Origin of the sequence: Pseudolabrys sp., from assembly GCF_035943735.1 — a bacterium.
GTDB lineage: Bacteria > Pseudomonadota > Alphaproteobacteria > Rhizobiales > Xanthobacteraceae > Pseudolabrys.
In genome coordinates this window covers 1-56,695 of record NZ_DASZBV010000003.1, presented here as the reverse complement: position 1 = coordinate 56,695, position 56,695 = coordinate 1, and the positions used below count along the sequence as shown (strand labels likewise).

Here is a 56,695-nt window from a genome sequence, read left to right as displayed (position 1 = left end):
ATTGCACGTCGCCGAGCGACTTGGCGAGCTTGGGATTTTGCGCAATGAAGTCGGTATTGTCGCGCGCGAACTTGTCCACCCGCGCCGGATCGATTGACCCATCCGGGCGCAGCGCGAAGTCCTGCAATTTGGCGAGGAAGTTGCTGGTCGATGCGTGCTCGCGCGCCACATCGGCCATGGTCTGCGAGGCGGTCGCCGCATCGGCGAACTGGCGATCGAGGTCAGGGAAGGCCCGCAGCGCGTCGCTGTACTGCTTGCGGAACGTGGCCACCTTGGCCGGATCGAGCGTGCCGTCGGAGCGGAGCGCCTGATTGCGAAGCCGATCGACGGCATAGTCGCGCAAGGCTTGTAGCGCCTCGGGATCGCCGACGGCGTTGCGGTAGGTCTGGACGGATTGGAAGCCGCCCTTGCCGGGCGCGAACACCTTACCGGCCACCGCGGCGTCAGACATATTGTAAGGCGCATTCGTGCTCGGTCGCGCACGCATCGGCCCAAGCGCCTTGTTATCGAAGGTCGCGGCGCGCTGTGCCGTCGACTGGCGCGCGGCGCTCAGCCGGTCGGCTGCGGCTTGGTCGAGGTTGGGGACAACATTAGTTGGCGATAGTCGCGGATTGCCCGCAACATTTCCAAGTCCGACCGCTGCTTTGCCAGTTGCTCCGCGTGTGCCAGAAACGGTAGCCGATCCGCCTCCGGCATTTGATCCAGCACCCGCTGCACCGACAGCCCCGGTCTGGGCCTGCTTTGCGTACCAATCATTCGCGTCCCGCGCCAACTTAGCGGCAAGCGCATCGTCCGGGTTCATCGTCCCGGCGGCGACCGCCTGCTGATCTTCAGCAACGCGCCCGGCGACCGCATGATCCAGATCGTCGGAGATTGCGTTGTTAAGGATCGAAAGCCTACGATACGCCGGACTATCGCCGTTCGCAAGCCGCTCATTGCGCAATTCAGTGCCAATGCGCGACCGCAGCGCCGTCATCTCCGACAGCGGAACCGCGCCGCCATACTGGCCTATCACCTGATGGATGGCCGCCTCCTCCCCGGCGATCGGTGCCGCGGAGGCCGGATGCTCGGCCTGCAACTGCCGGGCCGCGGACACCGTGTTTTCGGGCGAAAGCGCCAGAGTGCCGTCCGGATCGACGGCCTGCCAGAGCGCCCGCTCGCGCGCCTTGGCATCGGCCCTAGCGGCCTCCAATCCGGCCCTAATAGCCCCGCCAGCCGCCTCGGGTGTCTGCCCTAGACCGATCTGCGCCGTCGCGCCCTGAGCCGCCTGTGTGGCGGCATCCAGCCGCCCTTGCGAGGCCGCACCGATGCCCGTCGCCTGATCCTTAAGGGCCGCTCCGGCCTGCCCGGCCGCGTCTGCCTGTTGCTTGCTGGCGGTGTCTACAGCAGCCTGCGTCTGCTGATCGAGCGCATCCCGATAGGCCCGCACGGACGCCGCGACCTGTTCCGGCGCGCCAGCCTGCTGGACGCCCTGCGCCGCCGTAACCCGCGCCTGGTTCTGCTCGGCGGCGCGCTGCGCGAACTGGTCCGGCGCCTGAGCCGCTGCGCTGCGCTCGGCTGCGCCTAGGCCCATGTCGCCGGTCAACTGGAACGTCGTTGGCTTGGAGCCTGGCACGAGCTCCGGCGTGGGATTTTGCAGCGCGGCCTGGACGGCCGCCGGGTCGCTTGCCGCCGCTTTGAACCGATCGGCCGCGATCTGCTCCTGACCGGAGGCTGTGAGTGGCTTGACGAAATCGCGCGCGGCACCCGCGCCGGCACGCACCACGGCCGGAACGGCAGCCGCACCGAGCCCGATGGCACCACCGCCCAATCCGCCGACAATGGCCGCCGTGGGGCTGTTCGGGGCGACTTCCTGCGCCACGCCCTGCCCGACGCCGGAGGCCGCGCCAACGGTTGCGTTGGCGGCGAGATCGCCGGCACCAGCCGACTGCCCGACATAGGGGGCAACCTTGCCGACCAACTCCGGAGCCAACACGCCAGCCCGGCCGAGGCCGGTGACGGCCGCTTCCGGGGCGATCATCATGGACGCGCCCTGCCCGGCGGCGCGCGCGATGCGCTCCTCCGGTGAGGCGGCAACGGTGTTCGCCGGGTTGAGCGCCGGATCGACGTGGCCGAGGCCGGTCGCGATTGACTGCGAGCCGCCGAAGCTGTCGCTCGGAATCGTCGGAATGCTTGTGCCGGCGGCATAGTTGATACCGCGGACGCCAAGATTTATCGCACCGCGGGCGAGATCGACCGGCGCGCCTAGGACGCTGTAGATGCCTTCGTTCAGCCCGGCGGTGATGTTGCGAGCAATGCCGCTCGCCTTCTTCGGCTGATCGTCTTTCGGCTGATCCTTGGCTTCGGCCGGCACCGCGGCGACGGCGCGGGTGAGCGGGCCGGGAATTCCCATATCCTCATCAGACAAAAGCGTGGCGTCCTGCTGTGAGGGCGCGGCGGCGGCAGACGTGGTCCCGCTGGACTGTGATGCAGGGGCTGTCACAATCCCCATATCCTCGTCGGAAAGCAAATCCATCACTGCACCCTCTGCCAGCCGTTGCCCATCCATCGGGCGCGGCCATTAGGCGTCTGATAGACCTGTCCGACTTGCCGCTGCGCAGGTGCGGGGACGTTGACCCCAAGCGAACGCTGTGTGAATTCGTTCTTGAGCGTCTGACTTGCTTGACCCGGCGACTTCTGGATTTGATCGAGTTCCCTTTGAAGCTGATCGACGCCGGCCTGAATTTGGCCATGCGACATCGCCGCATAAAGAATGTCACGAGCATGTTCCTTATCAGAAACAGTCTGATTGCCGCCACCAACTGCTCTGGAATATGCGTTGACGTATGAGTTGAGTGTGCCTGCAAGTCTAACGATGTTAGGATCGCCGATGTTTTCATTGAACTTGTTGAGTTGCGCATTCCACGCCGGGAATCTTGTGCGCGGAACATTAGCCGACGAGGCCACGACAAGCTTGCCGAGATTAGAGGCCTCGATTGCGGCCATTTCTACATTGCCGGCGCGCGTACCAGTTGCCTTCTGTGATGCAATGTAAGAGTCGAATGTGCCAAGACGAGCAGCCTGTTCGGCTGGCGAAATGCCCATCTGCTGCTGCACTTTAACAATCGCATTGCGGAGATCGGCGAGATAAATATTCCCCATAGCTCCGCGCGGGGTATTTTTCAGACCACTTTGGTCGCCGGTCGTAACGTATTGCACTGCGTTTTGATAAACGGCTTCCGGCGATACGCGGCCAAGATTGTTGGTGTAGACCGGCTTGCCAAATGCCAGAATCGAATTGCCAGGCGCGACCGACTGCGGCTTCGAGTATTCACTGATAATCGAGTACACTTGGTCACGCGCTTTTTGCACGAGAGCCGGGTTGGAACTATTAAGATCAGATACAAGCTGAGCGCGAACGTCTGGCGGGATCATGGAGAAAACGCCATTCGGCTGCGGCTGCCCCTGAGCCGCCGGAGCCTGTGCGCCAGCGAACGCAGCCGACTGCGACGGATCGACGGGCTTGACCGGCAACGTAGTGACGTTCGGCTGCGGGTGGCCTGCGTCCGGAGCGACCTGCGGTCCAGCAGGAAGCGAAGCCTGCTGCGGCGGAACGGGCGGCATCGGCTGAGCGGCAACGGGGCCGGCGCCGACCGGGACATTCTGCGGAACTGGCGGCGCGGCATTCGGCGCGGCTTGCGTCGGATCGACCGCGGCAAACCGCTGTTCAAACGTGGCGGGAGCCGCCGAAGCATCGGCCGGAACAGGCGCAGCACCGTCCGCCGACGCAACCTGTACAGGCGCGGCCTGCTGCGCGGCCTGCGCCGCCGCAGCGGGATCAACGGCCTGCACCGGCATCGGTATGGGAGAAAACTGAGCCGCAGGCACAACCGGCGCAGCGCCGCTCATCTGCGGCGCTTGCACCGGAGGCGCGGCGATCGGCTGCTTGATCTGCGGCAGCGGCGGGGCTTGTGGTGCACTGGCCTGCGGCGTAGCCGCGCCCTCATCCCCAACCGGAGACGCATCCGGAGTGGCATCGCCCCCGGTCGGATTGGCGCTCGCAGTCTGGGCCGCCGGAGGCGCACCACTGGCCGCCGCACCGGGATCGACTGCAGCCGCACCCTTGGCGGCCTTGGCCGTATCGGCCCCGCCGAGGTTCGGCGACGCATCGGCCGTCGGCTGCGGCGAGAGCAAATCCGCCCCTGCCGGCTGAGCGGCAGCGGCCGGAGCGGCTTGGCCACCCTTGCCGTCCAGCGCATCGAGCAGGCCATGGTTTTGCAAATGCGAATAGTACACTTGCGGATTAAGATACGGCTCGACTGCCGTTTGCAGCGTGTCGAGATCGCGATAGTTCTGCTGGAACTGCTTGCCGCTTTTCGGGTCCGCGAACGTCACATTGATCGAGCCGTCGTCGTTGACCTTCGATCCCTGATACTGCACGCCCCCCGTCAATTGTGCCGGCAGCGAGTTGTAGAGATTGCCCATGGCCTTATCGACCGGAGCATAATTGCCGCTAGCCTTCGAATAATGGATCGCGCCGGCCAGAGTGGCCTGCTTGTTCATGATGTCTTGGTGCTGCTGATCATTCGCAAAATCCAGCAGCTTCTTTGCGCCATCGAAATCGCCATTTGCAATGTGACCCATTGCAATTTGCGGAGCGAATTTTGTTGCCCAATATGTCCCGGCGTCCTTCAGGTTCACCTCTCCGCTAGCGATAGCCTGCCGCGTCTGATCCGAGGCGATCTGCTCTTCTCGCAGCAGTTTTTGATTGCGCGCGAACGCGGCCTGATCACCCTGCAACTTGAGCTGGTTGATCTGATAATTCTGATTTGCGTTACGGATGCCGATACCGGTTTTCCAACCGTTCGCAAAGCCGGTGAGCCCGGCGCCAATGCCATATCCGATTCCGGCCATGACTATGCCGCCTCGCCAATTTTATCGAGCTTGTGATTTACAATGGAATTCGATCCGCCGGCCGCTTCCAGCTGGCGCGCGACAAGTTGATCGATGGATCTGATGGGCACGACGTGCCGGCGCCCGATCCGGATGGAAGCGAGTTCGCCGGTTTTGATGAGCTGCCGAACCGTGTCGCGGCCGACCTCACCGAGGGCGACGCAGGTGCTCTCCAGCGACAGACAGACGCGCGGAATGGGTTCGGACGATTTCTTGCGAGCGTACATTTGGCCTCCATTGCGGAGGGCCGTCGCATAAAAAAAGCGCAAGGCGGCCCACTTTCGGCACATCTTGCGCGGAATTCGAAACACACACTATCCGATGTTGCCGTGACTGTCTAGCGCCGTCTGAACCGAGAAGGTGCATCGATCAGAGCGACACACGCGGCGGCGACGATCATCGTTTGGGTGATGGGCGACCCAGCCCCCGTGCACTCGACGACGGCCGTTAGGCGTACTTACTCGTCTCAATTTAATCCAGAGCTTCCATGCTTCAGCGTAAGAACACGGCCAGTTTGCCGCCGGGCTCAATGGCGCTGATCTACGCAAGACACACCGGGAACAGGCAAACTCACGCTCGCAAGGTGCTCAAGCACGACCCCGACGGCATCCGGTTCGTCAGCACCGCTCATCGCAAGCAGTCCCATTTAGAGCAAACTGTCTCGGTTAGCCTTACAGACATCTTTCGTGAATCCGCTGAGGCCGATCCCGTTATATTGATCAACGGCGATCGATCTTGCGGTAAGAGGGACGTGGTGATTGGTATTGTGGTGCTGTTCGCGGTAAGTGCCGCGGCGGGTTTTTTGCTTGGCTATTTCTGCTTCCATTGGCTCTCTTTCGCGGCCTCAGGACTAATACTCGCGCTAACGGCTGCATGGATTCTGCAGGCTCACGGGTTTTGGATAGTCAGTGGGATAGCAGCCATAGTCGCGTGTGTAACCGTCAACCAATTCGCATTTCTCATGGGATGCCTGGTTAGGATGAGCCGAGAACCGACGGACAACGAGTAATCTATCCCCGAATTGCCGCGACGACGAACCACGCAACTACCGCCACAAGCGTATTGGTTGCGATGAGGGCCATCAGAAAGGCCCCCCACTTCGGCGATTTGCGAAGCCACAGGCAAAGCTTGCGGCTCCGGCCATCGCGGGAGCTTAGGGCGCGAATAAGCTCGAAGGCCTGAGCACGTGCTTCATTTAGGAACGCGCTTCCGGAGTCGGTGCAATGCTGCGTCATTTTGGGACGGCTTTCTGACTGAGCGGGGCCACGCCGCTGGCATCAGCAAGACGCGGGCCAAGAATTTCGCATCGAAACGCGTCCGGCTTTGCCTGCAAACGCCGCCCGGGCCAGACGCTTCGCATTCGCTTGGCTCACCAAAGGTCACGGCTTTATTTGGCCACGCCGCGGCGGAACATGCCGGGGCCTCGGAGCCGCTCCGGCTCCAGCCGAGCAGCCGCCTCGCCTGTCGTTCGACACTTGGAGGTGCCAGTCCGAACATCTTCAGCCCATAGCGAGTGCGACGGCGAGCTAAGCCGCACCGCGGCGCCGCAGTGGCGACACCCTTGTCAGCGAGCGACATGACGCTTTCGCGCCACTCGATGATCTTTGGTCGTTGTCGACTTGTGGTTCAGACAGGCGCTCGCAGCTCGCACCTCCTCGGGGGTCATCATGGCGTTAGCATGGGCCTTTGCCGCCTCGTACCCGTACTGCGCAACGGCGGCGCGGACTTGCCTACATTGGTCCTCGGTCTGGGCTGAGGACGCATGGGTCAAAAAAAGGGGCAACCCCACGAGGGCCGCCAAAATGTTTTTGTTCATTCCGCGAGCACTTGTTTTGGGGTTAAAGGCATCAACGCGCGCGCAGGGTCTTGCAGCATAGGCGGAGGACATTTGAGCGGCCTTCTGGACGTCACCAGGACGGAAGGGAAATCGCATGATGGAGGCGACCCGCGCGAGCTGGGGTTAATGCGGGGGGATTCGAGGTGCTCGCGGGATCGCCGTTGTATAAATTCGGCTAAAGCTCGTCGGTTCCTAGACACAACTGCCATTTTCTCAGTCGCGGTCCACTACCCCTCCCCGCAGTCGCGGCTCCTACAAGCTCGCTCAGTTCCCGCCGCGATTGGCTTCCGGGCGCGCGCTAGGTTCCAAAAATTCCACTCGCGAATGAGGCGACCTTTCGAAACCAATTTCCGCGGCCTGAATTATCACGACGCACGCCTTCTATCTAAACCTCTACCTCCGCGGCTCCGGCGTTCCAATGCGTCGGGGCCGTTTTCTTGTCGCCGAAGTAGACGACTTCGCCATTGGAACTGGCTGAGAGGGAAAAGGTTGATCGCAGGGCTTGGGCATATCGGAGGGACTTATGTTGCACCAATTCGCAGGCGATCCTCAGATTATAGGCGGCGTGTTCGGGTTCGCCTTTGGCGGCCTGTTCGGCTACGCGGTGAGGTCCATGATCTCGCTACACCGCCGGCAAATGTACAGGCGCCGGCGCGGCTATTAAGCCGACCGCGGCGAGCGGTTAGGCGCGGGACCCCTAAGGCCGACGACATAGATAGTGTCCCCTTGCAAGCCGCTCAGAGTGGGAAGCAGCTTTACCGCGGGGACCGCCAACATCAGATCGGTTACTCCGTCGAATTCGACGACGGTAAGGCCAGATCGAGTAGCGACACCGACGTCATGTTCAGCATAGGCGAGGCAGCACGCAGATGATGTGAAGGCTGCAGTTGAGTGCGAGCGCCCGGCGCGCAAGCCCCAGAATATCGACAAACCGTAGGATCGCACATAAAGAAAGCCCCGCATTCGCGCGGGGCCAGTCTTCCGTCCGTGCGGGGGGAATGCGATCGGACGGTTGGGCGCTTGTCGCCGTTACCTTGTTTGCGATCTGGCGCAACTGAATGTTTAGACGCGTCTCCCCTTAGGGCGGCGCTTGCGCGCGGCCTCTACGTCTTCGCGCTGGCGAATGTCTGCTCGGGTGTCCCGAACCAGAGCGTCGGGATTCTGAGTCCAAAAGGTTATGAGCCCCTTAAGAAGCTTTCGCATGGCTCACCACCTCCTCGCATTCGAGCGTATGGAGCTCAAGACAGCAGCGGTCGTGATAGACCAGCCCGGTCGCTATCTCCCGGATGTAGCCGTGGCAGAGCTCGACGTGGTCGTACGCGCAGAACGCCTTCATGGGCGCAACGCGCTCGTTCACCCAGACGTATCGCATGGGCATGGGTCGCCTCCCGTGGTTATGAAGGAGCACTGACCCTATTGTGTCATCCAAAAATGCGCGGAACCCGCGATGTCCACACACGGTAGCGCGCGCGATGTTGCATCAGCGCTACAACACAGGTTCCGTGAAGCCACGAGCCCCACTTTTCCCTTTTGATTTCAGGGAAATGAAGCCTCGGTGAAGCAATGTATCTGTGTCCCTCGATCTCAGTGCGATGCTGTTCAGATGGCAGGGGCAGAGTGGTCAACTGCTTTTCCCTGCTTTCGCAACAGCACCTCAATGAGCTTTTGACTTTGCGGCGGCGCGCTGTTCCGAAGTCGCGCTTTGGGTTTTCCAGTCGAGCGGAGGTGCGGGAGCACAGAATTGAAGCATAACGCAAAAGCGCCCGCTTATAAGGCGAGCGCTCCTGCGGCAGTGGAATGCACTGCGGTAACCTCCGGAGAGACGACGACAATGCATTCAGCATCCCACTGCATAGCTGTATTATGCAGCTCTTTTCGAAGGGGTTGTACCAAGGGGGATAACCGACAACGCGCAACCTAGCTCGGGATCTTTACCATCCCGACAGATGCACGAGCCTCGTCAAGCACCTGTATGGTGCAACTCGCGAAATCGGGATCCTCTGAAAGGTCCCGCGCCATCCTATTAGCGGCCTCGCATGCTTGTGTAGGACTCGCGTACACGGCGCCCGCGTCGTCCTCGACAATGCGATTGGGCATGGTGATGGTGAGGAAATAGCGCGGCATTTTTCTTCCGATCTTCGGCAAACCCACGGGAGTCGGTGGACGCCGCTACTCTTGTTTGAACTCCCGGTCCCTTTCGTCATCGAGAGCTCTTCCTCGACCTCGTGCTGAGCGCGCCTCCAATGCTCGATCCACTTACCCTCTGGGCGTCCTTCCTCCAGCCAGATGCGATAGGCGCGCTCCCGTATCAGTCGCTCCAGCTCGTCAGGGTCTGGCATGTAACAATCGCGACCTCACGCCTGCCCAGGCCCAAGGGGCGCACCGGACTCGGGAACATCGGCATGCTCGTCCTCACTGGCGAGCCTGTCGATGCGGCCTATATTGCGTTCTGCCTCTTCCCAATGCTCTTTGTCGCGACCGGTTGGCCTGCCCTCGGCCAACCAAATTCGGTACGCCTCATGACGGATGCGTTCTTCCTTCGATGCGTTCTCGTTCATAGGCCGGTTCCTTCGTTTTCCCGATAACCGTGGTTTCGGGGGCCGGTTCCAATCCCGACGTTGGTTCCGGAGGACGCACAAGGCGTCGCGCAGGTGGCTGATCATGATCATGCTGGCTAACGCTCAGCCGCCATTATTTCTCCCGGCGCGAGCGCAGACAGCGCACTCCTTCAGTGCTGGGAGCCGGTCATCCGGTCCAGAACGTCGCGCACGCGCTCCAACACCTTCGCCGTCCGCCCGGCGTAGTAGCCGCTGATTATCCGCTTCATGTAGGCGGGCCTCGCACCCGGCGCAAAACCTGCATAGCAACTGTCGCCGCAAGTAAGCCTTACTTTTGAGCCCAGATGCGAAGTTGAGTACAGTTTGCGGAGGTCACCATGTCTCCACCCATTCACTCTTGCTGATCCTTAGCGTCCGCCATCATCAGCACGCTTATCTCTCTACAGAGGGAGTAAGACTATGTGTGACTACAGCCTTCACAGCGTTCAGACCCGCCCGGCCAAGGTGGGCGATCAGCTCACGACCCGGGACTTCGGCGCTGGAACGCGCGGCTTCGCTGCCGCGGAAGACTCAAGCGTGGCCGTCTGCCTGCGACCCGGCACGGAGCTCTCATTCCAGCGAAACGTCAGCCACGGAAAGATCGGGACGTTCTTTCCAAAAAAACATGAGATCGCATCGCAAACGGCGCTATTCCGTCAAATCAACGTGGATTGCCCACACATCCACCATGATGCGCTGGAATTCCCCAACGGGGAAGTGGTGCCGCTGACATGTCTCACCGAGGGACAAATTGCGACTGTTCTTCAGTTGCCCGCTGATCCTGTCGTGGCACCGGCTGCAGATCCGACCCTGCTCACCGCATGAGAGGATCGTGAGGATCGGAAGTACGGACTTAACCTCCGCCGCCCCTTGGCTTCGCGTGCTCAGGCGAGCGGACTGCTTCCCCACCCACAATCGGAGCCGCCCCTTCGCGGGGGCGGCTTTTTTGGCAGCATCGGAAGCATGCACGCAGAGATCGCCTTAAGCTGCGGCTGACTGAAAGCTGGCGCTGCCCGGCTCCACTCGACACGGACGCTAAGATCGACCTGCTCTTTACCGAAGTACCCGCCTTGGCGACGACCCACTCGGGCTTTTCCTTTGCGCAGGCTTTGGCCGATATGCGCTGGCAAACCCGAGGATGGTCACTTGTCCCGGTTTTCCGACACAAATCGCTTCGCGGCCTCATTCCATTTTTCCCACAGCTTCCGCGTCTCGGACTGCAGGTCTGCTGCCAACTAACACGGAGCGGGCACCGCTCCTTCGTCTCATCCAATTCCCCCCATGATGATCTTGTGAACCGACACGACCTTGTTGGCCGGGAAAGAGAACGTCTTTTTCGGGTTGAACTGCTTGAGGCGCAGCTTCTTGCCGTCCATGGAGACGAGTTGCTTGACGTAGGCCTCCGGCGGATCGCCGTCGACGCCAGTCGCGATCTGCGCCACCACGAAATCGCCAGCCCGCACGGGCAGCCTCGGGTGAACATAGACGATCTCTTCGGGGAAATAGCGCGGCTCCATGGACGCGCCGGCAACATAGACCGCGTAGGCATTCGGGATAGGCGCGCTCAGATCGTCTTTGGGTTTCATGGTCAGAGATTTTGTCATTGATAGCTCCTGTTGAAATTCGGCCATGCCGATGTCGCTCGCGCTGCCCAACGCTACACCGCACCCCGCTCATCCATCGCCAAGAGATCGGCGTGGATGCTTTCAATGACTTCGTAATCGCCGTCGGCCATGCGGGCTTTTGCGATCAGCCCTTCAAGCGTGGTAGCCGGCGTCGCCGCGACCTGATTAAGAATTTCGGTGAGATCGCTTGTGGCTTGGGTGTGTCGCTCCTCGGCCTCGGGCAGGCCGAGCGCCTGCATCACCGCATCGGCGCGCTCTTGCCATTCCTGATGATCGCCGGACGGTTCGTTGTCGCGCTTCCAGTCGAAATACGCTTCCTCACGACTGTTGTAGGCGTTGAAGGCAGTCTCAAAGCGCGACTTCGCGTCCCTGAACGCGGGTTCGAGATCGAAGATCGGCTGGTCGGGACTGGAAGCTAGCGCCGCGGCCGGTATGACCGCTAAGACAGCGGCTGAGCCTGTGGAGAGCAGAAATGAACGGCGCGATGTGGTATTGGCAGAATCAGCCTGTGGCATGGTGCGCTCTCCGTGTTGCCGGTTAGGCCCCGTTTTGGTGTTGACGCACCGGGCGGGGCCGCTTGCTGATGTGTGCAAGTGGGTGCATAATGCACCATCGCAATTGAATGTCAATCGCACACATTCGCACTCATGGCCAAGACCTCCGCAATTTCCGTCCGTGTTCCGGACAACGTGAAGGCCGCGGCCGAGAAGGCCGCAGCGGCTGACAGCCGCTCTGTAGCCTCCCTTGTCGAGAAGCTTCTGACCGATTTTCTTAGAAAAAACGGATACTTAGAGAAGTGACAGCCGTCCGGAACCATCCGGTGGGGCAACAGTTGTCTCCTCGAAGACTGTTGACATATGTACACGATGGGTTACATTCGGTTTGTAACGATGGCTAGGCCGGATCACCCGAACAAGGAGATCGAAGCCGCCATTGAATATGCCGAAGAACTTGGCTGGCGCATCCGCTATCCCATGGGTCACTGGGGCCGAATGTTCTGCAAGCACGCGGACCGAGACGGTTGCCAATTCGGAATAAACGGCACACCCATAAACCCGGAGACGCACGCTAAACAAATTCGACGTGCTATTGATCGATGCCCGCACAAAGAGGAGGCCAACGATGAAAACGTTTGAGTTTGCCATCATCGCGTCCGGTCTTGATCCGAATGCGGATGATTTTGAGAGCATCTTCTACAACAACGGCTGCGACGATGCGCTTGTTGCCTTCCAGAAGGGCCACACCATCATCGACTTCGCGCGCCAAGCAGATTCGATTGATGAGGCGATTGCCTCAGCAATTGAGAACGTTTGCGCCACTGGTGCCACTATTGAGCGGGTCGAGCCTGACCCGCTCGTAAACCTTTCTGACATCGCATCGCGAACAGGTCTTACCCGCGCGGCCGTATCAAACTATGCGAAGGGTCTGCGATCTAAGAATTTCCCGGCCCCCGTCGTGCGCGTTACTTCCGATTCTCCTCTGTGGGATTGGACCGAGGTTTCTCACTGGATGTTCAAAAACAAATCTATTGGCCGCGATGAAGCAGTCATCGCTAGCGTGGTCAAAGAGGCAAACGTCGCGATCGAAGCTGGCGATAAGAACATTCGCAATCGGCTTAAGCAGCGCGCGGATTTAGAGGAAGCGACCTTGGAGGCTGCCTGAGAGCAGACTTGCGCATCGTTCGCGAGCCACCCACGCCCCGGCTGGCCGCTTTTGGGGCTAAAGGAGCCAGCAACCGGAGGCGTGACAGAAAGACGGCAGGCTTCAGTACCGAGGCGATCTCGTGCCAATCCGTCCGGTGTACGGATTCACGTTGCCTCTGGTGTTCCAATTATCCATCTGCGTCGTATTGGGCGCGCTCTGATAGTGCGGCTGCACGTAGGTCCCTCTCTGCGTCGTGTAACCTTGGTGATAGACGCTGGACGGGTTTGAGCCGATGCCGTAGCCGGCATAGCCGTGGTAGCCGGTGTATTGGGCCGACGCCGAGCCGGCCGCAGCAAGTAGCGCGACAACTGCCAAAACTACGATTTTCATGCCACCCTCCCAGGTTGAGCCGACCATAGCACCTGGTTGATAGCCGACAATATAAAAACTGACCCCGGCGATGGACCGCCGGGGCCGCTAAGGAGGTTCAAGGACCGAAGTAGTAGTGCGCCCTGATAACGCGGAACCGGCGGATGGTTCACGCGCCGTGTGGCGACTGCCGCCGCCTCGCTGAATGGCGAGAACTCCGCGATGCGGGCGAGCAATCGGTCGAGGGCCCTATTCAGGCCGTACTCCCCTGACCTTTACTCAGAGTACTGGCGCAACACCTGTGCGGCGTCGAATGCTCCCTTGGCCCCGGGCTCATTCGCGTGAAACATGATCACAGTCGCGGCGGCGCCCGCTGTGGGCGCGTGAATGACGTTCGTCTTCCGTAGCCAAAGCCCTGCCCGTTGTAGAATCCCTGACCGTAGGACCCGCTGTAACTGACGTTCCCCGTCGACACCGTGCCGGCCACGACGGAGCCCTGCTGAAGCGAGGCGTCCGCGAATCTGAAGTGGGAATAGCCGCGATCCAAGGTCGCCTTTGCAGCGGCCCGCATTGTCATAGGGACTGCCTGGCCGGTGAACAGCAGCCCCTTGGCCTGTGTGTCGATCCGCACGACGTTTTCGGCCAGCGGCATCTCCTGAGTGGTGACACAAGCAGCGAGCCCCAACGCGACCAGACTGATCGCGCCAATCCGAACTATAATGGTCATCGATTTCCCCTCAGCTTCCGCCGCTATCGTACGGCGGCTAGCGAGGGACACAATACCGAGTGCTTGCGGCGTCACCACGCACCGGCTTGGCTTCCTGCGCTGGCCAATTTCCCTCTACGGGGGTCGCCCGTGAGTTTTTCCGAGGCTGACCGGTGTCTCGCCGCTGGGCAGCCGAAAAGCGAACCAGCGCCATCCTCTGCGGCTCAGTCGATTCCATATTCCTCGGGTGGAGCGTGCTCGCGGCTGAAAACAAAAAAAAAGGCCGCCCCTTGCGGGACGGCCTTGAGGCTCGGGGGGAAGCAAGCCTCGGAGAAGGCTCAGGCCTGGGCGCCAGCCGCCGAAGCTCCGGGATGATCTCCGCGATGCGCGCGTCGTCGTTCGACGCCAGGAGCTCGCGCTCGAGCTCGTACACGCGCTTGCACACCGCGACCTTGGCTTCAAAATCTGGGTCCGGGCTCGTCATCGTTGTTCGCCTCTTGATCCTGCTGCCCGGTGGGTTCGGGATTCTCGACTGGCTGCAATGTCTTTCCCCGCCCCGCCAGGCTGTCCAAGAATGTCGCGAGCGGGTTTTCGGACTGCACCCCGTGATCCACGTCATGGCGGTCGCGCCATTTGTCGCGGCGCCTGTTCTTGAGCCAAAAAATCGCAGCCGCAGTATCGGGCGGCACATGCTCGCGATACGGCACGATGACCGGCTCGCCCTGGTGTTGAAACACTTTCACGGTGTCGTAGCTGTAGCCAACCGCTCGATTGTAGAAACGGCGCTCAACGAGATCGTCAACAGCTGACTTCCCGACCTTCACCGCTGAACAAAACTCTTCGTGGGTGACCATCCACTTTTGGATGGTCCGGTCCGAGACGCCGAAGGCTTCCGCCAAATCCTCATCGGTGGCGCCGAGTTCGCACATCTTCCGCGCGATCGCGCAGAACTCCGGCTTGAAAACCGGCGGGCGTCCTCCACCCGGATTCCCGACCGCGAATTTGTTTCCGACAGGTGCTGCCATGCCGCTTCCATATCAAATAGCACGCTAACTTACAAATCTGCGGGTTACGCGACCGCCGGGCGGGTTACGCGGCCTAATGCCAAGACTGAGTTACGTTCGGAGGTGGCTGGACCGGATTGACCGCGGATAGCAATTCTTGGATCACGACCATGGCGCAATTCGTCGCCAGATCTCTGTTGACCGACGCCATTATCCGGAGGTCGTGCGCCAGCGCTTCGGCCAGCACCGGCCCGACCTCGGTCCCTGTTGCCTCGCCCATGCGGATGAGGAGGCACAGTTCCTTCCGCCAAGTGGCCTGGCGCTCGGCCATGGCGTCGAGCTTGGATGACTGATCAGCGTCGATCACGACTGGGCCTCCGCCTCAGCCTCACGCCGCCCGGCACCAGGTGAGCGCACCACCGGCCACGGGACGGATGGTTGCCGAGCGGCGTGAGAGGGAATGCGGGCGACGGGAAGATCCTCGAAAAGGGCGTAGCACTTTGCCTCGCCGCTCCGGACACCGACTTGCTACGCATAGCCGTAGCAATTTGCGTAGCAGTTTGCGCCTCGTGCCCGCGCCTGCAATCCAGCCAAATTACAGAGAACGCAAATATAACAAGAACATAGCCCGTAGCATTTTTACCGTAGCACTTGCTACGCGTAGCATCTGCTACGCCCCATTTTTGGGGGTGTAGCGCGTAGCACTTTGTTTTCCCCCGTATGTAATACGGGGAAAACGCTACACCCCGAAAGGTTACAGCTGGCATGACCAGACAACCCCAGCCCGCTCGCCCACGAGAGAGCGCGCGATCAGGCCATCCTTCAGTCGCTTGAAGTCCATGCGCGGGTTTTGGCTTTCGGGATCAATGATGCCTCGAACCATCATCTCTTGGCGCCAGGCCTCGACTGGCACGACACGAACGTCGCCCGACAAGCCGAGGGTCGTATCCGGTCGTGCGCCGTCGGTCGCGAGCGCTTCTTCGAGGGCCGCGAGTGCATTCTTCTGCCGATCCGAAAGCTTCCGCCTCGTCGTGGGCTCAGTATGTTGCGGCGCGCTCTCGCGTTCACAGGGAATGACCTCCCCAAGGACGGCCGCCGTTCTTGGGCGGCCACTTGCCGTGCGCTCGACCTCCGGAAAAATCAGCGTGTAGTCGAACAGGGCCCGATCCGACTGGCCACCGCGGTCCTTCCGCTTCGTGAGGCGGAAGCCCGTCTTGGTCGCCATTGTGTTCAGGATGAAGTCGCTGTTGCCCGTGAGCCGGTACGAACCTGCAGGGCCGCGTGTCTGGTCCTTTCCCGGATGGCACACGAACACGGTCGTGCAGGCGTACTCGCGAACGAGGGCGTGGCCGAGCTTGAACAGCAATCCCGCTAGGTCGTCGTCATTAAGGCTGGCGCCGCCGACAGCGGCAGGTGCCGTGTCAATGGCGAACAGGCATGGCGGACCATGTGCTGCCGCATCCGCCCGAATGCGGCGCAGCAGATCTTCGCGACCCCTATCCGTTGTCACGTCCAAATCGGAGGGGACGACGGCCCAATCGAGGGTGGACAAGTCGATTCCACGTGTCGCAGCGATGCCCCTCATTCGGCGGCTATAATCCATCGGGTCCTCGTAGACACCGATCAGAACGCGTCCCTTGCCTGATTTGAAGACGGTCGCGTCGACTAGCGGCCGATGCCCAAAGCCACGGCCGGAGGCAACGGCGAGCAGCATCTCGTTCAGGATGGCCGTCTTGGCCGTGCCAGACGGCCCATAGAGGAGCCCGCACTGGGCGCGGCCGATGATCTCCCCGTTCTGGCCGTCTTCGATGAGCGGATCCGGCGAGGCGCCAAGGGATGCGATCCACTCGCCAATCTGCAAGATTCCGGTCGAATCGGTCGTCGACGGCGCAACATCGTCAGGATGCAGCACAGTCACGGACAGGCGCTCACGCATCATTGCCGCAATTTCGGTCGAGATGGCAGCGGATAGGTCGGGGGACATAGCGGTCATGCGGCCACCTCGCGCAGCACGTCGTTCAAATCACCACCGCGCTTCGGCTTCACGACGCGCACCTCTGCACCGGCCGTCATCCAGCGCCCAGCGCATTCTCGGACCGCCCGTTCGTTCGCGCCGGTTTTATCCGTCTCGCCAAGTAGCGTGAGGCCCTCGATACCCGACAGGACCGGGAAGCTGCCGATTGCGCCGGCCGATCCCAGCGCCCAGGCAGGTCGAAATCCTCCCATGCGGGCCGCAAGACAGGTTTCGAGGCCCTCGCCAATAGTGAGGCCTGTCGTCACCATGGCATCCGGATCGATTTTGATCGCGCATCCGCCTGCGGCGCCGAGCATCTTGCGCTCGATCTTGGTGCCGTCCGCACGGAGATACGTGCGATGGATTGCTTTCGGTTCGCTACTGCGGATGTCTCTAAATAGGGCGACCATAGCCGCTAGCGGCATCTGGGACGTTTTGTGCCAAACCCGCGGATGAAAGCGAACGACATCGCCCGCAATATCGTCCGTCAACTGGAGCGCGCGACTTTTGAGGTAGGCTTCGGCGATCGTGCCGCGGGGATTTTGGCTCTCCTGCCATATCCACAGAGCGATGGCGCGATTTTCCGACTTGCCTTCGTCTCGAGCCGGCGCGGCGATCGGCGCCGGTGCGGGCGAGCGCTTCTCATTTGGCCTGCAGGGCCGCCACGATGGCAAACCGAGCCGCTCCCGCACATAGTCACGGCAGTGGATCGGATCGTCGCCTGCATGGCTATAGACAACAAATCCGTCCGGCGCGCCAGGCGCCAATTTGATCGACAAGCTTCGATCGGCGCGTGAGTGGCCTGGCCCGGGGGCGGCGACGCTGTTGCGGCTCATCACTGAGCCGCCGAGGGCATGCGCAACGGCGCGAGCATCCAGAGCGATCATTGGCCCAGCTCCGCGAAGTGATCCTTGTTTTCGACGATCAATCCAGAATTGCACTCGCGCACGTATTCCAGCGCTTTTTCGAGGGCAACTTTCTTCGTGAGTCCTGTTTCAAAGGCGCCACTCCCGTCGGAGAACTCGCAAAACCGCCAGCCGCCGTCTTCATCCGAGCACGGACACACGATGGCAACGCGCTGGAACGGGCCGACAGGGCGCACTCGTCGCTGGCCGGGAAACTTAATGACGAGGGCGCTCATGGCCTGCCCTCGCGACGCAGAAAATTAATGCCGACGAAGCGGCACTCGTGCTCGCGAGCTATTGCGAGTCCGAGAAAGACTGCGCGGGCAATTCCGCGGATCGGGCCCTCGGAAAATCCGCCAGATCCGCAGACGCACGTGACCAAGAAGGTCAACGGCGCTTCGCCTTCCAGTTCGTCGGCGTAGACGACGCCGAATCCGTCTTCGTGATGTGACTTGCGCCAGCCGGGCGCGTCGGGTATTGAGCGCATCGCAAATTCCTTTGGCCCCGTTTCGGATTGCAGTCCGGCGGGGCCTTTCTCTTTGCGAGACGGCCGCCGCGAAAACGGGAAGATGTGGGTGGGTTACGCGGCGGGAGACGGCTGCTCGGTCGCTTTGACCTGCGGCAGACCGGCAAGCCAGCGGCGGGCGGCGTCGCGCGTAATGATCGTTCGGCGACCGCACTTGCGGGCCTCAAGGCGGCCGGCTCGGATCTCTTCGTAGGTCTTTGTGTGCCCAATCCTGAAGGCACGCTCAAACCCTCTGACCGTGTAGGCTTCCACCTCGGTGAGGTCGTCGTGGTTTGTCGCTGAGTTGCTGCGCATAGTGTTCCCCTGGGTCGCCGAACGGCGGCGTCTGTCGTTCGCTCACCAGCGAACGACGACGACCCTAGGTGCGCGTCGGTACGGGGAAAATCAGTAATGCGGGGAAATTCAGCGCGCTATTTTCCCGGCATTAGGCCGGCAGCCCGATCAAGCTTGTGGACCCTGATAGCATCGCGGATGGTCGCATCGTCGGGGGTTCTGCGCTCCCGGTTTAGTTCAGTCGCATATTCCGAGCACAAGTGGAGTAGCTCGTTACGGCTTTGCACGTCGCCATTTTTCTGCCGATAACTGACCAACCCCCTTTTCACACCCTCCCAGTTATAAGTCAGCGGCCGACCCCGCGTCGCTTTCTTGAGGTGCGGCCAAAACTTCAAGATATCCGTCTTGCGGAAGCGGACCCCTGTCCACGCGCGGTCAGTGAGCCTGTCCGCGTCCTCCGTGTCTCTCCACCACGCTTCGCCATACGGTCGGCTACCGTATCGTTCTTGATCGTCCAGCGGCTGCCCGTCCAGCTCGTTGATGTAGAGGTTTGCCCAAGCCTCGCCCGGCAGTTTTTCGACCCGCCCCGTTGGCGTCAGGCCAAACGCATGCAGTTTCTCAATCTGGCACAGGCGCGATATTTGGTGTCGAGCCTCTACTTCCCACGCGTGCCACCGATCGGCCTCCTTCTCGGCTGTCAGCTGCGCGTCGGCGCGTTCGACGGTCTGCGCCGCTTCCCGCGGCCACCCGCCTCCAACGCTCAAATACTCCGAAACCCACTGCAACACGTCGGCATAGCAAATGAATGCGCCGCTCTCATTATTCGTCGGCACATCGCAAAACTGTTCAGCTAGTTCGTCTTGGCGACTCATGTCGTCTCTTTCGATGCCGCCAATTCGGACAACGCCTCGGCCCACCGCGTGAGCCCGTCCCGCTTCTCCTTGAGGAAATCGTATTGATCGTAGTGCCGCTCGCCGACATCCCGCGGCGCGTGGTTCATAAGGCGATCACGAATGTCCTTGGGTATCCCAAGGGCCGATAGCTTGGTGCGGAAGGTCCGGCGCAGGTCATGCGGACTTGGCGGATCCGCCTTCCACGTCGCCGCGGCACCCCCTTCGATATGCTCGGCCATGCGCTGCATAGCCACCGTGAGTGAGTGCGCCTGAATCGACTCCCCCGCCCTGACCGGCGACGGAAAGACGTACGGCTGGCCTTCCTTGGCCGACCGAAGGGCCTCTAGAATGCACTGCCGGGCAGGCTCAGACAGCGGAACGACATGCGTTAGGCCGTTTTTCGTCCGCTCTCCCGGAATTTCCCAGATGGCCGCGGCCGGATCATCCAGATTGCGCAACTCGCTCCGCTGCATGCCAGCCGCTTCGGCAGCTCGCACACCCGTCAGCAAGATCAGGCGGAGGGCTAATCCGGTCTCCGGCCGCATGGCCGCGGTGGCGCAGCGCTTCCAAAATTCGGGAATCTCCGCATCGTGGAGATACCGCTTCGCCGGCGTTTCCCTGCCGCCCTGCCTAGGAAGTCGGGCACATGGGTTGGCATCGACCAGACCCTGATCGACCGCGAAGGAGAAGACCTTGGAAATGAGCGCCTGAACCCTATTGGCCTGGACGGGCGTGCCGGCGTCCACGATGCCCTGCAGGAGCTCTGTAATGTTTCCACGGCGCAACGTGGTGATGTTCTTGTGCCGCCACTTCGGCAAGACGTGTTTGACGAGCGCACGACGGTCCTGAGCGACAGAGGACGGCGCCTTGTTGCGCTCGGCCCATTCCGCGAGGTAGCGCTTGGCTACCGCCTCAAAGGCGCGGGTGGCCCGTGTCTCCCGATCCCGCTTGCGGTCATCGACGGGGTTTTGGCCATTCGCGACGGCGACCCTGAGCTCGTCCGCCCTGACTCTCGCCTTGGCCAGCGTGACATCCGGATAATCGCCGATCGTGAAACGCTGCACCCGCCCCGTGATGGGACACCGGAAGCGGAATGAGAACGACCGGACCCCTTTGTCGGTGAGCCGGAACGTCAGCCCCTGGCTGCGCCCGTCGGAAAGCTCGATCCGGCCCCTTTTGGGGGCCTTGAGCGCCTTGAGCGCCTGATCCGTGAAGGCTTCGTTGGTGGCCATTGTGTCCCCTGCTCGGGGGCACATCGGGGGCACAGATTGACCCGGTTGGGGGCGTCCCGCCGCGAACCACCGCGAACAGTTTAAAGCCTAAATCACTGGACTTTCAGGCGCAATGGCTGTTCGCAGGAGTCCGCATCAATTCGTGTTACATTGACTGTTAATCGAATGGTCGCTGGTTCGATCCCAGCCTCGGGAGCCACCTGCCCGCCTTTCCCTCACCTCGACGGCGCCTGCCCCATATTCTGCTGCTGCATCGCCTTCTCGCGCGCGTGTTTCTTGGCCTCGTGATGGCCGACGGCGCAGCCGGCGGCGGCGCCGAGCAGGCCGTGATGCCCGGCATAGTGGCCGGCTACCCCGCCGACGATCGCACCCTTGATGCAACCTTTGGCCTGCGCCGCGGGGCCCGCTGCCATAACGGCGCCGACGGTCGCGGCGGCAATCACAAGCAACGTGAGTTTTTTCATCGGACTCTCCTGTCGGGTCTGAACTGCGTGCGCCTCAAACGCCGGGAGCGGAACGTCTGTTCCGCAGCTTCCCGGCGTCGAGGGTCGCTCCGCGCGGCTGTTCCCACTAGAGTGGCGCCGCCAATTCGACCCGGACCCAAGTCATGCCCCACGTCAGCGCCCTCGCCACCGACCTCTACGAACTCAACATGGTGCAGGCCTATCTCGACCGCGGCGAGGACGGCGAAGCGGTGTTCGAGTTCTTCGTGCGCCGTCTGCCGGCGCGGCGCGGCTTCCTGCTCGCGGCCGGGCTCGGCGACGCGCTCGATTATCTCGAGACGCTGAGCTTTTCGGCGGCGGACATCGACTGGCTCAAAAGCAGCGGCCGCTTCCGCTCGAACCTGATCGACTATCTCGCCGCATTCCGTTTCACCGGCGACGTGCACGCGATGCCGGAAGGCAGGGTCTGCTTCCCCAACGAACCGCTGATCCGCATCACCGCGCCGCTGCCGCAGGCGCAGATCGTCGAGTCGCGGCTGATCAACATCCTGCACTTCCAGACCATGGTGGCGTCGAAGGCGGCGCGGATGGTGCTGGCGGCGCCCGGCAAGATCCTGTCCGACTTCGGCCTGCGCACCGCGCACGGCGCCGAGGCCGGACTGTTTTCGGCGCGCGCGAGCTACATCGCCGGCTTCGCCGGTGCCGCCAATGTCGAAGCCGGCCCGCGCTACGGCATCCCGATCGTCGGCACCATGGCGCACTCGTTCGTGCAGGTGCACGACGACGAGAGTGAAGCCTTCGAGCACTACGCGCGCTCGCGCCCCGACGGCGTCATCCTGCTCATCGACACCTACGACACCGAGGCCGGCGCGCGCAAAGTCGTCGCGCTCGCGCCGCGCCTCAAGCGCGACGGCATCACCATCCGCGGCATCCGCATCGATTCAGGCGATCTCACCGCCTCGGCGCGCAAGGTGCGCGGCATCCTCGACGCCGGTGGCCTCACGGACGTCATCATCCTGGTCAGCGGCGGCATCAACGAGGACGTGCTGCAGGCGATGGCGCGCGAAAAGGCGCCGATCGACGGCTTCGGCATCGGCGTCAATCTCGACGCCTCGATCGACGCGCCGTCGCTCGACTGCGCCTACAAGCTGCAGGAGTTCGGCGGCCGGCCGCGGCGCAAGCGGTCGGAAGGCAAGGCGACGTGGCCCGGCCGCAAGCAGGTGTGGCGCGCCTACGATGCCGACGGACGTATGCGCGGCGACGTGCTCTCCGTCGAGACGGACACACATGCGGGCGAGCCGCTGATCGTCCCGGTGATGCGCGGCGGCAAGCGGCTGGCGCCGGCCGAAAGCCTCGCCGCTATCCGCGCCCGCGCCGCGCGCGAGCTTGCGCGTCTCCCGGCCCCGCTCGCCCGCCTCGAACCGGGCCACGACTATCCGGTGACGATCGCCCCCGCCCTCAAGACGCTGGCGCAGGAAGCCGACCGCCTCGCGACCGGCTAGTCGGCCACGCCGGAACGCCCGCCGCGCCGCGCCGTTTCTCCTGCAGAGCAACCGGGAGGGACAGCCCATGCACGCGATCCGCATCCACAAGTTCGGTGACGCCGACGTCCTCAAAATGGACGACATCCCGGTTCCCGAGCCGAAAGACGACGAGATGGTCGTCCGCGTCATCGCGGCGAGCGTCAATCCGGTCGATTACAAGATCCGCTCGGGCAAATATCCGGCGGTGAAACAGGACCAACTGCCGAAGGTGCTCGGCCGCGACATTGCGGGCGTGATCGAGAGCGTCGGCGCCAAGGTGCGCAAGTTCCGCCGCGGCGACGCCATCTACGCCATGCTCGGCCGCGACATCGGCGGCTACGCCGAATACGCGCTGGTCACCGAAGATGAAGCCGCACGCAAGCCGGAACGGCTGGACTTCCAGCAGGCGGCGGCGGTGCCGCTCGCCGCGCTCACCGCCTGGCAGGGCCTGTTCGACCAGGGCGGGCTCGAGGCCGGCGAACGCGTGCTCATCCACGGTGGCGCCGGCGGCGTCGGCCATTTCGCCATCCAGTTCGCCAAGGCCAAGGGCGCGTGGGTCGCGACCACCGTCTCCGGTGCGGACATGGAGTTCGCGCGCGAGCTCGGCGCCGACCAGGCGATCGATTACAAGAAAGACAAGTTCGAGGAGATCGTGAAGGACATCGATCTGGTCTACGACCTCATCGCCGGCGACACGCAGCAGCGCTCCTTCGCCGTGCTCAAGGACGGCGGCCGGCTGATCTCGACTTTGCAGAAGCCGGACGAGGCCGAGCTCAAGCGCCATCACGCACGCGGCGCGCATTACATGGCCAAGCCCGACGCCGCAGAGCTCGAGACGATCGCGCGGCTGATCGACGCCGGCAAGGTCGATGTCGTCATCACCGCCACCTACCCGCTCGAAGACGTCGCGCGCGCGCACAAGCACATGGAGAACGACCACATCCAGGGCAAGGTCGTGCTGCAGGTCGCGGCGTAATCGGTCTCGTCCCTCCCCTGAACGGGGAGGGTCGATCGCGCGTAGCGCGATCGGGGTGGGGTCACCTCGAAATTGAAAATGCCGCCACCCGGCTCGCCGACGCTCGCAAGGGGGTCCGCGATGCGGACACGCGCAACCGCACAACGACACGCGCCGACGCGTTCGTTCCTCTGAGCGGAATTCGCTGCGGGGCCCGGCGTCAGCCGCCGGCTTTATTCCAGCCGCGCGCGCCGTCGCCGTAGACCTCGTGTCCATCATCGGTGACGACGACGGTATCCTCGAGCTTGATGAAGCCGCGCGCCGGATGCATCAGCGTCGTCTCGACCGACACGACCATGCCGACCTCGAGCGGGCGTTCCGCATCGTCGGCCGGATACGGCACCGGTCCGTGATCGGTGAGGCGCGGCGCCTCGTGGCTGACCATGCCCATGCCGTGCGCGAGGAATTCGATGTGGTTGTGATGGCGCGAGCGCGCGACCAGCGGCTCGGCCGCACCGTAGATCTCCTTGCCCATGACGCCGGCGCGCATCGGCTTCATCACCGCGCGCTGGATGCTCTCGATCTCGCCGAGCAGGTCCTGCAATTCGTCATCCGGCTCGCCCTGGATCGCCATGCGGCAGACGTCGCCGATATAGCCGTGATAATTGCCGCCGGAGTCAATCGACATGATGTCGCCCTGCTCCCAGCGTTGCGGCGACGGCGCGCGGTTCATGCTGGTGCCGCAGGTGATCAGGCAATATTCGAAGGTGAGCCCGCGGTTGGTCTCCTCGCGGCGCAGGGCCTCGACCACCTCGGCCTTGGTGGTGCCGGGACCGTGCGAACCAATCACCGCCTTCATCGAGTCGATGACGGCTTCGGACGCGATTTTCAGAAGCTTGAGTTCGTCCGGCGACTTCTTGGCGCGCTGCCGTTCGAGCACGTAGAGCGCGTCGACCCAGTCGGCATCGGGGAACGCGCCGCGCAGCACCTTCGAAGCGTCATAAGGCAGGAAGCCGAATTCCACGGCGATCCGCTTCGTCGCGATCCCGGCCTTGCGCATGTGCTCGACCGCCTTCTGCATGGCGTCGGTCGATCCGGCCGTATTGGTCTGCGTCTCCGGCGTCCACATCGGGGTCACCTCGCGCTGGAACTTCTCCAGGCGGTGACCGATATAGGCCGCCTTCTCCGGCGCGCCCTTCGGGTAGACCAGCACCGGCAGATAGCGCGTGACGCCGGTCGCATCCATGTAATCGAAGAAGTTGGCGCGGTGGCCGCCGAGCAGATACTGCACATTGTGCTTGGAGGTGGCGACGACGACGTCGATGCCGGCCTCATCCATCAGCCGATCGAGGCGGGTGTGATCGAACGGAATGGCGAGGCCGCTGGCCGGTTTGGCGCTGATGTTCATGGGCTGGCTCCCTCAATGACGGCGGGATCGTGCATCGCCGCGCCTGTCAACGCGCGAGAGCCTAGCGCAGATGCAGGTCCCGCGTCAGCGGGGGCAGGACGCTGCGCAGGTCGGAGAAAGCCGATTTGCGGTGTTCGAGACGCCGCGCTGCGCGCGGCTCCTCGCCATGAGGCCGGCAGAGGCTGAGCAGCCAAAAGCCGCATAACTTCTTTTCGACGGACTATTGACCTACTAGGCCGATATGCCTATGATTGATCCGTCCTGCTCTTTTGAGGGGCGTCGTCATGGGACGCCGTGAAGACGGAGCAGCGGCGGGGACAAGGCCGGAGATACGGCTGGACCCCGCCGGGTCGATGACCGGGGAAATCCCGCCATCGATCGATGCGGCGCCGCGGGCCGGAGGCAAACGTAGCCTCTGGCGCTCGGGCGATGGCGGGGCTCCGCTCGCAGGCATTACGACCTGCCGCCAGGAGCTGGCTGACAGGCGTGGCTGGTCCACGTTCTCGAAAGCGCGGCCCGCCGGTCGCAAGACGCCGCAGTGGAGCGCCGGGAGGCGCCTCGTTCCTTCAAGGAGCGAGGAGACGCCTCGCAAGCGTCTCATCGGGCGGTCTCGCCGGCCGCTCACCGGGGGTCTCGCAAACCCCCGCGTCTGCCGGCGCTCCGCTCCCCTCGTGGGAGCCGGGATTTGGAATTCGGACTGCGGCGGACCCGGCGCCGATCAAACAATACGGGCGGCGGAGCGTTGGCTGTTTGTAAATTGAATCAGTGGTGGTCGTCGGACGGTGCCGCAATTTCGCGTCACCCTCCCCTGGAGGGGGAGAGTGAAAGCGAGCGAATGCTCGCCTAACGCGCGCCGCGTCCGGGGCACCTTACTCACGCCGCCGCCTTCGACCACAGCTCCTTCGACGCAATGCGCGCACCTTCGGCCAGCGCCTCGAGCTTCGCCCACATGATCTGCGGATGGACGCGGCGATAGAACGGGCCCTGCGCGAAACCGCAGTCGGTGCCGGCGATGACGTTCTCGCGGCCGACGATCTTGGCCAGCCGCACGATGCGCTCGGCGACGAGCTCGGGATGCTCGACGACGTTGGTGGCGTGGCTGATGACGCCGGGGATGAGCATCTGCCCTGCTCCGAGCTTGGCGTTCTTCCACACCTGCCATTCGTGCTCATGGCGCGGATTGGCCCCTTCGATGACGAAGGCGCCGACCTTGGCCTTCAGAACGACGTCGACGATGTCCTTCAACGGCACGTCGCTGGTATGCGGGCCCGGCCACGAGCCCCAGCAGATGTGATAGCGGACGCGGTCCTGCGGCAGGCCTTCGATGGCGTGGTTGAGGATGTCGATCTGCTGCGCCAGCCACTTCTTGTAGTCGGCGAAGCTCCCCGGCGGCACCATGCGGTCGTAGGTGACGGCGCTGCGGGCGTCGTCGAGTTGCACGATGAAGCCGGCGTCGACGATGGTCTTGTATTCGGCGCGCATGGCCGCGGCGATGGCGACCTGCAGCTCCTCGTCGTTTTTGTAATATTCATTCTTGCGGTCGGGAATGACGCTCGCCGGCGCCGCCACCGGCATGAAGGCTTCCTCGACCTTCACCTTGCCGAGCGCCGCCTTGAAGTTGGCGATGTCGCGCGTAAGCTCGTCATTGCCGACATAGGCGATCGGGCCGGTGCAGATCGCCTCCATGGTCGTCGACACCACTTCCTTGGCGTCGAGCTCGGCGTAGAAATCCGCGAACTTGGTGCGGTCGGCGCCGCGCTTGAACGGATTGGCCTTGTCTTCCTTGATCGGCCGCCGCGTAAAGCCGGACAAGCGCGTCAGCGCGTATTGCGCCCAGGAAATCGACTTGCCGAACTCGCCGTCGCTGACGACGTCGATGCCGGCCTGCGCCTGCCGCTGCACCACTTCGGCGACCGAGCGCGTCAGGCAAGCCTGAAACCCCTGCTCGTCATAGGGCTTGCCGCCCTGCTTGGCGCGCAGGAAGTCCTGCAAATCCGCCGGCCGTATCAGGCTGCCGACGTGGGTGGTGAGGATGCGATCGGTCGAATGTTTCATGGCCCGTTTGCTAGACGAGCGCAGGGCGGAAGGCAATCGGTGGGCGATGGTGGGCGGCGTACCCTCCCCTGGAGGGGGAGGGTCGCGAGCGAAGCGAGCGGGGTGGGGTGATCTATCAAATCACAGCCACCCCCTCCCGACGCGCTTCGCGCGTCGACCTCCCCCCTCCAGGGGGAGGTGAAGAAGAAAGCGCCCTACGCCTTCATGACGCCGATGAAGCCTTCGAGCTTGGCCGGATCGTTGCGCAAAGCCTCGCTGGCGCCGTCATAGACGATGCGGCCACGGTCCATCACCACCACGCGCGGCGCGATCGACAGCGCCAGCCGCGAGTTCTGCTCGACCACGATCATCGCCAGCTTGCCGGCGGCAGCGAGCCGTTTGATCGCGCGCGCCAGTTCCTCGACGATGACCGGCGCCAGGCCTTCGGACGGCTCGTCCATCAGCAGCACGGTCGGATTGCCGATCAGTGCACGGCCGATGGCCAGCATCTGCTGCTCGCCGCCGGAGAGCTGGTTGCCCATGTTGCCCGCCCGCTCGGCGAGCCGCGGGAACAGTTCGCAAACGGTCTGGTAGGTCCAGTGGCCCGGGCGCGCCGCGACTTCGAGGTTCTCGCGCAAGGTCAGCGACGGAAAGATCTCGCGCTCCTGCGGCACGTAGCCGAGACCCGCGTGCACGCGCTTGTAGGTGGCGGTCCTGGAGATGTCGTGACCGTGCAGTTGCACGTGGCCGCCATGCAGCGTCGTGTGGCCCATGACGGTGGCGAGCAGCGTCGACTTGCCGACGCCGTTGCGGCCGATGATCGACACGGTCTCGCCCGGCGCGAGCGCAAACTTCACGTCCTCCAGCACCACGGTCTCGCCGTAGCCGGCCCGGACATTGTCGAGCGCGAGCGCCGGCTCAGCCATGGTGATGCTCCTGGCCAAGATAGACTTCGCGCACCTTCTCGTTGCGGCGGATCTCGTCGGGCGTGCCCTTGGTGAAGACGGCGCCCTGCACCAGCACGCTGATTTCGCGCGCGAACCGGAACACGACGTCCATGTCGTGCTCGATGATGAGCACGGCGATGTCCGGGTCGAGCGCGGCGACGACGTCGAGGATGAGATGCGTCTCCGACGACGGCACGCCGGCAGCCGGCTCGTCGAGCAACAGCACGCGCGGCTTCTGCGCCAGCGCCATGGCGATCTCGACCAGCCGCTGCCGGCCGTAGGGCAGTTCGCGCACGAGCTTCAACGCGTCGTCGACCAGCCGCAGCGCTTCGAGCCGATCGAGCGCTTCATCAATCACAGCGCGTTTCGCACCAGCGGAGCGCCACATATTGTTGCAGTTGCCGTCGCGCTCGCCGATCGTCATGCAGAGGTTTTCGAGCACGGTGAGGCCGCGGAAGAGCTGGTTGATCTGGAACGTGCGCGCCAGCCCGCGGCGCGCGCGCTCGGCCTGCGACCAGCCGGTGATGTCGTCGCCGTTGAGCAGCACGCTGCCCGATGACGGCTTGAGCACACCGGTGATCAGATTGACGAGCGTCGTCTTGCCGGCGCCGTTCGGGCCGATGAGGGCATGGCGCGCGCCCTTCTCCAGCGACAGGTCGACGTCGCGCGTGACGCGCAGCGCGCCGAAGCTGCGGTTGAGACCCTTGACCTCGAGCGCGGCGGTCACGGCGCCCTCCTTCCGGCGAGCTTGCGCCGAATGGTGTCGCCGACTCCCAGCAGGCCGCGTCGCGCGAACATCACCGCCAGCACGAGCAGCAGGCCGATGCCGAACTGCCAGAAGGTCGGGCTCATCTTCGAGAGTTTGTCCTCGAAGATCATGTAGACCGCGGCGCCGAGGAAGGCGCCGTAGAGTCGTCCCGTGCCGCCGAGGATGAGCATGACCATGACCTTGGCCGACGCGTCGAAGTCGAACACGGTCAGCGTCACGTAGGCATTGGTCTGGGTGAACAGCGCGCCGGCCATGCCCGCAATCGCCGCCGAGATCGCGTAGACGGTGACGAGGCGGCGATGCACCGGCGAGCCGATCGAATGCATGCGGCGCACGTTCTCGCGGATGCCGGTCAGCGCCTGCCCGAACGGCGAGTAGACGATGCGGCGCACGACGAAGAACACGACCGCGAGCGCCGCGAGCGCGTACCAGTAATTGGTGTGGCCGTAGAGGTCGTACTGGAAATGGCCGAGCAGCGGATCGAACGTGAGCCCCGGCAGGCCGTCATAGCCGCCGGTGAAGTCGGAGCGGATGTTGCCGCCCTCCTGCAGCATCGCGGCGAAGGCGATGGTCAGCATCAGCAGCGTCAATCCGCGATAGCGCAGGATGAACCAGCCGACGACGATGCCGACGAGGCCGGCCACGGCGCCGCCGAAGAAGACGCCGCTGATCGGTTCGGTCCAGCCGAGCTTGATCGAGGCGAGCGCCACGGTATAGGCGCCCAGCCCAAAGAACGCCGCGTGGCCGAGCGTGACGATGCCCGCATAGCCGAGGATCAGGTCCAGCGACAACGCGAACATGATCATGATCAGCAGTTGGCTGCCGAACGTCATGCGGTCGGGGAAGACGAAGAAGCAGCCGACCGCGATCAGCCAGGGCAGCGCCTCGGGCCAACGGAGATAGTGCCGGCGCAGCAGGAATTCGGCCGCGCGGTCGCGCGCGGCCTTTGCAGTCACCGCGCCGCTCGTGGGTTCACTCGCGGCCATAGAACCCTGCCGACTTGATCAGGAGGACGACCACGGTGATGAGATAAACGAAGAAATTGCCGGCCTGCGGAAACATGTATTTGCCGCCGGTGTCGATGATGCCGATGACGAGTGCCGCGAGCAGCGTGCCCTTGAGGCTGCCGAGGCCGCCGGTCGCCACGACGATGAGGAAGAGGACGAGATAGAGCACCGCGAAATACGGCGTCAGCCCGAACAGTTGGATGGCGAAGCCGCCGCCGAGCGCGGCAAGGCCGGAGCCGACGGCGAAGGTGAGCGTGAACAGGCGGTCGACGTTGATGCCGACCGATTCAGCCATGCGCCGGTTGTCGACGGCGGCGCGGATGCGGGCGCCGATATTGGTGCGCTCGAACGCATACCAGAGAACCGTGACGAGAACGGCGCCGACGATGATGAGGAAGGCGCGGTAGCTCGGAAACGCGCGGAAGCCGAGATTGATGTCGCCTTCGAGCCAGTGCGGCAACGGCACCGACTTTGGAATGGGGCCGTAGAAATAGGTGAACGTCGCGATCGCCATGAAGGCAAGGCCGATCGTCAGCAGCACCTGCTCGAGATCGGTGGCCTTGTAGAGGCGGCGATAGAGCAAGCGCTCGAATGGGACGCTGATGAAGCCGACCAGCACCGCGGCAATGACGAGCGCCGGCACGAAATCGATGCCGAGGCTGCGCGTCAGCGAGACAACGATATAGCCGCCGACCATGGCGAAGGCGCCGTGCGCCAGGTTCACGAAGTTCATCAGGCCCATGGTGACCGACAGGCCCACGGACGTGATGAACAGGAACATGGCGTAAGCCAGCCCGTCGAACAGGATACTGATGACGATATTGGCCGCGTGCGACACGACCGTCTCCCGGTCTTAAGAGAACGCCGCCGCGCCTGTGCGCGGCGGCGTTTGTTTGTCGGAAATCCAGACGCTCAGGAGGCGCAGCGGCCGATCTTGAGCGCCTTGCACTCGTCCTTCACCTGCGGGACGGTCTCGAGGATGCGCTCGCCCAGCTTGCCGTCAGGCTTGCGATAGACCTCCATCGCGTGCTCGTCCTCGATGACGTCGCGCGTCTGCGGATCGATCGAGACCTTGCCGCGCGGGCCGACGGTGGACCAGCCCTTGAGCGCGCCGATCACCTTCTCGCCGTTGCTGAAGTCGCCGTTGAGCTTCTTCACGGTGTCGAAGATGGCGTGCATGGTGTCCCAGGCGGCCGCCGACATGAAGTCGGGGTACGAGTCGGGACCGTAGGCCTTGTGCCACTCCTCGTTGAACTCCTTGTTCTGCTGATTGTCGAGGTCGACCGCGTAGTGGCCCATCACGATGGTGCCGATGGCGGCGTCGCCCATGTCCTGCAGCTTGTTGTCGGGGATCAGGTCCATCGGGCCGATCAGCTTGATGCCGGCCTTGCGCATGCCGAGCTCGCCATAGGCCTTCATGACGCCGGTCGCGTGCGCGCCGGACGGGATGAAGACGTACATGCAGTCGGGATGCGCGTCCTTGATACGCTGGAAGAACGGCGTGAAGTCGGGCACCTGCACCGGCGAGCCCATCGGGATCGACAGAGTGACCTTGCCGCCGACCTTCTTGTAGCCGGTCTCGAAGGCTTCCGTGGAATCCTTGCCCGGCGGGAAGTCGGTGTAGGCGACCGCGGTCGTCTTGCAGCCGATCTTGTTATAGGCGTAAGCGCCCATCGGATAGGCCGGCGACCACATGCTGAACGACAGGCGGGCGATATAGGGCGACAGGTTGGTGATCCACGCCGTGCCGGCGTTGGAGATCAACATCGGCATCTTCGCCTGCGTGACGACCGGCGCGAGCGCGATCGCCGACGGCGAGAACGAGAAGCCGGTGAGGATCTGCACCTTGTCATTGGTGATGAGCTCGGTGCCGACGGTTTTGGCCTGCGCACCGGTCGGCGGACCCTCGTCGCGCTTGACGAGTTCGACCTTGTTCGGCGCGATGTCCTTCGTGTGCAACTTGACGTACAGGTCGAAGGCCTTGTCCATCTGATGGCCGAGATCGGCATTGGCGCCGGAGAACGGCAACACCACGCCTATCTTGACGGTGCCGGCATTGGCGGCCCCACCCAGCCCGAGCGCGAGCGCCAGAGCCGTGAGCCCGAGACGACTGCCCAATTGCATCTCCTCCCTCCCTTTCATTCCGTTTCGTTGGTATTCCAACTATCTATCAGGCCGTGAACGATCCGCCCTCGTCCTTTGCGGACGCGGCGGCATTCCGCACGTTTTGCCCAGTCTGCAAGCGCTTTTCAATGGCCCGCCGGCTGTTCGTCCGCGCGTTGAAGCGACGATTGCGAGAAGCCGGCCGCGGCAAGTTAGCGCATGCGGCGTCGATCCGCAGGCCCGGTGGCTCGGGGTGATCCGTCCCACCGGACGCCGCGTGCCGACGCCATGAGGGCAACCATGCCGGTGTACCGCAGTCTAATCAAATGAATAGAATGTGTCCATTTATCCATTCAGTGCATGAATGGTCCGGGCCGACGTCATCTCCCGCGCCAGCAGGTCGCGCAGCGTTGCCGCCGGCGGCGACAGCGGCATGCCGCGCCGCCAGACGAGACCATAGGTGCAGGAAAGCTTGGGCGCGCGCAGCGGTACGGCGACCACGCCGCCGCCACGGTGCAGCGCGACGTCGATCATCGGCACGACCGTGAAGCCGAGCCCGGCCTCCACCAGATTGACCGCCGTCTCGACGTGCTGAACCTCGTATTGCCAGGGGATGTTTGCCTTCGCTGCGCTGATGGCGTCGTCGATGATGACGCGGATCGCCGTCCGCGAACTCACCCGGATCAGCGGCAGCCCGCTCATTTCACCCCAGCCAAGCGCCCGTTTCTTCGCCAGCGGATGTCCCGAGGGGCAGGCCAGCGCCAGCGGCGAAGCGGAGAACGTCTCGATGTCCAGATCCCAGCGATTTGTCAGGAGCCCGGTGAAGCCAAATTCCACTTCGCCCGACTCCACCAGTTCGGCGATGGCGGCGGACGGAGTCTCGAAGATGCGCACCTGCACATCCGGCATCACCTCATGGAAACGGCGCAGGATCGGCGGCATGTAGTTGACGGCGAAGACCGGGAGACAGGCGACGTCCAGTCGCTCGCGCCGCTTGGCGCCCTGCTGTCGGAGATCGTCGAAGGACTGCTCGAGCTCACTGAGCGCCTTGCGCGCTTTCGGCAGGAAGTCGATGCCGGCGCGCGTCAGGGTCACTTCCCGCGTCGTGCGCGCGAGCAGCTTGAGGCCGAGCTCCTCCTCGAGCTTGCGCATCCGGTGGCTGACCGCGGTCTGCGACAGGTTCAGATGCGCCGCCGCGCGCTGGAACGAGCCGCGTTCCGCAATACTGACGAAGGCTTCCAGCCCGAGAAAGTCGATCCGCACCGCCCTGCCCTCCGCACGGGTCCCAGGCGGACATGCATCCAATTCATGAATAGGTCAAATACGGCAGCACCGTCGCGGGCGACATGTCGCCGTCGCCTTGCGGCCGTATGAACGATGAAGGGACCGAGCCGACCGCCGCGGCGGACGGCGGCGGTCAGGCCGCGCTCTTCTTCCTTGGCGGCCTGAGCGCGGAGCCTGGGTCGCGCGCGGCGACCAGCATCTCCAGCGAAGCCACCTCGACGCGGTTCCGGCCGCGCTCCTTGGCGAAATACAGCGCGCGATCGGCCTGCGCCAGCAACTCCGAGATTTCGAGCACCGCGCTGTCGCAATGTGCGACGCCGATGCTGACCGTGGCCAGCACTTCATGGCCTTCGACGTCGTCGGTCGCTTGCGAGAAGTTGTCGCGGATGCGTTCGGCGATGCCGAGGGTGGACACGCGGTCCATGTCGTAGATCAGTGCGGCGAATTCCTCGCCGCCCAAGCGGCCGATCAGGTCGGAGCCGCGCAGCGCACGTCGGGCGCAGGTGGTGAAGATCTCCAGCACGCGATCGCCGACGGCGTGGCCGAAGCGATCGTTGATCGATTTGAAATGATCGAGGTCGATCAGCAGCATCGTCGCGGGACGCGGATGCCCGTTGTGACGCTTGGCGAGCACCGCTGCGTCGGCCAGAAACGCGCGGCGGTTGGCGATGCCGGTCAGCGGGTCGACCATCGCCGCCGTGCGATGGCGCAACTCGGTGCGTTCCTTGGCCATGGCCAGCAGGATGAACGCCACGGAGATCGTGAACAGCAGCGCCTCGAAGCTGAGCACGGTGAGCCAGACACTGCCGAACATGTCGGCGGTGGCGGGGCTCCACGGCAAGAACGTCACGAGCGGCGTGTGCAGCAAGAACAGCGAACCATGCGCGAACAGCATGAAGATCGCCGGCCAGCGTGAGACGAGTTGCTCCTTGCGGCCGCGCCAGAACTCGTAGGCCGTGAGCCAGGTGTAGGCGGTGATGATGCTCGAGGCGACGAAGGAGCGCGTATCGATCGCATTGGAGAGCATCGGCAGCCGGCAGATGAGCAGCCACAGCACGGCGCCGGTGACGAGATAGACCGGTTCGACCGGTCGGCCGTCGAAGACGCGGGCGCCGGTCCAGGTGATGGCAAAGGCGGTGAATAGAAGCGCGTTGGCGAGATCGATGCTGATCAGGTCCGGCACCGAGCCGTACATGCCGAACAGCACGATCGATGCGGCGCGCACCAGATGGGCGAAGCCCCACCAGCACACGCCGCGGATCGCCATGTTCTGAGCCCAGGCGAACAGCAGCAGCAGGCCGAGAATGGTCTCGACGTAGATCGTGACCATAAACAGCGTATTGACGTCGAGCCGCATCAAGACTGTCCACCCCGCGACATCGCGCGACCTTCTTTTGCGCCGCCCGGACTTTTGCCCCGGCGCCGGTAAGAAGTGGTGAACAAGCACCTGATACCGCCGGGCTTTCGCCGCGGTATGGTTTCGGGACAGTTTCCAGCAGGCCGCTTATGCGAGCGATCGGCGGCCCTTGTGACCCCACAGGGCGTCCACTAGGTTCCGAAGGTCACTTTCGAAGCCGGAATTCGGGTATGCGCGTCCGTAATGGGATCATCGAGGCCATTGGCCATACGCCGCTGATCAAGCTCGAGCGGGCCTCGGCCGAGACCGGCTGCACCATCCTGGGCAAGGCCGAATTCATGAATCCGGGCGGCTCCGTCAAGGATCGCGCCGGCCGCCAGATGATCCTCGAAGCCGAAGCCCGCGGCGAGCTCGGGCCCGGCGGCGTGGTGGTCGAGGCGACCGCCGGCAACACCGGCATCGGCCTTGCTCTGGTCGCCAATGCGCGCGGCTACCGCACCATCATCGTCATTCCCGAGACGCAGAGCCAGGAGAAGAAGGACGCGCTACGCCTGTTCGGCGCGGAGCTCGTCGAGGTGCCGGCGCTGCCCTACTCCAACCCCGACAATTATCAGCACGTCGGCCGCCGCCTCGCCGAACAATTGAAAAAAACCGAGAAGAACGGCGTCATCTTCGCCGACCAGTGGAACAACCTCGACAACAGCAAGGCGCATTACGTTTCCACCGGCCCCGAGATCTGGGACGAGACCGGCGGCGAGGTCGATGGCTTCATCTGTTCGGTCGGCTCCGGCGGCACGCTGGCCGGCGTGTCGCGCTATCTGAAAGAGAAGAACAAGAACGTGACCATCGGTGTCGCGGATCCGCGCGGCGCTGCGATGTATCACTACTTCAACGATGGCGAGGCGAAATCAACCGAAGGCGGCTCGATCACCGAAGGCATCGGCCTCGGCCGCGTCACGGCGATCGTCAAGGAGATGATGGTCGACAAAGCCTATCTCATTCCCGACGAGGAGGCGGTGCCGCTCGTGTTCGATTTGCTCGAGCACGAAGGTCTTTGTGTCGGCGGCTCGTCCGGCGTCAACATCGCCGGCGCCATCAGATTGGCGAAGGATCTCGGCCCCGGCCACACCATCGTGACGGTGCTCGCCGATTACGGCACGCGCTACCAGTCGAAGCTGTTCAATCCCGACTTCCTGCGCTCGAAAAAGCTGCCGGTGCCGGATTGGCTCGAACGCAGAATCGACATCAAGCCGCCGTTCGTGGGCAAGTGACGATGCCGACCGACTGCCTCTTTCGCGACGATTCCTATCTCAAGAGCTGCGAGGCGCGCGTCGTGGCGATTACCGATCAAGGCGGCATCGTGCTCGACCGCACGGTCTTCTACGCGAATTCCGGCGGGCAGCCGGGCGACACCGGCACGCTGACGACATCCGACGGGCGCCGCGTGACCATCGCAAATGCCGTCTACACCGACCGCGGCAAAACCGAGATCGCGCATGTGCCCGCCCCCGACGCGCCGGCGCTCGCGGTCGGCGATGCGGTCACGGCCGCGATCGATTGGGACAAGCGTTACGGCCGCATGCGCATGCACACCGCGCTGCACCTGCTGTCGGCGGTGCTGCCTTATGCCGTCACCGGCGGCTCGGTCGGCGACGCCGACGGCCGGCTGGATTTCGACATTCCGGAAGCGGGCCTCGATAAGGACGCGATCGCGACCAGGCTCGCCGGCATGATCACCGCCGACGCCGCCGTCTCGAGCCGCTGGATCAGCGACGCCGAGCTCGAGGCCAATCCCGGCCTGGTCAAAACCATGTCAGTGAAGCCGCCAATGGGCACCGGCCGCGTCCGGCTGATCGAGATCGCATGCCTCGACCTGCAACCCTGCGGCGGCACGCATGTGCGGCGCACCGGCGAGATCGGCGCGGTACAGGTCACCGGCGTCGAGAAAAAAGGCAAACAGAACCGCCGCGTCCGCATTGCGTTAGCATGACGTGAACAGATCGGAAGGCAGACAATGACCAATTCCCTCCCCAGCCGCTGGTTGCGCTCGACCGAATGGCTCGCGGGCGAACTCGGCAAGGACAATGTCGTCGTCGTCGACGGCTCGTTCTACCTCCCGGCGATGAAGCGCGACGCCAAAGCCGAATATCTCAGTGGCCACATTCCCGGCGCCGTGTTCTTCGATATCGACGCTATCGCCGACCATTCCACCGACCTGCCGCACATGCTGCCCGGACCGACGCAGTTCGCCGAGATGGTCGGCGCACTCGGCATCGCCGACACCGACACCGTCGTCGTCTATGACGGGCACGGACTGGGCGGTGCGCCACGCGTGTGGTGGATGTTCGGCATCTTCGGGGTGAAGAACGTCTTCATCCTCGACGGCGGCCTCCCCGCCTGGACGGCGGAAGGACGCAAGACCGAGGGCGGCGCGGTCAAGCGCGCACCGCGCAAATTCAACGCCACGATGCAGACCAGCGCAGTGGCGATGGACACCGACGTGATGATGGCGATCAACGACGGCAAGACGCAGATCGTCGACGCCCGCCCGGCCGGGCGTTTCGCCGGCCGCGACCCGGAGCCGCGACCGGGCCTGCGCGGCGGCCACATGCCGGGTGCCAAGAACATTCCGTCGTCGGCGCTGATCGAGAACGGCCGTCTCGTTTCGACCGACAAGATCGCCGCGGCCTTCGCCAAGGCCGGCGTCGACCTCGATCAGCCGACCATTTCGAGCTGCGGCTCCGGCGTATCCGCGGTGATCCTCGCGCTCGGCTTCGACGCGCTCGGCAAGCCGCTGCCACGCATCTACGACGGTTCGTGGACCGAATGGGGCGGCCGGCCGGACTTTCCGGTGGAGAAGGATTGAGAGAGCGCGTCAGCGAAGAATCTGACTGAGGAACAGCTTCGTCCGCGCGTGCTGCGGATGATTGAAGAATTCCTCCGGCTCGTTGGTCTCGACGATCTGTCCTTCGTCCATGAACACGATGCGGTTCGCCACCTCGCGGGCGAAGCCCATCTCGTGCGTCACGCACAGCATGGTCATGCCGTCCTCGGCGAGCGACACCATGGTATCGAGCACCTCCTTGACCATCTCCGGATCGAGCGCCGAGGTGGGCTCGTCGAACAGCATGATCTTCGGGCTCATGCACAGAGCCCGCGCGATCGCCACGCGCTGCTGCTGGCCACCCGAGAGCTGGCCGGGATACTTGTTGGCCTGCTCGGGGATCTTCACGCGCCTGAGATAATGCAGCGCGACCTCCTCGGCCTGCTGCTTCGGCATCTTGCGCACCCAGATCGGCGCCAGCGTGCAGTTCTCCAGCACGGTCAGATGCGGGAACAGGTTGAAGTGCTGGAACACCATGCCGACCTCGCGGCGCACCTCGTCGACCTTCTTCAGGTCGTGGGTGATCTCGACGCCGTCGACAACGATGCGGCCGCTCTGGTGCTCCTCCAGTCGGTTGATGCAGCGGATCATCGTCGATTTGCCCGAGCCCGACGGTCCGCAGATGACGATGCGCTCGCCACCCATGACGCGCAGGTCGATGTCGCGCAGGACGTGGAAGGTGCCGAACCATTTGTTCAGCTTGACGATGTCGACGGCGACCGGATTGGAGAGCCGCGCCGGCTTGCCGACCGCATTGCGCTCAAGCGTGCTCATGGCGGCCCCTTACCGTTTTTCGCCCTTGCTCAGGCGCGCTTCCGTGGCCCGCGCGTAGCGGGACATGCCGTAGCAGAAGACGAGATAGAAAATCGCGGCGACCGCATAGCCGGTGGTCGAGGTCACCGGCGTCGCCCATTTCGGATCGACGCGCGACACCTCGACGGTGTTGAGCAGATCGAAGATGCCGATGATGGTGACGAGCGAAGTATCCTTGAACAGGCCGATATAGGTGTTGACGATGTTCGGGATGGTGATGCGCAGCGCCTGCGGCAGGATGATGAAGCGCATCATCAAGGGATAGCTCAGGCCGACCGCCATGGCGCCCTCGTACTGGCCCTTGGAGATCGCCTGCAGGCCGGCGCGCACGACCTCCGCCATATAGGCGGAGGCGAACAGCGCGATGCCGATCATCGCCCGCACAAGCTTGTCCGGCTCGTACTGCTGCGGCACGAACAGCGGCAGCATCACGCTCGCCATGAACAACACCGTGATCAGCGGCACGCCGCGCACGAACTCGATGAAGACGGTCGAGAACAGCCGCACCATCGGCATGCGCGAGCGGCGGCCGAGCGCCAGCACGACGCCGATCGGCAGCGACACTACGATCCCGACTGTGGCAAGCACGATGGTCACCAGCACGCCACCCCACAGCACCGTGTCGACCACCGGCAAGTCGATCGCGGCAAAGCCGTGCAGCAGGATGAAGGACACGATCGGCAGCACGATGAAGAAATAGAGGATGCCGAGATCGCGGCGCGGCGCCCGCAGCCACAAAAGCCACACGACGCCGACCGCGAGCAGCGCGAAAAACAGGTCGACGCGCCAACGCTGCGGGATCGGATAGGACCCGTAGGTGAAATAAGCGAGCCGGTCCTTGACGAAAGGCCAGCATGCGCCGACCTCATGATGCACGGTCGACATCAGGCACGCGGTACGGTCGCTGCCGGTCCACACGGCATCGACGAAGAGGAAGCCGATCACGCCGTAGAGAATCCAGACGACCAGCGCCAGCACGACGACGGTCAGCGCGATGTTGGACGGCGTCGACAGGAGGTTGGCGCGCACCCAGGCGACCGCGCCGGTCATGCGCGCCGGCGGCGGCTGCGGCCCAAGGAACTGCGACCGCACGAAGCGGAGTTCGGTGACGGCGAGATCGCCTGCGGCCATGGTCATGGTGGCGCCCTCACCGCTCCACCAGCGCGACGCGCCGGTTGTAGAGGTTCATGGCGAACGACGTGACCAGGCTGATGGTGAGGTAGACCAGCATGGTGATGGCCACCACCTCGACCGCCTGGCCGGTCTGGTTGAGCACCGTGCCGGTGAATATCTGCACCAGGTCGGGATAGCCGATGGCCACCGCCAGCGACGAGTTCTTGATCAGGTTGAGATACTGGTTGGTCAGCGGCGGCACGATCACGCGCATGGCCTGCGGGATGACGACCAAGCGCAATGTGGGGCCGGGGGTAAGGCCGAGCGAATAGGCCGCCTCCGCCTGCCCGCGCGCGACCGCGAGGATACCGGCGCGGACGACCTCGGCAATGAAGGCGGCGGTATAGGTGGTGAGGCCGAGCAGCAGCGCCACGAACTCCGGCTGCAGGTCGACGCCTCCGGTGATGTTGAAGCGGCCAGCCTGCGGCATATCGAAGTGGAGCGGTCCGCCGGCCGCGAAAAAGGCGGCGAGCGGCAGGCCAACGATCAGCACGAGGCCAAGCCAAAAGACCGGCAGCTGCCGGCCAGTGCGCATCTGCCGCCGCCGCGCCCAGAGGTGCAGCGCGACCGTGGCGACGATGCCGATGGCGAAGGCGAGCTCGACCCAGCCGAAGCCGGCCAAAGCCTGCGGCTTGGGCACCATCAGCCCGCGATTGTTGAGATAGACGCCGCCGCCGAAAACAAGGCTGTCGCGGATGTTCGGCAGCGCCTTCAAGACGGCGTTGTACCAGAACAGGAGTTGCAGCAGCAGCGGGATGTTGCGGATGGTCTCGACATAGCCGCTCGCGGCGCGGGCGACGATCCAGTTGGTCGACAGCCGCGCAATGCCGATGACGAAGCCGAGGATGGTGGCAAGCACGATGCCGAGACCGGCGACCAGCAGCGTGTTGAGCAACCCAACCCAGAAGGCCCGGCCGTAGGTCGATCCCGACGAGGTGTAGGCGATGAGCGTCTGGCTGATATCGAAGCCGGCGGTCTGGTTCCAGAAGCCGAAGCCGGAAGCGATGTGCGCCTTCTGCAGGTGATCGGCGGCGTTGGTGACGGCGCCATAGACGAGCAGCGCGACCCCGGCGGCGAGCACGATCTGATAGACGAGGCTGCGGACCCTCGGGTCGTTGTAGAGGGGAACGCGCGGCGGGCGCGCTCCCGTCACTTGCTCGCTCGCCATCGGCCCCTCATCGGGCGCGCTCGCTGCGCCCGTCGTGTTCATCCGCGGCCGTCGGCGACTGTCCCCTCACACCGCCGTCGTCGCAAGACATGCCGCTTTAGCGGATCGGCGGCGCGTATTGCAGGCCGCCTTTGGTCCACAGGCGGTTCAAGCCACGGTCGATCTTGAGCGGCGAGCCCTGCCCCACATTGCGCTCGAACGACTCGCCGTAATTGCCGACCTGCTTGATGATTTTCACCGCCCAGTCCTTCGACAGGCCGAGTTGCTCGCCGTAATTGCCCTCGGTGCCGACGAAGCGCTTGATATCGGGATTGGTGGCGTTCGCCTGCTGGTCGATGTTCTTCTGCGTCAGCCCGAGCTCCTCGCCGTCGATCATCGCGAACAGCGCCCATTTGACCACGTCGAACCACTGATCGTCGCCGTGCCGCACCGCTGGTCCGAGCGGCTCCTTGGAGATGATCTCGGGCAGGATCATGTGGTCGCCGGGATTGGCGAGGCGCAGGCGCTCGGCGTAGAGGCCGGAGGCGTCGGTCGTGAAGGCGTCGCAGCGTCCGGAGTCGTAGGCCTTGATCGCCTCATCGGAGGTGGCGAAGGTCACCGACTTGAGCTGCATGTTGTGGGCGCGGAAATAGTCGGCGAGGTTGAGCTCGGTCGTCGTGCCCTGCTGCACGCACACCGACGCGCCGCTCAGTTCCAGCGCCGAGTTCACCTTCAGGTTCTTGCGCACCATGAAGCCTTGGCCGTCGTAATAATCGATGCCGGTGAAGTTGAGGCCGAGGGTGGTGTCGCGCGATGACGTCCAGGTCGTGTTGCGCACGAGGACGTCGACCTCGCCGGACTGCAGCGCGGTAAAACGGTCCTTGGCGGTCAGCGGGAAGAACTTCACCTTGGTGGCGTCACCGAGCACCGCGGCGGCGATCGCGCGGCAGACGTCGACGTCGAGACCGGTCCATTGCCCTTGTGCATCGGGCATGCCGAAGCCGCCCAGCATGCCGTTGGCGCCGCAGTTGAGGACGCCGCGCTCCTTCACCGTCTTGAGCGTCTGCGCGGTGGCGCCGTGCGCCACCATCATCAAGGCAAGCGCGATCAATGCTGCCAGTCGCTTCATCGGAGTTCCCCTTCTACGCGGCACTCGCCGTTGTCTGCGGCCGGTCCGAGGAGATCCGGCCGCAGCGCGGCCGCACCCCGATGTGCTCGCCGCCTGCGTTTGCAGGTCGCGGCGGAGCGCGAAAACCAGCCTCACCCAGCGTGATTGTTGCCGGTTCGCATTCCAGAACGAACGGAACGCAAGGTCAAGGGGTTGACGCTCGCGGCCAAAGCCCGCGTATATGCCGCGTTCCAACCTCTGCCATTGCCTGCCCTTTCGACGGACCAGCGACATGACGAAACCGCCGAAGACACCGGTCAAGCCGGCCACGCGCCTGGTCAATGCCGGCCGCGACCCGCAGAGCTACTACGGCTTCGTCAACCCGCCGGTCTATCACGCCTCCACCGTCCTTTACCCCACCGCCGAGGACCAGGTCGCGCACCGCTCGCGGTATCAGTACGGGCGGCGCGGCACGCCGACCACCGAGGCCCTGGAGAACGCGCTGCGCGAGATGGAGGGCGAGGCCTGCGCCGGCGTGGCGCTGCTGCCCTCCGGTCTCGCCGCCATCACCACCGCGCTGATGTCGGTCGCCGGCGCCGGCGATCACATCCTCGTCACCGACAGCGTCTACCGCCCGACGCGCAATTTCTGCGAGGGCGTGTTCAAGCGCATGGGTGTGGAGACGACCTATTACGATCCGCTGATCGGCGACGGCATCGCTGCACTGTTCCAGCCGAACACACGCGCGGTGTTCACCGAGGCGCCGGGCTCGCAGAGCTTCGAGATGCAGGACATCCCGGCGATCGCCAAGGTCGCGCATGACAGGGGCGCCGTCGTGCTGATGGACAACACCTGGGCGACGCCGCTCTATTTCGACGCTTTCGAGCACGGCGTCGATCTGTCGATCCAGGCTGGCACCAAATATATCGGCGGCCACTCCGACATCATGTTCGGCTGTGTCGCCGCCAACGCAAAGACGCACGGCCCGCTGAAGGAGACCTACCACGCGCTCGGGCTCTGCGTCGGGCCGGACGACATCTATCTGGCGCTGCGCGGGCTGCGCACCATGGGCGTGCGGCTCGCGCGCCATAACGAATCCGGGCTCGCCATCGCCCGCTGGCTGGAGAGCCGCCCGGAAGTCAGGCGCGTGTTGCATCCCGGTCTGCCGAGCGATCCGGGCCACGCCATCTGGAAGCGCGATTTCACCGGCGCCTGCGGCTTGTTCAGCATCGTGCTCGAGCCCTGCCACGACAAGGCCGTCTACGCCTTCATGAACGAGCTGGCGCTGTTCGGCATGGGCTTCTCCTGGGGCGGATTCGAAAGCCTCTGCATCCTGTTCGACTGTGCCGAATACCGGACCGCAACCCTATGGGCGCCCGGTGGCCCGACGCTCCGCCTGCACATCGGGCTCGAAGATCCCGGCGATCTCATCGCCGATCTCGAGCGCGGCTTCGCGGCGATGAAGGCTGCGAGCTGAATGAGCGCGCTGCCGTGCATTACGGCAGGCATTGTCCGTTTCTCAGGCACGCGCGAACAAGCAATGCGTCGACGCATGGTGAAATTGGCACAGGCATGTCGCCGGCGGTCTTGACTTGCTGATACGCCACCTTCCTAATTCGCCTCGCTGGGGCGATGTTGTTTCCGTGCCGTCGTGCGACCGCGTGGTGAATGTCGCTCCCCCGCCGATTGTTCTTGCGAGGGAGAGATCTGCATGTCGGAACAAACGCCGTCCCGGTTGAGAGTCGCAAGGCCTTCCCATCTCGGCGCCATGCGGTCATGGCGCCTCTCGGCCCCGGCGGCGTTCCTGGCGCTCGCCACATTGCTTGGCGGACTTGCCCAGCCGGCGCATGCTCAGGCGATTTACCCGACGCGTCAGGTCCGTGTCATCGTTGCATTCGCGCCCGGCGGCATTGCCGACGTGATCGCACGCGTTATCGGCCAGAAGCTCAGCGCCAAACTCGGCCAAACCTTCGTGATCGAGAATCGTAGCGGCGCCGGTGGCGAACTCGGCGCGAAGGTCGTGGCTGGAGCCCCGTCGGACGGCTACACGCTGCTGGCGACGACGTCTGCGGTCGCCATCAACGCGCTGGCGATGAAGAACGCCATCGATCCGCGGACGCAGCTCACGCCGGTGGCCGTGGTCGCCGTCGCGCCGATGATCTTCGTCGCCAAGAAGGGCGTGACGGCGCCGGACCTGATGACCTATGTGCGGGACGTGAAGAAGGGGCGGTTCACCTATTCATCGGCCGGCGTCGGCACTGCCGAACATCTGACGTCGGAATACATCTACCGGAAAACGCCCGGCCTCGAGGCGACGCACGTCCCCTATGCAGGCGGCGTCGAAGCGGTGAATGCCGTCATCAGCAACACGGTCGACCTCGCGACCGCGACGATCCCCTCGGCACTATCGCTGATGAAGAGCGGCGATTTGCATCTGCTCGCCATCGCCTCGCACGAGCGCCTGACATCCTTGCCGAACGTGCCCACGCTCAAGGAAGCGGGCTTCGGCGATATCGCCGCGGCCTCCTGGATCGCGATCTTCGGTCCGCCGGGTTTGCCGGCGCCGGTCGCCGACAAGTTGAACGCCGAGATCAATGCCGCGCTGCGCGAACCCGACGTCAGCAAGAAGCTCGGGGGCCTCGGCTTCGTCGCGCAGCCTCAGTCGCAGCAGGCGTTCAAGGCGAGCCTGGATGCGGAGGTCGCCAAATGGGGCGAGATCACCAAGACCGTCGGCTTCTCGCCGAACTGAGCCGCGGCGGAGCGCCGGCCGCGTTCACGCCGGCGCGCCCTGCCCGCCGTTGCGCAGCACGAATTGTAGATTGCGCAGATAGACGAACACGCCGAAGGCTTGGCCGACGATGAAGACGGGATCCTTGCGGTAGATGGCGTAGCCGAGCAGCATGAAGCCGCCGCCGATCGAGAACACCCAGAACGCGGTCGGCACCACGCTTCTGCCCGCGCGCTCGGAGGCGATCCATTGCACCACGAAGCGCATGGCGAACATGCCCTGCGCCACGTAGCCGACGAGGATGCCCCAATCGGCGTTGCCGAGGAACACGTCGTGTAGATAGCCGCCGACGGCCTGCGCGATATCGACCAGCATGGATTCTTCCTCTGAGTGCTGCGCTGCGGACGTTCCGCGGCCGCGCGCTAATCATCAACGATCTCCGGCACGCGTTTCCTGCGCCGGATCAGCCACCACACACCGGCGAGGTCGAGAATGCCGACCCACAGCCGGTCCCACATCCCGTAATTCGACACGCCGGCGCCGCGCGGCCGGTCGACGACATCGACATAACCGATGGCAAACCCCTCGCGTTTGACCAGCGCCGGCAGAAAGCGATGCAAACCATCGAAATACGGCAACCGCAGGAACACATCGCGGCGGAACGCCTTCAACCCGCACCCGGTGTCGCGGGTGCCGTCACGCAGCACCGTCCCGCGCACCGCATTGGCGATGCGCGATTGCAGCTTCTTGAACCCGCTCGCCTTGCGGCCGACGCGCTGGCCGGCGATCAGCGCCACGCGCGGGGCGTCCGCCTCGAGCGCGCGCAGCATCGCCGGGATGAAAGCGGGATCGTTCTGCCCGTCGCCGTCGATGGTGGCTACCAGCGCGCCGCGCGCCGCGGCGACGCCGGTGCGCACGGCCGCCGATTGGCCGCAGGACTGCGCATGGCGCACCCGGCGCAGCCACGGATACTGCGCCATCAGCCGCTTCAGCTCGGCCTCGGTGCCATCCGTCGAGCCGTCGTTGACGTAGACAACCTCGAAGGTCCAGTGCCCTTCGAGCGCGCGCGCGATCTCGCCAACGAGCGGCGCCACGTTGCCCGCCTCGTTGCGGACCGGCACAACGACGGAGACCGCCGGTTCATTCGTCGTCATGGTCGCTGGTTCCGTCGGCCCCCCGGCCGTCGCGGTGCTTCTTAGTCAGCCAGGACAGCCCGGGCAACTGCTTTGATCCGTCGCCGCGACGGGCCGGGATAGAGGTGCGGCACGCCGTCCGGGCCGTAGGAAAAGCCGAGCCGGCGCATGGCGAACCAGCGGCGCACCATCAGGGCGCCGACCGTGCCGACCAGGGCGCCGGTCAGGACGTCGGTCGGGTAATGCGCCGTCACCACCACCCGGCTGAAGACGATGAGCAGGGCATAGATCAGGAAATAGGTGCGCGTGCGCGGCCACAGCGAGGCAAAAGCGACCAGCACGGCGAACACGTTGGTCGCATGGCCGGACGGCAGACTGGCATAGTCCGGCCGCCAGACGAGCAGGTGGAACAGTGTCGGATCGAGGTGCCCGCCAACGAAGGGTCGGGCGCGGCCGATCAGGCGCTTGATGATGGTGTCGAACAGGCCGGGTATGGCGATCGCCGTGAACAGGAAGCCGACGCGGACCATGATCGCCGCGAGCACGCGCTGCTGCACCGGCGAGGCGATCGGCGGCAACGCGGCCAGCACGAGGAACAGGATGCCGAGCGGCCACAGGAACCAGCCGGATTTGCCGTAATCGGTGATCGCGTCGAAGAAGGAATGCAGCCAGTGCGGCAGTTGCTGCACGGCGCGGGCGGCCGGCCCGTCGATGAAGACCATGCCGAGCACGAAGATGACGAGCGCGGCGACCGTGGCGATGGCCAGCTCGCGTCGCGGCAACAGCCATGGCGTCTTCGGATCGATGCGCACCGGCCGCACGAGCACCGCGAGCGCCCTGCCGACATTGGCGAGACACCGCCGCCACACGGCCATCGGCACGGCGACGTCCTCCGCGCTCATGGCGCCGCCGACCGGAATAGCGTCAGCACCACCCGCTTGCCGATGCTGATGTTGTAGCCTTCGACCCGCTGCATCAGCGCGTAACGCACGCCGAGCGCGTTGGCGCGCTGCACGAAGCCGCGTTCATTGCGCGGATCGATGAGCGCGAAGTGGCAGGCGCCCGCGCGCAGGAAATCGGCTGCGCCCGCGCCGTCGGTGAAGCGCGTATGCGTGCCGAGCAGGAAGACGAGGCTCGGCTCCTGATAGGAGTAGGTCGCGGCGACGTGCGGATTGCTGCAGCCGGTCGCATCGACCTGGTCGGCGATCAACTGGCTCGGGAACAGCGACGGGATCGACGGGAAGGCAATGGCGTAGATGGTGATGGCGACGAACACCGATGCCATCATCGCGCGCAACAGCGCCCGCTCCGCCCCGTCGGCCTCGTAAAGCCACCAGGCGAACAGTGCGAGGATGATCGCCACCGTCGCGGTCGGCCAGGCGAGCAGCCCGAGCTCGCGATTGAAGATGACGAAGGCGACCACCGCGGCCACCGAGATGATCGCCGGAAACAGGAACCAGCCAACCGTGCCGCGGATCATCCAGCGGTATTTGGCGAGCGCGCCCGCCTCAAGAATGCCGGCGATCAGGATGGCGACCGCCGGATAGAGCGGCAGCACGTAATGCGGCAGCTTGGTGATGACGATCTCGAACACGATCCAGGATGGCAGCAGCCAGGCGAGCAGAAAGCGCGCCCCCGGTTCACGGCGCGCTTTCCAGATTGCCGGCACCGCCGGCGCCGCCAACACGCAGCCCGGCCAGAAAGTGATGAAGAACAGCAGCAGATAGGTGCCCGGCGGCGCGCCATGCGCCTCCTGCCCGCTCGTCACCTTGTCGAGCATGTCGTGGCCGAGCGCCTGCACGAAGAAGCTGTCGCCCGACTTCATCACGATGGCGACGAACCATGGCAGCACCAGCAGCAGCAGCCAGGCGAAACCGACCACCGGCTTGAGCCGCCAAACCCATTTGCCGGAGCGGTCGGCGAGCGAGAGCGTCAGCGCCGTGAGGCCGATGAACATCAGGATCAGCGGCCCCTTGATCAGCACGCTTGCCGCCGCCGCCGTCCACAAGAGCGCCGGCATGGCCCAGCCGGTGTCCTCCTCCGGATGCCGTCGCGCGCCGAGATAGAGCCGCGCCATCGCACCCATGACGGCGACGCAGGTGAACAGCAGCATGGCGTCGGTCTTGGCGAGCCGCGCCTCGACGCCGAGCAAGACCGAACTCGCCATCATCAGCGAGGCGAGCAGCGCCGAGCGTCTGGTAACGAAGGCGAGCGCGGTCCAGTACGTCAGAAGCACGGCTCCGGTGGCGCCGAACAGCGACGGCAGCCGGTAGAGCCAGATCGTGGTGCGCGCCTCCGAGACGCCGAGCGCCTCTCCGGCCTTCACGCCGGCGGCCTGCAGCCAATAGATGCCGACCGGCTTTTTGTAGCGGACCTCGTCCTGAAAATGGATGTCGACGTACTGCCCGCTCTCCAGCATCTGCTTGGTGGCCTGAGCGAAGCGGGCCTCGTCGCGGTCGACCGGCGGGATCTGGAAGAAGCCTGGCAGGAAGGCGAGCACGGCGAAGCCGATGAGCAGCGCCACGGCGCGCAGATGCGAGGCGGTCGCCCAGTCCAGCGCCGCCGCCAGCCCACGGCCCGGCGAAGCCGGGACACCTGCGTCTCTCGTGGTCGTGCTCATGGGTCGGGAAGGACTACCGCTGATATCGCCGGGCGGGACATAAGCCCAAAAGGGACGGGCTGTCACCGCACCTACTGCAATCGGACGGTGACTGTGTCCGCGGCGCCTCGCCCGTCCATGACGGTAAGCCGGACGAAGCCCGGTCCGTCGGGATGGAAGAACAGGGTGTGCCGTCCGGGGCCCGGGTGCAGCGGCATGCCGTTGACCATGATGGTGAGCGGCCCCCGCCCCCCGGTGAATTTCAGCGGCAGGCCTTCCGCCGGATTGCCGCCGAGCTCGAGCCGGGCGCCGTTCGGCGGAAACATGATGCGCGGCGGATCGCCCTTCATCGCCGCCATGGCGGCCGGGACAAAGCGGCGCAGCGGTGGCGGCAGCCGTGCACTGGTGCTGAACAGCACGCCCTTCGGTGCGTGCGGCAGCCCCGCCGGCAGGAGCCCGGTGCGGGCGAAAGCGTCGAACAGGATCGGCGCGGCGCTGGCGCGGCCGACCAACCCCGGCACCGGCGCGCCATCGGGCCGCCCGACCCAGACGCCGATGGTCATACGGCCGTCGAAGCCTACCGCCCAGGCGTCGCGGTAGCCGTACGACGTGCCGGTCTTGAAGGCGACGCGCCCGCCCGGAGCATTATCCGGGGGCGGCGCGCCGACGAGGATGTTGCCGACATACCAGGCGGCGACCGGATCGAGCAGCCGGTGTCCGGCGCCCGCGGTCGTCTGCCCCTGCCGCTCGATCAGCGGCGCGGCCTCGCCGAGCCTGGCCAGCCCGGCATAGAGCATCGTCAGGTCGGCAAGCCTGATGCCGACGCCGCCGAGCCCCATCGCCAGCCCTGGCGCCTCGCCTTGCGGCAGGACCAGTGCGGCACCGGCTTCATTGAGGCGCGCCGCCAGGCGGTTGACACCGACCTTGTCGAGCACGGCGATGGCGGGAACGTTGAGCGAGAATTGCAGCGCGCGGCGCACCGTCACGGTGCCCTGGAACGTCAGGTCGAAGTTCTCCGGCGTGTAATTGCCGTACCGCACCGGCCGGTCGTCGATCAAAGTTTCCGGATGGATCAGGCCGTCCTCGAAGCCGAGGCCGTAGATGAACGGCTTGAGCGTCGAACCCGGCGAGCGCAGCGCCTGCGTCATGTCCACCTGGCCGGAGCGCGAGGCGTCGAAATAGTCGGCGGAAGCGACGCGCGCACGCACTTCGTTCGTGCTGTTGTCGACGGCGACGATGCCGACGGAGATGCGCGGCCCGAGCGCGTGTGCCCGGTCGCGCGCCAATTCTTCCAGCGTCTTCTGCAGGTCGGCATCGAGCGTCAGGCGGTGCGCGCGCACATTCGGGTCGCTTGAGACGACCTCGTCGGCCACGTTCGGCGCCAACGCCGGCAGCTCCCTACGCCCTTGCGGCACCGGCTGCCGCTTGGCGAGCTTCACTTCGTCCTGCGGAATGGCGCCGGCATCGGCGACCCGGTCGAGAACCAGGTTGCGGGCCGCCAGCGCCTCCCCCGGATAGCGGTCGGGCCGGCGCGCCTCCGGCGCCTGCGGCAGGGCCACCAGAAGGGCCGCCTGGGCCAGCGTCAGCTTCTTCGGCTCTTTGCCGAAATAAGCCAATGATGCCGCACGGATACCCTCCAGATTCCCACCGTAAGGTGCAAGTGTAAGATACAGGGATAAGATCTGATTTTTATTGAGTTTTTCTTCTATCTGCAGCGCCCGGGTGATCTGCCGCAGCTTCGCGTAGAAGCTTCGGTGCCGTCGCGGCTCCAGAAGCCGCGCCACCTGCATGGTGAGGGTGCTGCCGCCGGAGACGATGTGCTGCTCACTCACCAGCTGATAAGCGGCGCGGGCAAGCGCCAGCACGTCGACGCCATCGTGATCGTAGAAGCGCTTGTCCTCGTAGGCGAACAGCATCCTGAGGTAAGTCGGATCGACGTCTGAGGGCGTCGCCGGCAAGCGCCAGCGCCCTTCCTTGTCGGCATAGGCGCGCAGGAGCTTGCCGTGCCTGTCGAGCACGAGGCGCGAGTAATCCATGTCCTGTCCGAGCGGCACCGGCCCGAGCGAATAAACCCACGCACCGCAGGCAATCGAGCACACGGCCACGACGCCGCCCAAGGCCGACAGGATGGCGTGCCAGCGCTTCATTTCGCGGACGTCACCTCGATGGTTCCGGTACCGGTGCGGGCGAAGCGATCCGGACGATACATGTCCTCGACCGTCGCCTGCGGCAGCACGTAATGACCAGGCGACACGGCCCGTACGACATAGGCCACCGTAAACACGGGGGAGGAGTCGTGCGCGCGGTCGAATGCCGCAGTGAAACGGTCGTCGCGGAACTCGGAATGCACCGGTTCCGCTGCATTCGTGATCCAGCCGAGCGTGCCCGTGTCGCCGGATGACACGAGATGCGGATTGTCGATCTCGAAGCCGGCCGGCAGATAATCGGCAACGATGATGCGGCCGAACTGCGGCTGCATTTCCGTCATCGTCAGGACGACGACGAAGCGGTCATTTTGTTTCGCCTTGCCCGGATCGGCGGGCTCACCGGCGAGCGTGTAGAACTTGCGCTCGATCTTGAAGCCGTGCTCGGCCACGGGCTCGGGCTTGACCGGCGCGCCGCTGACCGAGACGACGGTCTGCACCGTCCCCTCGCCCGCGTTGGCAATGGCGAAGCTCCTGTCGAGTGCGGCCGGGCCGAAACTGCGGTAATACGCGCCCTGCCGCTTCTGCCCGTCGATATCGAGCGAGATCGTCGCCAGTTGCTTTGCGAGCGAACGGGCCGCGAGCACCAGCCACGCATCCTCCTGCGTCGAGGTGGCGCTGAACGCCTGCCGCGAGGCATCGATGCGCAGCACGGCGTTATCGATCGTCGCCTGCGGCGCCCTGCCCTCGGACGCGAGCGTCACCAGCGCCGCCGCATCGCGCAGTTGCGAACCGAAATCGGTGCGGCCGAAGTCGAGCGCCGGTGTCGGCTTCGGCGCGATGGCGTCGAGCGCCGCCGTGTAGGCACGGTCGGCGCGGTTGCGGTCGCCGAGCATGGCGAGCGCCGCCGCGATCTGCGCCTTGGCGATGGGCGTGGCGAAGTCGGAGAGCTTGGTGTCGGCGTAATAGCGCAGGTCGCCGATCGGCGCGGCGCCGTTGCGCGCGAGCACATAGAGCGCGTAGGCGAGCTCGCGGCCGCCGTTCTTCGACGGCTCCGGCGCGGTGGCGACGTAATTGCGCAGCCGATCGACCGCCAGCGTATACGCGGTCTGCGGCACGTCGAAGCCCTTCTCGCGCGCCCGCGTCAGGAAGTCGGTGACATAAGCATCAAGCCATACGTCCTCGCCGCCAGCCGACCAGAGTCCGAACGAGCCGTTCGAGCCCTGCCGCGCCAGCAGGCGCGGGATCGCGTCCTTCAGCCGCGTCTCGATCTCGCCGTCAGGCGCCAGCCGCGCCTCGCCGGCGAGCTCGTTGAGATAGAGCATGGCCATCGCCTTGCTGGCGATCTGCTCCGAGCAGCCGAAGGGATAGCGGTCGAGCGCGTTGAACAGGCTCGCGGCGTCGAGCGAGGTCGAGAGCGCGACCGAAAGCGCCGCGCGGCCCGTGCCCGGCACGAAGTCGGCGAACAGGCTCTTGTCGAGCGTGAGCGTGCCGCCCTTGGCCAGCGCCGCCACGGTGCGGCGGGTGAGTATCTGGTTGGCCGGCCTGACGTCGAGATCGTACGAGCGCGCCAGCGTGAAGCCATTGGGGCCGCTCACCGTCACGTCGACGTGCCCGCCGCCGGCGCCCGAGGCCGACACCGGCAGGGAGACGCGGCTCCTCTGCTTCTGCGCCAGCATGAGCACGTGCGGCTTGCCATCGGTGAACGCGACCGGGCCGTCGGCGGCGACATTGATGCTGTAGTCACCGGCGGCGCCCTCGACATTGTCGAGCTCGAGCTGCACCGCGCCGCTATCTCCTGTGCGCAGGAAGCGCGGCAGTGTCGCCGTGAGCACCACGGGATCGCGCACGACGACATCGGTCGAGGCCTTTCCGACCTTGTCCTTGCTCCAGGCCACCGCCATCACCCGCACGGTGCCGGCGAAGGCCGGGATGTCGAAGGTGGCCTGCGCCTTGCCGTCGGGGCCCACGGTGACGATGCCCGAATAAAGTGCCAACGGCGCCTGCGTCGGCGGCGAGCCGGACAATGCGGCCGCGCCCATGTCGCCGCCGGAGCGGATCGCGCCGCGCGCGCCCTGCATGCCGTCGATCAGTTGCCCGTAGAGGTCGCGGATCTCGGCGGTGAGCCGCCGCTGGCCGAGATAATAATCGTCCGGCGCCGGCGGCTTGTAATTGGTGAGGTTGAGGATGCCGACGTCGACCGCGGCGACGACGACCCGCGCCTCCTCGCTCGGCGCAAGCCCGCCGATCTCGATCGGCACCGTCATGGTCGCATTCGGCCGCATGGTGGCGGCCGGCTTGAGAGCGACCTTCAGGAGATGTGCGGCCTTGTCGATCGAGAACCACTGCACGCCGATGGCGCGGCCGGGCATGCGCTGCGCCGGCGCGTCGAGCGGCCGGCGCAAGGTGGCAACCATATAGGCGCCGGTACCCCAGTCGCGGCCGACCACCATCTTCAAATTCGCCGTGCCGGCAGGCACGTCCTGCGACTGGCTGGCGACGAGACGATCGGTGAAGACGTTGAGCGTCAGCCGTCCCGCGGTACGCGCGGTGACCGCGACGTTCATGGTGTCGCCGCCGGCATAGCCCGGTCTGTCGAGCGCAAGCTCGAGCAGGTCGGGCGTGTCAGCGCTCGACTCGGCGTAGAAGCCGGCATCGAAGCCGAGCGAGGTCATCATCGCGTCGCCATTCGACACCTCCAGGCGATAGCGGCCCCACTTCACCGGCAACGACAGGCGCGCCGGCTTGTCGGCGGCAACGTCGAGCGTGCCGTCGGCGACCTTCTCGGTGCGGCGGATCGGCTCGAACTCCCACTGCCCATTTTGCCGGTACCACTGATAGCTCGTCTCGATCTTCAGCAGCGCGTAGTGCAGGCCCTTCTGCGCCAAGGTCTTGCCGTCGGGCGCCACCATGACGACGTCGAAGTCGGCATTGGCGCCGTCTTCCAGCGAGCGGCCGGAGAACGCGGGCTTGACCCCGATCATCGCCGCGGCCGGCCTCACCGGCAGCGTCAGTTTGCGTTCGACGCCGCGGCCGCCCGATTCCGACATGGTGATGGCGATCTTCGCCTCGAGCGGACGCGAGGTGTCCGGCACGTTGTCGAGCGCGACTTCGAACGTCGCCTTGCCGGTCTCGTCGGTCGCGGCAAGATCGCTGAGCTCCTGCCGCACCGGCTGCACGTCATCGTCGGCTGCGCCGAAGGCGTAGCCGGGGAAGCCGGCGCGCGCGCTGGCCACCGCGATGGTGACGTCGCCGGACAGATCGAGCTGCGAGGCCGGCGCGCCGTAGAGGAAGTGTCCGTCAACGCTGACCTCGGCCGGCTGCTGCGCCGAAATGCCGGTCGCCTTCGAGGTCAGATCGAACTCGACGCGGTCGGGCACATAATCTTCGACCATGAAGGTCGTCTCGCCGATCGCCGGCCGCTTTGGATCGGTGTAGGCGCGCACGCGCCAGGTGCCGGTCATCGCCGAGGACACCAGCGGGACATCGAGCGCGCGGCCGCCGAGGCCCTGATCTGAGACCAGCGCGCGGCGATAATCGACGCCGTCCGGGCGCTCGACGACGAGCGTCAGCGGCACATTGAGCGCCGCTGCCCCACGCGCGTCGCGCAACAGCGTCGTGATGTGCACGGTCTCGCCGGTGCGGTAGACGCCGCGCTCGGTGTAGACGAAGGCGTCGAGGCCGACCGGCACCGGCCGACCGGCGACGCCGCGATCGGACAGATCGAATGCCGGCGCCTTGAGACTCAGGAAGGCGTAGTCGGCCTTCTCGCTCGCCACGACGGCCGCCGGCGACTGGCCGCCCTCGCCGCGCGTCAGCCCCGCCTCGAAATGCGCGTGCCCGAACTGGTCGGTCTGGCGGACGGCCAGCACCTCGTTGTTGCGCGCGATGAGCCGCACCTCAGTCTTGTCTTTCGGTTCCGCGGAAGCGAGCGAATGCACGAACACGTCGACGCCGTCATGCGCGGTGTAGGCGGTGAGCCCGAGATCGGAGACGATGAACCACTGCGTCGCCTGCGCGTCATAGTCGTTGTCGGTGAGCGCATCCTTCGGCGTCGCGATCATCGCGTAGACACCGGGGCCGATGTCCTTGAGCGCCTCGCCGACCGGGAAGGCCGTCGTCACTTCCGTGTTGAGCTTGGGCTCTACCTTGAGCTCGCCGCTCCACACCTTGCTGCCGCGTTCGGAGGCGATCTGCTCGGCCTGATAGCGGGAGAGATTGCGCTGGAAGTCGTAGCCGAGCACGGTGTCGATGAGATTGCGGTCACCGATGCGGTAGACCGCGACGGTCACCGCCGAGGTGTTGACGCTCAGCACCGGAATGCCGCGCTGGCCGGTGCGCGGCAAAACGTAGGCCTTGCCGGAGAAGCGCACGAACGGCTTGCGGTCTCGCACGAAGATTGTGAACTCGGTCGACTTCGACAGCGTCTCGTGGACAGTCGACGGCAGCCCGGCGCGCAAAGTGATCTGATAGCGCTCGCCGTGCTTCAGGCCCTCGACGCAGAGTTGCTTCTCGTTGACGGAGAGCGCCGGGCGGTCCTGCCCGAGCACCGCGACAAAGGGCGAGAAATCGGTGCCCTTGGCCGGCAGCAACTCCGAGAACTGGAAGCAGGCGCGCGGCGACACCGCATCGGAATCGACGGAGTAGTCGAGCATGCGAAAGCCGTGCTCGAGGCGCAGTCGCTCGTAGCGGCCGCGCAGGTCGGCGCTCTCGCGCGCCTCGAGTGCGATGCGCATGGCGTCGAGCGCCGGGCGCCACTGGCGCTGGTCGGCGAGCGTGTCGCCGAGCACGGTCAGGCTATCGGCCTCGACGGTGCGGTCCTTGCCGCGCAGATAACCAATGTAGGCCGAGGTCGCGGCGCGATCGAGCAGGAACGCCTTCTCCTTGTCGTCGCGCGGCTTGATCTGGCGGATGCTGCGCGCCAGCCGCAACCAGTTGGCGCCGTCGTCGGGCGCGACGGCAACGAGCTGGCCGAGCACGACCATGCCGGCGCGGAAATCGTTCTTCTGAAAAGCGGCGTCGGCGTCTTTGCGCAACTGCGCAGCCGGCTTCGTCACCTTGCCGGCGTCGCTCTTGATCTGCGCCTCGAGCTTGACCGCCGCCTCGTCCAGTCGGCTGAGCTGAAAGTCCTTGACCTTGGCATCCTGCGCCGTGGCCGGCAGGATCGCGAAGGCGATGAGCGCGGCGGCGAGACCGGCGCGGACCAGCGTGAGCATTCCGAGAACCTCCGAGGACGACGCGGATTCGCAACTATCATGTCAGGCGCGGACCGTGTCGAGCGCATGGCGGTGCGACGACACCGACGGCCTACCGGCGGCGGCACGCCTTTATCCGTTGAGTGCGAAGGTTAGGGGCGCCGGTTCAAACGTCAATTGATCTGCGTCAGCAAATTCCGGCAAGCCATTGATAAATAAAAGCTATATTTCCAAACAGAGCAGCCCGGAGCCGCCGCTTTCAATCGTCACGCGGCGCAGGTAAACCAGACTTGCGAACGACCCCGTAGCTCAGCCGGATAGAGCATCAGCCTTCTAAGCTGAGGGTCGCTGGTTCGAATCCAGCCGGGGTCGCCATCTTTTCAATGACTTAGCGGCGGATCATCCGGCCTAGGCTTCCCAGATATGCTCCATGGGAATATCAGGGGAAGCGAAAATGCCTGGGCACCTCACCCTCCGCCGCACGAACATTCCCGGCGCTGGCACCGATGATTGGTCCGTGATCCTCGACGGTAAAGAGGTCATTGGCCGCATCTACAAGGCACCGAACCGACAGGGCAACGCGTGGTTCTGGGGGCTGACCATGTTCCCTAGTTCGGCGGCAAACACCGGCTATGCGTCCCACCTCGACGAAGCAAAGGCCCGGCTAAAGGCCAGGTGGCACGTCCTGAACCGCTGAGCGCGGTGGTCCCTCAAAATTCACGAAAAATTAGGAACCGTATTCTACCGCCAGCATTGACCCGGCGGCGATCTCGCGAGCCCACCCTTACCCCCCCGAAAAAACCCGGCTCGCGGGGTCGCCGCTCCGGTGTCCCATGTATCGCGTACTCGAACCAATCGCGCAGGTGCTGACAGTCTTAGCGGTCCCCGCCGCGTTGATTGCGGCCGTGCTGGTCTTCCGTTTTCAGTTCGGCGCCTGGTGATGACGGCCGTATTGCGACTCAGACGAGCCCCGTGGCTGAATGCGCTCGCTGGTCGGGTCGGTCCCCCTTACCCATTCCTTGGCCCGACCGGCTCCTGTGGAAATGTGGTAAGCCCCGGCCCCATTGGCCGGGGTTAGCTTTTGCAGAATAGAAAACGGCCCCGGTGGGGGTGCCGGGGCCGCTCTCAGGAGGTTCGGAGACCGAAGTTGACGTGTAGTGCGCGTCAGATAACGCGGACCGTGGCCGATGGTTTCAGGCTACGCGAGCGGCGTAATCCAGCACGCCATCGACAAGCGCCCTGATCTTCATGTCGTCCCAATCGAGGTCTTCGGCGGGCACGTCCCAAAGTTTCGAAGACATCCGAACAAGCTGCGCCTTGCACACAAGGCCGTCCGGGGTGTGGGCCGGAAGGTCCATCACGCGACGCATGGGGGCATCCATTT

General features: G+C 64.7%; 51 protein-coding genes, 1 tRNA gene and 2 pseudogenes (1 of these 54 cut by a window edge). 13 read left to right on the top strand and 41 right to left on the bottom strand.

The window, feature by feature from the left end; genetic code table 11:
- The 3 genes in view from VGV41_RS01265 to VGV41_RS01255 are tightly spaced (at most 2 nt apart) and all read right to left on the bottom strand, a layout consistent with a single transcriptional unit that may run on beyond the window.
- A protein-coding gene (locus tag VGV41_RS01265; protein WP_326861833.1) for a hypothetical protein crosses the window boundary here: on the bottom strand, nucleotides 1-2,515 show its 5' portion. The gene continues 974 nt to the left of window position 1, outside the view; the window shows 2,515 of its 3,489 coding nt (coding positions 1-2,515); its start codon is at nucleotides 2,513-2,515; its stop codon lies beyond the left edge, outside the window.
- Nucleotides 2,515-4,893, bottom strand: a complete 2,379-nt coding sequence (locus VGV41_RS01260; RefSeq protein WP_326861832.1) for a hypothetical protein — start codon at nucleotides 4,891-4,893, stop codon at nucleotides 2,515-2,517. The genes VGV41_RS01265 and VGV41_RS01260 overlap by 1 nt, the downstream gene beginning before the upstream one ends.
- Nucleotides 4,894-4,895: 2 nt before the next feature.
- Complete coding sequence (locus VGV41_RS01255; protein WP_326861831.1) at nucleotides 4,896-5,159, bottom strand: helix-turn-helix domain-containing protein; 264 nt, start codon at nucleotides 5,157-5,159, stop codon at nucleotides 4,896-4,898.
- Between the two features lie 260 nt (nucleotides 5,160-5,419).
- Between VGV41_RS01255 and VGV41_RS01250 the strand changes: the two genes are divergently transcribed.
- Nucleotides 5,420-5,941, top strand: coding sequence for a hypothetical protein (locus VGV41_RS01250; protein ID WP_326861830.1), 522 nt, complete (start codon nucleotides 5,420-5,422; stop codon nucleotides 5,939-5,941).
- 2,014 nt (nucleotides 5,942-7,955) lie between these two features.
- On the opposite strand, the gene VGV41_RS01245 is transcribed toward VGV41_RS01250, so the two are convergent.
- From VGV41_RS01245 to VGV41_RS01240, 4 genes and pseudogenes are all read right to left on the bottom strand, one after another.
- On the bottom strand, nucleotides 7,956-8,147 hold the full coding sequence (locus VGV41_RS01245; protein ID WP_326861829.1) for a hypothetical protein: 192 nt from the start codon (nucleotides 8,145-8,147) through the stop codon (nucleotides 7,956-7,958).
- A gap of 539 nt (nucleotides 8,148-8,686) precedes the next feature.
- Entirely contained in the window at nucleotides 8,687-8,893 is a 207-nt protein-coding gene (locus tag VGV41_RS22970; RefSeq protein ID WP_414705043.1) for a DUF6894 family protein, read from the bottom strand.
- Between the two features lie 104 nt (nucleotides 8,894-8,997).
- Nucleotides 8,998-9,108: pseudogene (locus VGV41_RS22965) on the bottom strand (DUF2934 domain-containing protein); the annotation flags it as partial.
- 15 nt (nucleotides 9,109-9,123) lie between these two features.
- Nucleotides 9,124-9,327: a DUF2934 domain-containing protein gene (locus VGV41_RS01240; RefSeq protein WP_326861828.1), complete on the bottom strand. Its 204-nt coding sequence runs from the start codon at nucleotides 9,325-9,327 to the stop codon at nucleotides 9,124-9,126.
- A gap of 459 nt (nucleotides 9,328-9,786) precedes the next feature.
- Here VGV41_RS01240 and VGV41_RS01235 point away from each other — a divergent pair, with 459 nt between their 5' ends.
- Complete coding sequence (locus VGV41_RS01235) at nucleotides 9,787-10,191, top strand: hypothetical protein (protein WP_326861827.1); 405 nt, start codon at nucleotides 9,787-9,789, stop codon at nucleotides 10,189-10,191.
- Nucleotides 10,192-10,631: 440 nt separating this feature from the next.
- Here VGV41_RS01235 and VGV41_RS01230 read toward each other — a convergent pair whose 3' ends face one another.
- Complete coding sequence (locus tag VGV41_RS01230) at nucleotides 10,632-10,997, bottom strand: S24 family peptidase (RefSeq protein ID WP_326861826.1); 366 nt, start codon at nucleotides 10,995-10,997, stop codon at nucleotides 10,632-10,634.
- Nucleotides 10,998-11,023: 26 nt separating this feature from the next.
- Complete coding sequence (locus tag VGV41_RS01225; protein WP_326861825.1) at nucleotides 11,024-11,506, bottom strand: hypothetical protein; 483 nt, start codon at nucleotides 11,504-11,506, stop codon at nucleotides 11,024-11,026.
- 132 nt (nucleotides 11,507-11,638) lie between these two features.
- Here VGV41_RS01225 and VGV41_RS01220 point away from each other — a divergent pair, with 132 nt between their 5' ends.
- Nucleotides 11,639-11,791 carry a hypothetical protein gene (locus tag VGV41_RS01220; RefSeq protein WP_326861824.1) on the top strand — a complete coding sequence of 51 codons (153 nt, stop codon included), beginning with the start codon at nucleotides 11,639-11,641 and terminating at the stop codon, nucleotides 11,789-11,791.
- 322 nt (nucleotides 11,792-12,113) lie between these two features.
- Entirely contained in the window at nucleotides 12,114-12,653 is a 540-nt protein-coding gene (locus VGV41_RS01215; protein ID WP_326861823.1) for a hypothetical protein, read from the top strand.
- Nucleotides 12,654-12,755: 102 nt separating this feature from the next.
- Here the strand turns inward: VGV41_RS01215 and VGV41_RS01210 are convergent, their stop codons facing one another.
- From VGV41_RS01210 to VGV41_RS01155, 12 genes are all read right to left on the bottom strand, one after another.
- Complete coding sequence (locus VGV41_RS01210; RefSeq protein WP_326861822.1) at nucleotides 12,756-13,025, bottom strand: hypothetical protein; 270 nt, start codon at nucleotides 13,023-13,025, stop codon at nucleotides 12,756-12,758.
- Nucleotides 13,026-13,356: 331 nt separating this feature from the next.
- Nucleotides 13,357-13,731 (bottom strand): hypothetical protein, encoded by a 375-nt coding sequence (locus VGV41_RS01205; protein WP_326861821.1) that lies wholly within the window; start codon nucleotides 13,729-13,731, stop codon nucleotides 13,357-13,359.
- Nucleotides 13,732-14,168: 437 nt separating this feature from the next.
- Nucleotides 14,169-14,735 (bottom strand): helix-turn-helix domain-containing protein, encoded by a 567-nt coding sequence (locus VGV41_RS01200; RefSeq protein ID WP_326861820.1) that lies wholly within the window; start codon nucleotides 14,733-14,735, stop codon nucleotides 14,169-14,171.
- Nucleotides 14,736-14,808: 73 nt separating this feature from the next.
- The gene (locus VGV41_RS01195; protein ID WP_326861819.1) at nucleotides 14,809-15,081 is read right to left on the bottom strand and encodes a hypothetical protein; all 273 of its coding nucleotides are present in this window, start codon (nucleotides 15,079-15,081) and stop codon (nucleotides 14,809-14,811) included.
- A 387-nt stretch (nucleotides 15,082-15,468) separates the two neighbouring features.
- The gene (locus VGV41_RS01190; RefSeq protein WP_326861818.1) at nucleotides 15,469-16,707 is read right to left on the bottom strand and encodes an AAA family ATPase; all 1,239 of its coding nucleotides are present in this window, start codon (nucleotides 16,705-16,707) and stop codon (nucleotides 15,469-15,471) included.
- Nucleotides 16,704-17,615, bottom strand: a complete 912-nt coding sequence (locus VGV41_RS01185; protein WP_326861817.1) for a DUF7146 domain-containing protein — start codon at nucleotides 17,613-17,615, stop codon at nucleotides 16,704-16,706. Before VGV41_RS01185 ends, VGV41_RS01190 begins: the two co-directional genes overlap by 4 nt.
- Nucleotides 17,612-17,869: a hypothetical protein gene (locus tag VGV41_RS01180; RefSeq protein ID WP_326861816.1), complete on the bottom strand. Its 258-nt coding sequence runs from the start codon at nucleotides 17,867-17,869 to the stop codon at nucleotides 17,612-17,614. The genes VGV41_RS01185 and VGV41_RS01180 overlap by 4 nt, the downstream gene beginning before the upstream one ends.
- On the bottom strand, nucleotides 17,866-18,120 hold the full coding sequence (locus VGV41_RS01175; RefSeq protein ID WP_326861815.1) for a hypothetical protein: 255 nt from the start codon (nucleotides 18,118-18,120) through the stop codon (nucleotides 17,866-17,868). Before VGV41_RS01175 ends, VGV41_RS01180 begins: the two co-directional genes overlap by 4 nt.
- Before the next feature lie 93 nt (nucleotides 18,121-18,213).
- A complete protein-coding gene (locus VGV41_RS01170) occupies nucleotides 18,214-18,453 on the bottom strand; it encodes a DNA-binding protein (RefSeq protein ID WP_326861814.1) in 240 nt (79 codons plus the stop codon).
- A 116-nt stretch (nucleotides 18,454-18,569) separates the two neighbouring features.
- Complete coding sequence (locus tag VGV41_RS01165; RefSeq protein ID WP_326861813.1) at nucleotides 18,570-19,304, bottom strand: hypothetical protein; 735 nt, start codon at nucleotides 19,302-19,304, stop codon at nucleotides 18,570-18,572.
- On the bottom strand, nucleotides 19,301-20,557 hold the full coding sequence (locus tag VGV41_RS01160) for a tyrosine-type recombinase/integrase (protein ID WP_326861812.1): 1,257 nt from the start codon (nucleotides 20,555-20,557) through the stop codon (nucleotides 19,301-19,303). The genes VGV41_RS01165 and VGV41_RS01160 overlap by 4 nt, the downstream gene beginning before the upstream one ends.
- 215 nt (nucleotides 20,558-20,772) lie before the next feature.
- Complete coding sequence (locus tag VGV41_RS01155) at nucleotides 20,773-21,021, bottom strand: hypothetical protein (protein WP_326861811.1); 249 nt, start codon at nucleotides 21,019-21,021, stop codon at nucleotides 20,773-20,775.
- A gap of 143 nt (nucleotides 21,022-21,164) precedes the next feature.
- Here VGV41_RS01155 and VGV41_RS01150 point away from each other — a divergent pair, with 143 nt between their 5' ends.
- Nucleotides 21,165-22,502 (top strand): nicotinate phosphoribosyltransferase, encoded by a 1,338-nt coding sequence (locus tag VGV41_RS01150; protein ID WP_326861810.1) that lies wholly within the window; start codon nucleotides 21,165-21,167, stop codon nucleotides 22,500-22,502.
- Between the two features lie 67 nt (nucleotides 22,503-22,569).
- Nucleotides 22,570-23,499: an NADP-dependent oxidoreductase gene (locus VGV41_RS01145; RefSeq protein WP_326861809.1), complete on the top strand. Its 930-nt coding sequence runs from the start codon at nucleotides 22,570-22,572 to the stop codon at nucleotides 23,497-23,499.
- A gap of 199 nt (nucleotides 23,500-23,698) precedes the next feature.
- On the opposite strand, the gene VGV41_RS01140 is transcribed toward VGV41_RS01145, so the two are convergent.
- The 9 genes from VGV41_RS01140 to VGV41_RS01100 form a co-directional block, all read right to left on the bottom strand.
- Nucleotides 23,699-24,886, bottom strand: coding sequence for a Xaa-Pro peptidase family protein (locus tag VGV41_RS01140; RefSeq protein WP_326861808.1), 1,188 nt, complete (start codon nucleotides 24,884-24,886; stop codon nucleotides 23,699-23,701).
- Nucleotides 24,887-25,759: 873 nt separating this feature from the next.
- Nucleotides 25,760-26,941, bottom strand: a complete 1,182-nt coding sequence (locus VGV41_RS01135) for a cobalamin-independent methionine synthase II family protein (RefSeq protein WP_326861807.1) — start codon at nucleotides 26,939-26,941, stop codon at nucleotides 25,760-25,762.
- Between the two features lie 194 nt (nucleotides 26,942-27,135).
- On the bottom strand, nucleotides 27,136-27,846 hold the full coding sequence (locus VGV41_RS01130; RefSeq protein ID WP_326861806.1) for an ABC transporter ATP-binding protein: 711 nt from the start codon (nucleotides 27,844-27,846) through the stop codon (nucleotides 27,136-27,138).
- Complete coding sequence (locus VGV41_RS01125) at nucleotides 27,839-28,594, bottom strand: ABC transporter ATP-binding protein (protein ID WP_326861805.1); 756 nt, start codon at nucleotides 28,592-28,594, stop codon at nucleotides 27,839-27,841. The genes VGV41_RS01130 and VGV41_RS01125 overlap by 8 nt, the downstream gene beginning before the upstream one ends.
- Nucleotides 28,591-29,592: a branched-chain amino acid ABC transporter permease gene (locus VGV41_RS01120; protein WP_326861804.1), complete on the bottom strand. Its 1,002-nt coding sequence runs from the start codon at nucleotides 29,590-29,592 to the stop codon at nucleotides 28,591-28,593. The genes VGV41_RS01125 and VGV41_RS01120 overlap by 4 nt, the downstream gene beginning before the upstream one ends.
- Before the next feature lie 16 nt (nucleotides 29,593-29,608).
- Nucleotides 29,609-30,481, bottom strand: coding sequence for a branched-chain amino acid ABC transporter permease (locus VGV41_RS01115; RefSeq protein ID WP_326861803.1), 873 nt, complete (start codon nucleotides 30,479-30,481; stop codon nucleotides 29,609-29,611).
- Between the two features lie 74 nt (nucleotides 30,482-30,555).
- A complete protein-coding gene (locus VGV41_RS01110; protein WP_326861802.1) occupies nucleotides 30,556-31,767 on the bottom strand; it encodes an ABC transporter substrate-binding protein in 1,212 nt (403 codons plus the stop codon).
- Nucleotides 31,768-32,091: 324 nt separating this feature from the next.
- A complete protein-coding gene (locus VGV41_RS01105; RefSeq protein ID WP_326861801.1) occupies nucleotides 32,092-33,009 on the bottom strand; it encodes a LysR family transcriptional regulator in 918 nt (305 codons plus the stop codon).
- A 154-nt stretch (nucleotides 33,010-33,163) separates the two neighbouring features.
- Entirely contained in the window at nucleotides 33,164-34,387 is a 1,224-nt protein-coding gene (locus VGV41_RS01100; RefSeq protein WP_326861800.1) for a GGDEF domain-containing protein, read from the bottom strand.
- 230 nt (nucleotides 34,388-34,617) lie between these two features.
- Here VGV41_RS01100 and VGV41_RS01095 point away from each other — a divergent pair, with 230 nt between their 5' ends.
- Genes VGV41_RS01095 through sseA form a run of 3 tightly spaced genes read left to right on the top strand, consistent with a single transcriptional unit; the run spans nucleotide 34,618 to nucleotide 37,253 of the window.
- Nucleotides 34,618-35,658 carry a cysteine synthase A gene (locus VGV41_RS01095; RefSeq protein ID WP_326861799.1) on the top strand — a complete coding sequence of 347 codons (1,041 nt, stop codon included), beginning with the start codon at nucleotides 34,618-34,620 and terminating at the stop codon, nucleotides 35,656-35,658.
- 2 nt (nucleotides 35,659-35,660) lie between these two features.
- Nucleotides 35,661-36,377, top strand: coding sequence for an alanyl-tRNA editing protein (locus tag VGV41_RS01090; RefSeq protein WP_326861798.1), 717 nt, complete (start codon nucleotides 35,661-35,663; stop codon nucleotides 36,375-36,377).
- A 24-nt stretch (nucleotides 36,378-36,401) separates the two neighbouring features.
- On the top strand, nucleotides 36,402-37,253 hold the full coding sequence (sseA, locus tag VGV41_RS01085; protein WP_326861797.1) for a 3-mercaptopyruvate sulfurtransferase: 852 nt from the start codon (nucleotides 36,402-36,404) through the stop codon (nucleotides 37,251-37,253).
- A gap of 9 nt (nucleotides 37,254-37,262) precedes the next feature.
- Here the strand turns inward: sseA and VGV41_RS01080 are convergent, their stop codons facing one another.
- The 4 genes from VGV41_RS01080 to VGV41_RS01065 form a co-directional block, all read right to left on the bottom strand.
- Nucleotides 37,263-38,045, bottom strand: a complete 783-nt coding sequence (locus VGV41_RS01080; RefSeq protein WP_326861796.1) for an amino acid ABC transporter ATP-binding protein — start codon at nucleotides 38,043-38,045, stop codon at nucleotides 37,263-37,265.
- Nucleotides 38,046-38,054: 9 nt separating this feature from the next.
- Nucleotides 38,055-39,221: an amino acid ABC transporter permease gene (locus VGV41_RS01075; protein ID WP_414705041.1), complete on the bottom strand. Its 1,167-nt coding sequence runs from the start codon at nucleotides 39,219-39,221 to the stop codon at nucleotides 38,055-38,057.
- A gap of 10 nt (nucleotides 39,222-39,231) precedes the next feature.
- Nucleotides 39,232-40,425 carry an amino acid ABC transporter permease gene (locus VGV41_RS01070; RefSeq protein ID WP_326861795.1) on the bottom strand — a complete coding sequence of 398 codons (1,194 nt, stop codon included), beginning with the start codon at nucleotides 40,423-40,425 and terminating at the stop codon, nucleotides 39,232-39,234.
- A gap of 97 nt (nucleotides 40,426-40,522) precedes the next feature.
- Complete coding sequence (locus VGV41_RS01065; RefSeq protein WP_326861794.1) at nucleotides 40,523-41,533, bottom strand: amino acid ABC transporter substrate-binding protein; 1,011 nt, start codon at nucleotides 41,531-41,533, stop codon at nucleotides 40,523-40,525.
- Nucleotides 41,534-41,804: 271 nt separating this feature from the next.
- Here VGV41_RS01065 and metC point away from each other — a divergent pair, with 271 nt between their 5' ends.
- The gene (gene metC / locus VGV41_RS01060) at nucleotides 41,805-42,989 is read left to right on the top strand and encodes a cystathionine beta-lyase (protein ID WP_326861793.1); all 1,185 of its coding nucleotides are present in this window, start codon (nucleotides 41,805-41,807) and stop codon (nucleotides 42,987-42,989) included.
- Between the two features lie 291 nt (nucleotides 42,990-43,280).
- Nucleotides 43,281-44,261 carry a tripartite tricarboxylate transporter substrate binding protein gene (locus tag VGV41_RS01055; RefSeq protein ID WP_326861792.1) on the top strand — a complete coding sequence of 327 codons (981 nt, stop codon included), beginning with the start codon at nucleotides 43,281-43,283 and terminating at the stop codon, nucleotides 44,259-44,261.
- A gap of 24 nt (nucleotides 44,262-44,285) precedes the next feature.
- Here the strand turns inward: VGV41_RS01055 and VGV41_RS01050 are convergent, their stop codons facing one another.
- The 6 genes from VGV41_RS01050 to VGV41_RS01025 all read right to left on the bottom strand — a co-directional run bounded on the left by VGV41_RS01050 (nucleotide 44,286) and on the right by VGV41_RS01025 (nucleotide 55,332).
- On the bottom strand, nucleotides 44,286-44,615 hold the full coding sequence (locus tag VGV41_RS01050) for a lipid-A-disaccharide synthase N-terminal domain-containing protein (protein WP_326861791.1): 330 nt from the start codon (nucleotides 44,613-44,615) through the stop codon (nucleotides 44,286-44,288).
- A gap of 47 nt (nucleotides 44,616-44,662) precedes the next feature.
- Nucleotides 44,663-45,394, bottom strand: coding sequence for a glycosyltransferase family 2 protein (locus VGV41_RS01045; RefSeq protein WP_326861790.1), 732 nt, complete (start codon nucleotides 45,392-45,394; stop codon nucleotides 44,663-44,665).
- A 41-nt stretch (nucleotides 45,395-45,435) separates the two neighbouring features.
- A complete protein-coding gene (locus tag VGV41_RS01040; RefSeq protein WP_326861789.1) occupies nucleotides 45,436-46,275 on the bottom strand; it encodes a phosphatase PAP2 family protein in 840 nt (279 codons plus the stop codon).
- Nucleotides 46,272-47,993: a glycosyltransferase family 39 protein gene (locus VGV41_RS01035; protein ID WP_326861788.1), complete on the bottom strand. Its 1,722-nt coding sequence runs from the start codon at nucleotides 47,991-47,993 to the stop codon at nucleotides 46,272-46,274. The genes VGV41_RS01040 and VGV41_RS01035 overlap by 4 nt, the downstream gene beginning before the upstream one ends.
- 71 nt (nucleotides 47,994-48,064) lie before the next feature.
- Nucleotides 48,065-50,119 carry a penicillin-binding protein 1C gene (pbpC, locus tag VGV41_RS01030; protein ID WP_326861787.1) on the bottom strand — a complete coding sequence of 685 codons (2,055 nt, stop codon included), beginning with the start codon at nucleotides 50,117-50,119 and terminating at the stop codon, nucleotides 48,065-48,067.
- Nucleotides 50,116-55,332, bottom strand: coding sequence for an alpha-2-macroglobulin (locus tag VGV41_RS01025; protein WP_326861786.1), 5,217 nt, complete (start codon nucleotides 55,330-55,332; stop codon nucleotides 50,116-50,118). The genes pbpC and VGV41_RS01025 overlap by 4 nt, the downstream gene beginning before the upstream one ends.
- A gap of 277 nt (nucleotides 55,333-55,609) precedes the next feature.
- On the opposite strand from VGV41_RS01025, the gene VGV41_RS01020 reads away from it, so the two are divergent.
- Nucleotides 55,610-55,686 (top strand) — tRNA-Arg (locus tag VGV41_RS01020).
- Between the two features lie 79 nt (nucleotides 55,687-55,765).
- Nucleotides 55,766-56,008: a hypothetical protein gene (locus tag VGV41_RS01015; protein ID WP_326861785.1), complete on the top strand. Its 243-nt coding sequence runs from the start codon at nucleotides 55,766-55,768 to the stop codon at nucleotides 56,006-56,008.
- A 496-nt stretch (nucleotides 56,009-56,504) separates the two neighbouring features.
- Here the strand turns inward: VGV41_RS01015 and VGV41_RS01010 are convergent.
- Nucleotides 56,505-56,695, bottom strand: a pseudogene (locus tag VGV41_RS01010) (hypothetical protein); the annotation flags it as partial.

Coding starts and splice junctions, on each gene's coding strand:
- VGV41_RS01260 (WP_326861832.1), bottom strand. CDS start 4,893: ATGGCCGGAATCGGATATGGCATTGGCGCCGGGCTCACCGGCTTTGCG.
- VGV41_RS01255 (WP_326861831.1), bottom strand. CDS start 5,159: ATGTACGCTCGCAAGAAATCGTCCGAACCCATTCCGCGCGTCTGTCTG.
- VGV41_RS01250 (WP_326861830.1), top strand. CDS start 5,420: ATGCTTCAGCGTAAGAACACGGCCAGTTTGCCGCCGGGCTCAATGGCG.
- VGV41_RS01245 (WP_326861829.1), bottom strand. CDS start 8,147: ATGCCCATGCGATACGTCTGGGTGAACGAGCGCGTTGCGCCCATGAAG.
- VGV41_RS22970 (WP_414705043.1), bottom strand. CDS start 8,893: ATGCCGCGCTATTTCCTCACCATCACCATGCCCAATCGCATTGTCGAG.
- VGV41_RS01240 (WP_326861828.1), bottom strand. CDS start 9,327: ATGAACGAGAACGCATCGAAGGAAGAACGCATCCGTCATGAGGCGTAC.
- VGV41_RS01235 (WP_326861827.1), top strand. CDS start 9,787: ATGTGTGACTACAGCCTTCACAGCGTTCAGACCCGCCCGGCCAAGGTG.
- VGV41_RS01230 (WP_326861826.1), bottom strand. CDS start 10,997: ATGGCCGAATTTCAACAGGAGCTATCAATGACAAAATCTCTGACCATG.
- VGV41_RS01225 (WP_326861825.1), bottom strand. CDS start 11,506: ATGCCACAGGCTGATTCTGCCAATACCACATCGCGCCGTTCATTTCTG.
- VGV41_RS01220 (WP_326861824.1), top strand. CDS start 11,639: ATGGCCAAGACCTCCGCAATTTCCGTCCGTGTTCCGGACAACGTGAAG.
- VGV41_RS01215 (WP_326861823.1), top strand. CDS start 12,114: ATGAAAACGTTTGAGTTTGCCATCATCGCGTCCGGTCTTGATCCGAAT.
- VGV41_RS01210 (WP_326861822.1), bottom strand. CDS start 13,025: ATGAAAATCGTAGTTTTGGCAGTTGTCGCGCTACTTGCTGCGGCCGGC.
- VGV41_RS01205 (WP_326861821.1), bottom strand. CDS start 13,731: ATGACCATTATAGTTCGGATTGGCGCGATCAGTCTGGTCGCGTTGGGG.
- VGV41_RS01200 (WP_326861820.1), bottom strand. CDS start 14,735: ATGGCAGCACCTGTCGGAAACAAATTCGCGGTCGGGAATCCGGGTGGA.
- VGV41_RS01190 (WP_326861818.1), bottom strand. CDS start 16,707: ATGACCGCTATGTCCCCCGACCTATCCGCTGCCATCTCGACCGAAATT.
- VGV41_RS01185 (WP_326861817.1), bottom strand. CDS start 17,615: ATGATCGCTCTGGATGCTCGCGCCGTTGCGCATGCCCTCGGCGGCTCA.
- VGV41_RS01180 (WP_326861816.1), bottom strand. CDS start 17,869: ATGAGCGCCCTCGTCATTAAGTTTCCCGGCCAGCGACGAGTGCGCCCT.
- VGV41_RS01175 (WP_326861815.1), bottom strand. CDS start 18,120: ATGCGCTCAATACCCGACGCGCCCGGCTGGCGCAAGTCACATCACGAA.
- VGV41_RS01170 (WP_326861814.1), bottom strand. CDS start 18,453: ATGCGCAGCAACTCAGCGACAAACCACGACGACCTCACCGAGGTGGAA.
- VGV41_RS01165 (WP_326861813.1), bottom strand. CDS start 19,304: ATGAGTCGCCAAGACGAACTAGCTGAACAGTTTTGCGATGTGCCGACG.
- VGV41_RS01160 (WP_326861812.1), bottom strand. CDS start 20,557: ATGGCCACCAACGAAGCCTTCACGGATCAGGCGCTCAAGGCGCTCAAG.
- VGV41_RS01155 (WP_326861811.1), bottom strand. CDS start 21,021: ATGAAAAAACTCACGTTGCTTGTGATTGCCGCCGCGACCGTCGGCGCC.
- VGV41_RS01150 (WP_326861810.1), top strand. CDS start 21,165: ATGCCCCACGTCAGCGCCCTCGCCACCGACCTCTACGAACTCAACATG.
- VGV41_RS01145 (WP_326861809.1), top strand. CDS start 22,570: ATGCACGCGATCCGCATCCACAAGTTCGGTGACGCCGACGTCCTCAAA.
- VGV41_RS01140 (WP_326861808.1), bottom strand. CDS start 24,886: ATGAACATCAGCGCCAAACCGGCCAGCGGCCTCGCCATTCCGTTCGAT.
- VGV41_RS01135 (WP_326861807.1), bottom strand. CDS start 26,941: ATGAAACATTCGACCGATCGCATCCTCACCACCCACGTCGGCAGCCTG.
- VGV41_RS01130 (WP_326861806.1), bottom strand. CDS start 27,846: ATGGCTGAGCCGGCGCTCGCGCTCGACAATGTCCGGGCCGGCTACGGC.
- VGV41_RS01110 (WP_326861802.1), bottom strand. CDS start 31,767: ATGCAATTGGGCAGTCGTCTCGGGCTCACGGCTCTGGCGCTCGCGCTC.
- VGV41_RS01100 (WP_326861800.1), bottom strand. CDS start 34,387: ATGCGGCTCGACGTCAATACGCTGTTTATGGTCACGATCTACGTCGAG.
- VGV41_RS01095 (WP_326861799.1), top strand. CDS start 34,618: ATGCGCGTCCGTAATGGGATCATCGAGGCCATTGGCCATACGCCGCTG.
- VGV41_RS01090 (WP_326861798.1), top strand. CDS start 35,661: ATGCCGACCGACTGCCTCTTTCGCGACGATTCCTATCTCAAGAGCTGC.
- sseA (WP_326861797.1), top strand. CDS start 36,402: ATGACCAATTCCCTCCCCAGCCGCTGGTTGCGCTCGACCGAATGGCTC.
- VGV41_RS01080 (WP_326861796.1), bottom strand. CDS start 38,045: ATGAGCACGCTTGAGCGCAATGCGGTCGGCAAGCCGGCGCGGCTCTCC.
- VGV41_RS01075 (WP_414705041.1), bottom strand. CDS start 39,221: ATGACCATGGCCGCAGGCGATCTCGCCGTCACCGAACTCCGCTTCGTG.
- VGV41_RS01070 (WP_326861795.1), bottom strand. CDS start 40,425: ATGGCGAGCGAGCAAGTGACGGGAGCGCGCCCGCCGCGCGTTCCCCTC.
- VGV41_RS01065 (WP_326861794.1), bottom strand. CDS start 41,533: ATGAAGCGACTGGCAGCATTGATCGCGCTTGCCTTGATGATGGTGGCG.
- metC (WP_326861793.1), top strand. CDS start 41,805: ATGACGAAACCGCCGAAGACACCGGTCAAGCCGGCCACGCGCCTGGTC.
- VGV41_RS01055 (WP_326861792.1), top strand. CDS start 43,281: ATGCGGTCATGGCGCCTCTCGGCCCCGGCGGCGTTCCTGGCGCTCGCC.
- VGV41_RS01050 (WP_326861791.1), bottom strand. CDS start 44,615: ATGCTGGTCGATATCGCGCAGGCCGTCGGCGGCTATCTACACGACGTG.
- VGV41_RS01045 (WP_326861790.1), bottom strand. CDS start 45,394: ATGACGACGAATGAACCGGCGGTCTCCGTCGTTGTGCCGGTCCGCAAC.
- VGV41_RS01040 (WP_326861789.1), bottom strand. CDS start 46,275: ATGAGCGCGGAGGACGTCGCCGTGCCGATGGCCGTGTGGCGGCGGTGT.
- VGV41_RS01035 (WP_326861788.1), bottom strand. CDS start 47,993: ATGAGCACGACCACGAGAGACGCAGGTGTCCCGGCTTCGCCGGGCCGT.
- pbpC (WP_326861787.1), bottom strand. CDS start 50,119: ATGAAGCGCTGGCACGCCATCCTGTCGGCCTTGGGCGGCGTCGTGGCC.
- VGV41_RS01025 (WP_326861786.1), bottom strand. CDS start 55,332: ATGCTCACGCTGGTCCGCGCCGGTCTCGCCGCCGCGCTCATCGCCTTC.
- VGV41_RS01015 (WP_326861785.1), top strand. CDS start 55,766: ATGCCTGGGCACCTCACCCTCCGCCGCACGAACATTCCCGGCGCTGGC.